At 33.7% G+C, this 57,671-nt stretch carries 47 protein-coding genes and 3 tRNA genes (2 of these 50 cut by a window edge); 11 read left to right on the top strand and 39 right to left on the bottom strand.

Annotation, left to right across the window (positions count from 1 at the left end; all coding sequences use genetic code 11):
• The 9 genes from AAGD20_RS01380 to AAGD20_RS01340 form a co-directional block, all read right to left on the bottom strand.
• Window positions 1-786, bottom strand: partial view of an IS256 family transposase gene (locus AAGD20_RS01380; protein ID WP_341749125.1) — the 5' portion only. The gene continues 75 nt to the left of window position 1, outside the view; only the first 786 of its 861 coding nucleotides appear in the window; its start codon is at window positions 784-786; its stop codon lies off the left edge, out of view.
• 159 nt (window positions 787-945) lie between these two features.
• Window positions 946-2,019 (bottom strand): PEP/pyruvate-binding domain-containing protein, encoded by a 1,074-nt coding sequence (locus AAGD20_RS01375; RefSeq protein ID WP_341749124.1) that lies wholly within the window; start codon window positions 2,017-2,019, stop codon window positions 946-948.
• An 80-nt stretch (window positions 2,020-2,099) separates the two neighbouring features.
• Window positions 2,100-2,918 carry an IS3 family transposase gene (locus AAGD20_RS01370; protein WP_341748686.1) on the bottom strand — a complete coding sequence of 273 codons (819 nt, stop codon included), beginning with the start codon at window positions 2,916-2,918 and terminating at the stop codon, window positions 2,100-2,102.
• 7 nt (window positions 2,919-2,925) lie between these two features.
• Window positions 2,926-3,225, bottom strand: a complete 300-nt coding sequence (locus tag AAGD20_RS01365; RefSeq protein WP_341748685.1) for a transposase — start codon at window positions 3,223-3,225, stop codon at window positions 2,926-2,928.
• A 296-nt stretch (window positions 3,226-3,521) separates the two neighbouring features.
• A tRNA-Ser gene (locus AAGD20_RS01360) sits at window positions 3,522-3,611 on the bottom strand.
• A gap of 124 nt (window positions 3,612-3,735) precedes the next feature.
• Window positions 3,736-6,750: an efflux RND transporter permease subunit gene (locus AAGD20_RS01355; protein ID WP_341749123.1), complete on the bottom strand. Its 3,015-nt coding sequence runs from the start codon at window positions 6,748-6,750 to the stop codon at window positions 3,736-3,738.
• Window positions 6,751-6,760: 10 nt separating this feature from the next.
• The gene (locus AAGD20_RS01350) at window positions 6,761-13,144 is read right to left on the bottom strand and encodes a hypothetical protein (RefSeq protein WP_341749122.1); all 6,384 of its coding nucleotides are present in this window, start codon (window positions 13,142-13,144) and stop codon (window positions 6,761-6,763) included.
• 130 nt (window positions 13,145-13,274) lie between these two features.
• Complete coding sequence (locus AAGD20_RS01345) at window positions 13,275-14,369, bottom strand: efflux RND transporter periplasmic adaptor subunit (RefSeq protein ID WP_341749121.1); 1,095 nt, start codon at window positions 14,367-14,369, stop codon at window positions 13,275-13,277.
• 339 nt (window positions 14,370-14,708) lie between these two features.
• Window positions 14,709-14,861, bottom strand: a complete 153-nt coding sequence (locus AAGD20_RS01340; protein WP_157905714.1) for a hypothetical protein — start codon at window positions 14,859-14,861, stop codon at window positions 14,709-14,711.
• Window positions 14,862-15,554: 693 nt separating this feature from the next.
• Between AAGD20_RS01340 and AAGD20_RS01335 the strand changes: the two genes are divergently transcribed.
• The 3 genes from AAGD20_RS01335 (at window position 15,555) to AAGD20_RS01325 (ending at window position 20,114) form a co-directional block, all read left to right on the top strand.
• Window positions 15,555-16,400 (top strand): HAD family hydrolase, encoded by an 846-nt coding sequence (locus AAGD20_RS01335; RefSeq protein WP_341749120.1) that lies wholly within the window; start codon window positions 15,555-15,557, stop codon window positions 16,398-16,400.
• 318 nt (window positions 16,401-16,718) lie between these two features.
• On the top strand, window positions 16,719-17,720 hold the full coding sequence (locus AAGD20_RS01330; RefSeq protein ID WP_341749418.1) for an IS110 family transposase: 1,002 nt from the start codon (window positions 16,719-16,721) through the stop codon (window positions 17,718-17,720).
• Window positions 17,721-18,296: 576 nt separating this feature from the next.
• Window positions 18,297-20,114, top strand: coding sequence for an AAA family ATPase (locus AAGD20_RS01325; protein WP_341749119.1), 1,818 nt, complete (start codon window positions 18,297-18,299; stop codon window positions 20,112-20,114).
• 504 nt (window positions 20,115-20,618) lie between these two features.
• Here the strand turns inward: AAGD20_RS01325 and AAGD20_RS01320 are convergent.
• Window positions 20,619-20,822 carry a hypothetical protein gene (locus AAGD20_RS01320; protein ID WP_341749118.1) on the bottom strand — a complete coding sequence of 68 codons (204 nt, stop codon included), beginning with the start codon at window positions 20,820-20,822 and terminating at the stop codon, window positions 20,619-20,621.
• 75 nt (window positions 20,823-20,897) lie between these two features.
• Complete coding sequence (locus AAGD20_RS01315; RefSeq protein WP_341749117.1) at window positions 20,898-21,224, bottom strand: MFS transporter; 327 nt, start codon at window positions 21,222-21,224, stop codon at window positions 20,898-20,900.
• Between the two features lie 536 nt (window positions 21,225-21,760).
• Here AAGD20_RS01315 and AAGD20_RS01310 point away from each other — a divergent pair.
• Window positions 21,761-22,036, top strand: coding sequence for a hypothetical protein (locus tag AAGD20_RS01310; RefSeq protein WP_341749116.1), 276 nt, complete (start codon window positions 21,761-21,763; stop codon window positions 22,034-22,036).
• 445 nt (window positions 22,037-22,481) lie between these two features.
• A complete protein-coding gene (locus tag AAGD20_RS01305) occupies window positions 22,482-22,799 on the top strand; it encodes a bifunctional (p)ppGpp synthetase/guanosine-3',5'-bis(diphosphate) 3'-pyrophosphohydrolase (RefSeq protein WP_341749115.1) in 318 nt (105 codons plus the stop codon).
• A gap of 54 nt (window positions 22,800-22,853) precedes the next feature.
• On the opposite strand, the gene AAGD20_RS01300 is transcribed toward AAGD20_RS01305, so the two are convergent.
• Together AAGD20_RS01300 and AAGD20_RS01295 are read right to left on the bottom strand one after the other, a co-directional pair.
• On the bottom strand, window positions 22,854-23,672 hold the full coding sequence (locus AAGD20_RS01300; protein ID WP_341748686.1) for an IS3 family transposase: 819 nt from the start codon (window positions 23,670-23,672) through the stop codon (window positions 22,854-22,856).
• Window positions 23,673-23,679: 7 nt separating this feature from the next.
• Window positions 23,680-23,979, bottom strand: a complete 300-nt coding sequence (locus tag AAGD20_RS01295) for a transposase (protein WP_341748685.1) — start codon at window positions 23,977-23,979, stop codon at window positions 23,680-23,682.
• A 16-nt stretch (window positions 23,980-23,995) separates the two neighbouring features.
• On the opposite strand from AAGD20_RS01295, the gene AAGD20_RS01290 reads away from it, so the two are divergent.
• Entirely contained in the window at window positions 23,996-24,451 is a 456-nt protein-coding gene (locus tag AAGD20_RS01290; protein WP_341749114.1) for an HD domain-containing protein, read from the top strand.
• Here AAGD20_RS01290 and AAGD20_RS01285 read toward each other — a convergent pair.
• From AAGD20_RS01285 to AAGD20_RS01275, 3 genes are all read right to left on the bottom strand, one after another.
• On the bottom strand, window positions 24,412-25,743 hold the full coding sequence (locus AAGD20_RS01285; RefSeq protein ID WP_341749113.1) for an MFS transporter: 1,332 nt from the start codon (window positions 25,741-25,743) through the stop codon (window positions 24,412-24,414). The two genes, AAGD20_RS01290 and AAGD20_RS01285, sit on opposite strands and share 40 nt — an antisense overlap.
• A gap of 8 nt (window positions 25,744-25,751) precedes the next feature.
• The gene (locus AAGD20_RS01280) at window positions 25,752-27,131 is read right to left on the bottom strand and encodes an MFS transporter (protein ID WP_341749112.1); all 1,380 of its coding nucleotides are present in this window, start codon (window positions 27,129-27,131) and stop codon (window positions 25,752-25,754) included.
• Between the two features lie 561 nt (window positions 27,132-27,692).
• Window positions 27,693-28,202: a DNA-3-methyladenine glycosylase gene (locus AAGD20_RS01275; RefSeq protein ID WP_094648667.1), complete on the bottom strand. Its 510-nt coding sequence runs from the start codon at window positions 28,200-28,202 to the stop codon at window positions 27,693-27,695.
• Window positions 28,203-28,285: 83 nt separating this feature from the next.
• Between AAGD20_RS01275 and truA the strand changes: the two genes are divergently transcribed.
• Window positions 28,286-29,122, top strand: a complete 837-nt coding sequence (gene truA / locus AAGD20_RS01270; RefSeq protein WP_341749111.1) for a tRNA pseudouridine(38-40) synthase TruA — start codon at window positions 28,286-28,288, stop codon at window positions 29,120-29,122.
• A 33-nt stretch (window positions 29,123-29,155) separates the two neighbouring features.
• On the opposite strand, the gene AAGD20_RS01265 is transcribed toward truA, so the two are convergent.
• Window positions 29,156-29,647 carry a copper chaperone PCu(A)C gene (locus tag AAGD20_RS01265; protein ID WP_341749110.1) on the bottom strand — a complete coding sequence of 164 codons (492 nt, stop codon included), beginning with the start codon at window positions 29,645-29,647 and terminating at the stop codon, window positions 29,156-29,158.
• Window positions 29,648-29,880: 233 nt separating this feature from the next.
• Window positions 29,881-30,138, bottom strand: a complete 258-nt coding sequence (locus AAGD20_RS01260; protein WP_250311591.1) for a DUF2671 domain-containing protein — start codon at window positions 30,136-30,138, stop codon at window positions 29,881-29,883.
• A 115-nt stretch (window positions 30,139-30,253) separates the two neighbouring features.
• On the opposite strand from AAGD20_RS01260, the gene AAGD20_RS01255 reads away from it, so the two are divergent.
• A complete protein-coding gene (locus AAGD20_RS01255) occupies window positions 30,254-32,023 on the top strand; it encodes an ABC transporter ATP-binding protein (RefSeq protein WP_275656717.1) in 1,770 nt (589 codons plus the stop codon).
• Between the two features lie 216 nt (window positions 32,024-32,239).
• Here AAGD20_RS01255 and AAGD20_RS01250 read toward each other — a convergent pair whose 3' ends face one another.
• From AAGD20_RS01250 to AAGD20_RS01240, 3 genes are all read right to left on the bottom strand, one after another.
• Entirely contained in the window at window positions 32,240-33,556 is a 1,317-nt protein-coding gene (locus tag AAGD20_RS01250; RefSeq protein ID WP_341749109.1) for an NAD(P)-dependent oxidoreductase, read from the bottom strand.
• Between the two features lie 6 nt (window positions 33,557-33,562).
• Window positions 33,563-34,906 carry a hypothetical protein gene (locus AAGD20_RS01245; protein WP_094648661.1) on the bottom strand — a complete coding sequence of 448 codons (1,344 nt, stop codon included), beginning with the start codon at window positions 34,904-34,906 and terminating at the stop codon, window positions 33,563-33,565.
• A gap of 62 nt (window positions 34,907-34,968) precedes the next feature.
• Window positions 34,969-35,724: a class I SAM-dependent methyltransferase gene (locus tag AAGD20_RS01240; RefSeq protein ID WP_341749108.1), complete on the bottom strand. Its 756-nt coding sequence runs from the start codon at window positions 35,722-35,724 to the stop codon at window positions 34,969-34,971.
• Between the two features lie 196 nt (window positions 35,725-35,920).
• On the opposite strand from AAGD20_RS01240, the gene AAGD20_RS01235 reads away from it, so the two are divergent.
• A complete protein-coding gene (locus AAGD20_RS01235; RefSeq protein WP_341749107.1) occupies window positions 35,921-36,544 on the top strand; it encodes an HD domain-containing protein in 624 nt (207 codons plus the stop codon).
• Between the two features lie 208 nt (window positions 36,545-36,752).
• Here AAGD20_RS01235 and AAGD20_RS01230 read toward each other — a convergent pair whose 3' ends face one another.
• From AAGD20_RS01230 to AAGD20_RS01140, 18 genes are all read right to left on the bottom strand, one after another.
• Window positions 36,753-38,366 carry a glycosyltransferase family 8 protein gene (locus AAGD20_RS01230; RefSeq protein ID WP_341749106.1) on the bottom strand — a complete coding sequence of 538 codons (1,614 nt, stop codon included), beginning with the start codon at window positions 38,364-38,366 and terminating at the stop codon, window positions 36,753-36,755.
• A gap of 18 nt (window positions 38,367-38,384) precedes the next feature.
• The gene (locus AAGD20_RS01225) at window positions 38,385-39,188 is read right to left on the bottom strand and encodes a phosphotransferase enzyme family protein (RefSeq protein WP_341749105.1); all 804 of its coding nucleotides are present in this window, start codon (window positions 39,186-39,188) and stop codon (window positions 38,385-38,387) included.
• A gap of 72 nt (window positions 39,189-39,260) precedes the next feature.
• Window positions 39,261-39,614, bottom strand: coding sequence for a 50S ribosomal protein L20 (gene rplT / locus AAGD20_RS01220; RefSeq protein WP_341749104.1), 354 nt, complete (start codon window positions 39,612-39,614; stop codon window positions 39,261-39,263).
• Window positions 39,615-39,641: 27 nt separating this feature from the next.
• Window positions 39,642-39,845, bottom strand: coding sequence for a 50S ribosomal protein L35 (gene rpmI, locus AAGD20_RS01215; protein ID WP_094648668.1), 204 nt, complete (start codon window positions 39,843-39,845; stop codon window positions 39,642-39,644).
• Between the two features lie 361 nt (window positions 39,846-40,206).
• Window positions 40,207-40,602, bottom strand: a complete 396-nt coding sequence (locus AAGD20_RS01210; protein ID WP_341749103.1) for an HI0074 family nucleotidyltransferase substrate-binding subunit — start codon at window positions 40,600-40,602, stop codon at window positions 40,207-40,209.
• The gene (locus tag AAGD20_RS01205; RefSeq protein WP_239832523.1) at window positions 40,589-40,876 is read right to left on the bottom strand and encodes a nucleotidyltransferase domain-containing protein; all 288 of its coding nucleotides are present in this window, start codon (window positions 40,874-40,876) and stop codon (window positions 40,589-40,591) included. The genes AAGD20_RS01210 and AAGD20_RS01205 overlap by 14 nt, the downstream gene beginning before the upstream one ends.
• 124 nt (window positions 40,877-41,000) lie before the next feature.
• Complete coding sequence (locus AAGD20_RS01200) at window positions 41,001-42,830, bottom strand: PAS domain-containing sensor histidine kinase (protein ID WP_341749102.1); 1,830 nt, start codon at window positions 42,828-42,830, stop codon at window positions 41,001-41,003.
• Between the two features lie 7 nt (window positions 42,831-42,837).
• Window positions 42,838-44,835: an acetyl/propionyl/methylcrotonyl-CoA carboxylase subunit alpha gene (locus tag AAGD20_RS01195; protein ID WP_341749101.1), complete on the bottom strand. Its 1,998-nt coding sequence runs from the start codon at window positions 44,833-44,835 to the stop codon at window positions 42,838-42,840.
• A gap of 569 nt (window positions 44,836-45,404) precedes the next feature.
• Window positions 45,405-45,481: transfer RNA gene (locus AAGD20_RS01185), tRNA-Met, on the bottom strand.
• A 323-nt stretch (window positions 45,482-45,804) separates the two neighbouring features.
• Window positions 45,805-46,032 (bottom strand): 50S ribosomal protein L31, encoded by a 228-nt coding sequence (rpmE, locus tag AAGD20_RS01180; RefSeq protein ID WP_341749100.1) that lies wholly within the window; start codon window positions 46,030-46,032, stop codon window positions 45,805-45,807.
• Entirely contained in the window at window positions 46,029-46,322 is a 294-nt protein-coding gene (gene rpmB, locus AAGD20_RS01175) for a 50S ribosomal protein L28 (protein ID WP_094648653.1), read from the bottom strand. The genes rpmE and rpmB overlap by 4 nt, the downstream gene beginning before the upstream one ends.
• Window positions 46,323-46,423: 101 nt before the next feature.
• A complete protein-coding gene (gene dapB, locus AAGD20_RS01170; protein ID WP_341749099.1) occupies window positions 46,424-47,170 on the bottom strand; it encodes a 4-hydroxy-tetrahydrodipicolinate reductase in 747 nt (248 codons plus the stop codon).
• Entirely contained in the window at window positions 47,167-47,649 is a 483-nt protein-coding gene (locus tag AAGD20_RS01165) for a flavin reductase family protein (RefSeq protein WP_341749098.1), read from the bottom strand. Before AAGD20_RS01165 ends, dapB begins: the two co-directional genes overlap by 4 nt.
• Complete coding sequence (locus AAGD20_RS01160; RefSeq protein WP_094648650.1) at window positions 47,637-48,368, bottom strand: ABC transporter substrate-binding protein; 732 nt, start codon at window positions 48,366-48,368, stop codon at window positions 47,637-47,639. Before AAGD20_RS01160 ends, AAGD20_RS01165 begins: the two co-directional genes overlap by 13 nt.
• Before the next feature lie 88 nt (window positions 48,369-48,456).
• Window positions 48,457-49,827 carry a magnesium transporter gene (mgtE, locus tag AAGD20_RS01155; RefSeq protein ID WP_341749097.1) on the bottom strand — a complete coding sequence of 457 codons (1,371 nt, stop codon included), beginning with the start codon at window positions 49,825-49,827 and terminating at the stop codon, window positions 48,457-48,459.
• A 126-nt stretch (window positions 49,828-49,953) separates the two neighbouring features.
• A tRNA-Leu gene (locus AAGD20_RS01150) sits at window positions 49,954-50,038 on the bottom strand.
• Between the two features lie 361 nt (window positions 50,039-50,399).
• The gene (locus AAGD20_RS01145) at window positions 50,400-50,987 is read right to left on the bottom strand and encodes a PD-(D/E)XK nuclease family protein (RefSeq protein WP_341749096.1); all 588 of its coding nucleotides are present in this window, start codon (window positions 50,985-50,987) and stop codon (window positions 50,400-50,402) included.
• A gap of 140 nt (window positions 50,988-51,127) precedes the next feature.
• The gene (locus AAGD20_RS01140) at window positions 51,128-52,510 is read right to left on the bottom strand and encodes a cytochrome ubiquinol oxidase subunit I (protein WP_341749095.1); all 1,383 of its coding nucleotides are present in this window, start codon (window positions 52,508-52,510) and stop codon (window positions 51,128-51,130) included.
• A gap of 933 nt (window positions 52,511-53,443) precedes the next feature.
• On the opposite strand from AAGD20_RS01140, the gene gyrB reads away from it, so the two are divergent.
• Entirely contained in the window at window positions 53,444-55,873 is a 2,430-nt protein-coding gene (gene gyrB / locus AAGD20_RS01135; protein ID WP_341749094.1) for a DNA topoisomerase (ATP-hydrolyzing) subunit B, read from the top strand.
• A gap of 162 nt (window positions 55,874-56,035) precedes the next feature.
• Window positions 56,036-57,671: the 5' portion of an AAA family ATPase gene (locus AAGD20_RS01130; RefSeq protein ID WP_341749093.1), read on the top strand. It continues 212 nt past the right edge of the window; only the first 1,636 of its 1,848 coding nucleotides appear in the window; the start codon lies at window positions 56,036-56,038; the stop codon falls past the right edge of the window.

Raw genomic sequence — 57,671 nt, 5'->3', positions numbered from 1 at the left:
AGGAAATCTACTTATCGCTTCCGGAAAACCTTTTAGACCATCAACACAAGCAACATAAATTTGTTCTACTCCTCGATTTTTTAACTCAGTAACTACTTGCATCCAGAATTTAGCACCTTCATTTTTTCCTACCCAAATACCCAGCAACTCCTTCTTTCCTTCTATATTAACAGCAATCGCTAAATATACTGCTTTATTTATCACTACCTGGTTATCCCTAGACTTAAAGTGAATACAGTCTAAGTATAATATTGGATAAACCTTATCTAAACCTCGATTTTGCCACCTAGTTACTTCGTCTATTACTCCATCGGTTATTGTCGATATTAAATCACCGGAAACCTCAGTTTGATATATTTCTTCCAAATGACCTCGAATTTCACTGACTGTCATTCCTCGACCATAAAGTGAGATAACTTTATCGTCAAATCCACTGAATCTTCTCAGCCCTTTAGGTATTAATTTCGGAACAAACTCTCCTTCTCGATCTCTTGGTACTTCCAGAGTAACCTTCCTACCATCATCATCAATTATTGTCTTTTCATAGCTACCATTACGACGATTATTATCTACTTTCGGCATTTTACTATGCTTTGAATAACCTAATTCATGCTCTAGTTCACTTTCTAATATTTTTTCAACTATTTGCTTTTTTAGTTGTTGAAATAATCCTTCTTTGCCAAACAACTTAGATGGATCGGCTTTTGATAATAATTCTTCTACTAAATTATTACTTATATTATTATCTTTTAGTTCTAATATCTTCTTTTTTATTTTTTCTGACATATTTTACCTTTTTATAAGTTGTTTTCTTACAGTACTTCTTACTGCTTACTTTTGCAACTTACACAAAGTATATTATAGACTCAAAATAATATTTTTAGCTCTGCAAAATGCATCTAAAAAATGGACTATGCCCATAAAAGATTGGTCATTAGCTTTGAATCAATTTGAAATACTTTGTGGTGATTTTAAATATGATTTATTGGAATGTAAAAAATAGAACTTACACAAAATAAATGATTGACTCACATCACTAGCAATTGATGGCTGATATTTTAGCTCAGCTGGATTCTCTTGCCGCTCTAAACTGATTTTCTGACTATCCTCATCTAACTTGGGCTGCAAGCGAAAATCTTTAGCAGCAATTTCAGAATATACTACCCCTTGGGTACTAATATAAAAATTATCTACCCGTCCTTTACTATTAACGACATATTCACCATGACCGTGGGCTACTTGCAATCTGCTTGCCCCGTCTTTACTATAGATCACCCCTGATACAGGTACTTTATTTTGACTATCTGCAGTTTGGCTAACATCCATGCCCTCACCAATCATTTGTTGAATTAACCCTGGCATTACTGGAACATCAGTAATGTGCTGATCAGCAGCTATCAAACGTTGTGCCAAAGATTTAGGACCGACATATGAAGCAGCAACTCGACCAAGTGCCTGAGATATCTCGCGAATATTAGCCTTGCAAGGCAGACTCTCATTGCCACCAGGATTAGCCATATCCGCCTTATCCTCATGAACCCCTGTACTACGTATCATTAATAATTGCTCAGGCTGAATCTTATTTTTTTCTAAGAACTTGTTAAATAACCCCGGTTCTAGCTCATGTTGATTAAAACAATTAATAATACACTCTTGTAATTTTTTTAAACATTCAATACTAGCTTCACTTAAAGTGTCTAGATTGGACTGAGCTTTGTAAGTATCAGCAAATTCCTGGAAGAGGTTTACCCATTCCGGAGCATGTGTATCTAAATGCTGTTTTATTACATCACCGTTTACTGGCTCAAATGCTGGCACTTGAACCTTGATAATATTATCCCCTAATTGACTATCTTGGTTTGTCGCAAGTAATTCATTAAATTCCTTAACAACCTCCCGCAAATTGAGTAAATTTGCTGCTTTATAACCAAATGATTTAGCATCATCCTCAATCTTCTCCGAGTAACGCGATGTTCCACCTGCAACATCTACAACCTCATTATTCTCTTCTCCTGCCACAATCTATGGTGGTCTCCTTTGTCTAGACAAAAATTTAGCAATTTAGAGATATAATTCCCATGAAATTATTATTGTCACTATTATGCAACTTTTTGTTTATAGTACATCAAGCTAGGAGTCCTATACCCCAATGCTTGGTGCATTCTTTCGTGGTTATAAAAATCGATATATTCCTTAATAGCTGCTTTTGCCTCCTTTACAATTGTTAAAATTATTCGATAAATTTTTTCCTGTTTCAACGAACGCCAAAATCGCTCAATAAACACGTTGTCCAAAGCTCTACCTTTGCCATCCATACTTATTTGAATATTATATTTTTTTAAAATACAGATAAATTGCTCAGACGTAAATTGCACTCCTTGGTCTGTGTTAAAAATCTTTGGTATACCATATTGTTCTATAGCTTCCTCAAGAGCCTCTACACAAAAAGTACTTTCTAAACTAATAGATACCCGCCAGCTAAGTATATAACGACTGTGCCAATCCATAATGGCTACCAAATAAACAAATCCTTGTTGCAACCTTATGTAAGTGATATCTGAACACCATACTTGATTTGAGTATGTTCCCTCTAAATCTTTTAATAAATAAGGATATATTTTATGTGCCTGATTTCTTTTACTCAAATTCATTTTAGGATAAACAGCTTCAAGACCCATTATTTGGTAGTAACGTCTAACAGCTTTACGACCTACCGAAAAACCTTGGGCTTGTAAATATTTAGCCATCCGTCGCATACCATAATATGGATGCATAGTATAGGTCTCATCAATTATTGCCATGATCTTAAGTTCTTGTTCACTAATAGCAGTAGGTTGATAGTAGTAGGTTGACCTACTAATACCCAACAACTTACACTGTTGTATAATTGTTAATTTATTATGATTAGGCTCTATCATATTACACCTAACCTTTAAGTCCAAACAATGCAGATTTTTTTTTGAGCCAGTCACGCTCTACACTTAACTGTCCAATTTGTTCATATAGATTCTTGATTAACTCCTGCTGATTTGGATCAGCACTCTGTGTTTTACTCTTAAAGCCTTGTACTAATAATTCAAGCCCCTGTTTTTTCCAATTACTTATCTGCGTTGCATGAACACCATACTTACTAGTTATTTGGGCTATTGTTAGCTCGCCCTTGATTGTCTCTATGACAATTTTTGATTTCTCCTCAGCACTATATTGCCTTACTTGTTTTTTCATCTCTAGCTCTCCTTTTTTGCTAAAGAATTCTATCTCATTTCTTCTATTTTTGTGTCCAAAATATGGAGACCATTATAAAGAGTTATGACAAAGTAGATGATAAGCTTTCTAAAAAGCTTGCAGACCTTATATGTATCAGCACAAACGCCTATGAAACTTTTAAAGGTTCGACAATTGTTGAAAAAAGGGATTTATTAAATTTTATGTTTTCGAACCTAACACTCGAGGGCTGTAAGCTGCATTACGTTCTGGCTTTTCCATTCACAGAAATGCAAAAAGTAGCAAGTTGTACCGAATGGCGGAGAGAGAGGGATTCGAACCCTCGATACGGTTACCCGTATAACGGTTTAGCAAACCGTCGCCTTCAGCCTCTCGGCCACCTCTCCAAGTCATGTGACTATAGCATTAAATTGTTTGTATTTCTATAATTATTTTATTCTCAAATAATATTACTACAAACTTATGCCAATTGATAAACCACTCTCACCAGATGCTTACCTAAAACCCGCTCTACCTTCTAACTTTCGACAGCTGTTGTTGGTAACGAATACGATAAAAACTAATATAAAGTAAAGGGGTTACATAAAGTGTTAATATCGATCCAACAGCAATGCCTGTTACTAGAACCATAGCCATTTGGAAGCGACTATTGGCATAATTCCCACTATCAAAGAAAAGTGACAGCAAGCCAATACTCATAGCCAGAGAAGTAATTAAAATTGCCCTGATTCTTGATGTGGCTCCTGTTACTATTGATTTTATCCCTCCTTGCCCCTTTTGATGCATTGCACTACATAACAATACACTATGTTTAGTCATTAATCCCGCTAATGTGATAAGTGATATTTGAGTATAGATATTTAACCCCCCTTGAGTAAAATATAAACTCAATAAAGCTATACTTAAAGCAGCTGGAATTCCTCCAATTAGAATAATAAATGATAGCATTAAATCGTTAAAGCGTGCAAACATTAATAAGTAGAGTCCAAATACAGATACTAAAATTAGTAATGTAAATGATGATGTTGAATCAATAAGCATTTTCGTTTGTTCACTATAGCTAATATCACTATCACTTGGCAATTTACTATTTAACTGATCAATAGAATGCACTGCATCTTGCAATTTAACGCCATGTTTAGCAGTGGCAATTACTTCAATGGAATACTGCTCATTATAACGCATAATTTGATTAACTGTATTCACTCTATCAATATCGCATATATCCTTAAGCTGAATAAGGTTTTCTCCATTTTTCTGTGTTGTAATAAACATATTTTGTATATTACTTAGCATTTTACCAAATTTAGGGTCTGATTTAGCAACAACATCATAAGTATTATCATAATGCTTAAAGTTTCCTATCTTTCTAGCATTAAACAGAATATCTAAAGTATTTGATATATCTTTCTGACTTAAGCCATATTTGAATAATTTATCTTGATTACACCAAATTTTATAATCTTGCACAAGTGAAGTCGCAATAGCTATAACACTAGTAAATAAATTCTGTGAATTAGCCTGTATAAAATGAACATCCTGCCAAGCATTCTCCATAGATGAATGGTTATTGACATAAAAGCTCAACTCAACGTTACCCTTTGCTGAACCAGTATTTTTCCCCTGGGCAAACTTCACTGAAACATCTCCACCTACTGCTATTCTTGCGAGTTTAGCTTCAATTTCATGCAAGGTTTGCACCGCTTTAGTTTTATCTTTTAATATTATCCAAATTGTTGAACGTGGCGATTCTTCAATATTTAGGGTATATTTAATATTATCACTACTATTGACCATTTTAGTAATTTTCTCCATATAACGATGGATGTAACTTAAATTGGTATTAGGCATAAAGATGTTGGTAAGTATAATCATATCTTTTTTTTCAAATGGCTCAATTTCTATTTTCATAGAGTTTGATGCAACATATGTACCAGCTGCTACAACTATAGTTACTAAGAATAAAAATACTCTGGCATAGCGTATAATAAAAAATAAAGAACTTTTATATTTGTCCGTAATCATATCCAGCGTCTTATTAACAATTTGAGCAAATTTGCTTTCATGCGTATTATTTGCTAGTTTTAAGAACAATATAGGTGTTAAAGTAAACGCCACGATAAAGGACATCACTAAACAAGCAATGATTGATAGAGAAAATTCCTGTAAAATTTTTCCTACCTCTCCTTTAATAAACAAAATAGGGATATATATTACTACTAGCGTAAGCATCAATATTAAAACAGATAAAAAGAGACCATAAATTGCTTGCAATATACTAGTTAAAGCATTTTTATTTTTCTGATAGTAATGTTCAGCATTCTCAATCACTACGATAGAGTCGTCAACCACCAACCCTATAGCCAAGACCATTGCCAACATCGTTATCGAGTTGAGTGTAAAACCACACAAATATAGCATAACCAAACAAGCAGCCATTGAGACTGGAATTGCACAGATTGCAATAATTGAATATCGCACTGATCCCATTAGCAGTAAAACAATTACTGACACCAACAATACCGATTCAATCAAAGTTTTTTTCACTTCTTGAAAAGCTTGTAAAATATCTTGGCTATCATCAATAACAACCTGAAAGGTAAAGTGTGGATTAGCTTTTTCGTAATATTCTAGGAAATGTTTTACATTTTTTGATACATCAACTGGATTGGCATCTGACTTAGCAAAAATACCTAATAAAACAATTTTATTCGTGCCAAAATAGGCAAAACTAAGTGCCTCTTTATCTGATAGCGTAATGCTAGCAATATTTTTTAATTTTATAGCAACATTATTACTTTCCAAATTGATATCGCCAAAATCACTCAACTTATTGATTGTCGTATCAAAAGATATATACTCTGTTTTATATTGATTTGATAATTTACCACCAGAAAAATCAGTATTTTGTAGTGTTAACGAAGCAAGGACACTATCTAAAGGAATATAATATTTTGCAATTTTTTCCGGATCAATATCGATATTAACCACTTTTTCTGTCACACCAAAACCAGATGAATTGGCTACACCATCAACATATTTAAGCTTTTTCTTGATTGTTTCAATATCCTCAGCGGTAACTAACAAATTATTATTAGACCCCACAGCAATATACATCATTGGTAAAGCAGAAAAGCTTTCAGTCGAGATTATCGGGTCTTTAGCTCCCTCTGGCAAGAGAGCCTTATTTTTTAGTATCAAATCTCTAACTTGGTTAATTGCTTGTTCTATCGGAACTTTTTTGGCAATACTTAACGTTATTTTACTTTCTCCTAGCTGACTAACAGCAAGAATCGACTCAAGACCATCAACATGTGAAAAAACCTCTTCAAAAGGTTTAGTAATGTATTTCTCTATCAAATCCGGTCTGACGTTCGGGTTGATGATCGAAATATAAATATTTGAAGCAGGGATATTGGGCAAAAGTTGAATTTTCAGCTGCAAATATGCGTATATCCCAAGCAGCACCACCACAATATTGATCACCATAAAAATACTGCTATGTTCCAACAATTTTTTTATCATAAACCTGTTTTTACGATGCTTTCTTATATGGTGTTATTGTTTTTGTCGGTACAACCGATTTTTTTACTGGAATAGTGGACTTGGTTTTGGTGATTAAGCCCTCTTCTTCCTTAATAACTTTAGGGGTAGCTCCTACTACTGTTTCTCGACTAATTATCTGAACAGGAGTTGTAGTTACAAGTTGAGTCTTGTTCTGTTGTTCTCCTGATATGTTAGTTTCAACAACTTGATTAGTTGGCGATGATGTCAAATCACCTACACTACCTACACTATATATACTAATTGAACGATTGCTTCTAGAAGTTACACTACTGTTATTATTACTATTCAATGGTGTACTGCTTCCCTGTATCTTTTTCATTTCATTTTGCGTTTTAGTTAAATCTTGCTTTGCTGTTTTTACTCCTGATGAGTTTTGTTGATTAACAGGCTGTCTTTGGACTCCCGGAACATTCACACTCTTCCCCATAATGGGTTTTGTACTCTTATTTAGTGGCACTTTTGTTTTTCCAAAAGCTTGCAAAGCAAGAGCATCCCCAGTCATATATTTAAGTGCTTGCATCTCTTTCTTTATTTCGTCCTCTTTTTTTTCAAATTCTTGACGAAGCCGTGCATGCTCATCCTGAAGATTTTTTAGCTCGTCAGCTCTTTTCTTATTATTTCTTATAGAAACTCCCCGAACCTTCTCATGCTCTTTCTCAAGATTTTTTATTTCTTTAGCCCTTTTTTTCTTACTTCTGAGGAAGGCTTGCTCAGCCTTATCATAGCCATCATCAAGCTTTGTTAGTGTAGCCGCTCTTTTTTTCTCAGCCGTTACTAAACTTCTTTGCTCAACGGCATGCTTATCCTGAAGTGTTTTTAGCTCTTTGGCTCTTTCTCCCTCTTTTGTCGCAAAAAATCTCTGAGCATTCTCCTGCTTCTCGTTAAAATCTTGTAACTTTTCATCTATTTTTCCCACATTTTTTGTGAGTAACTTACCAGCATATGTACGTGCATTCAGTATATCTTGTATCTGCTTATTTTTTTCATCATCCTCTTTTTCAAAAATTTTCCGAGCAAGTATAAATTTTTTCTTAGCTTCTTGTATTTGTGTATCTAATGTTTCTTTGTTATGACTACTCCTGTACTTCGCCTCAAGTTTCTGTATATTCTCAGTTAGTTTTTCCGCTTCTTTTGTAAAGGTTTGACAAGCAGCATCACGCTGAACCCTATATTCCTGTACCTCTTTAATCGTGTCCTTCTCATATTTATCGTATACTCCATGAAGGTTCGCCTTTTCCTCTATACAATTTTGTATCTCTTCCATTCTTTCTCCATCTTTTGTTTTGAAGATTGTCCGAGCACTCGCATGCTTATCCAGAAGTGCTGTCATCTCTTTCTCTCTCTTTTTCTCACCTCTTGCAAAGGCTTGCTTAGCCCTCTCATATTCCTCATCAGCATTGGTTATCCCTTCTTTTCTTGTTTTCTCAATTCTTTCAAAGCTTCGCTTAGCATTTTCATCTTTATCCCGAAGTGTTTTTAGCTCTGTAGCTCTTTCTTCCTCTTTTATCGCAAAGAATTTCTGAGCATTATCGTACTTCCTCTGAAGACCTTGTATCGCTTGCTCTCTTTTTTTGTCACCTCTTTCAAAGGCTCGCAAACCAGCCATTTGCTTCTCCTTAAGTACTTGTATCGCTTGTTCTCTTTTTTCCTCATTTTTTTCGAAGTTCTCTAAATCTTTTTTACGCTGACTGTCATTTTCTTCTTTCTGTTTAGTTATTTGATTCTTTAACGCTTCTTGGGCTTGTCCAGTTGCCACTGCACACTGATCATCAAGCTTTTTCATCTGCTCAGCTCTCTTCGTCTCTTCTTCTTTGAATTTTTGCATATCATGTTCACGCTTACTAAGAATACCTTGCACCTCTCTTTCCATTGCTTCCTCTTCTGCTTTTAAGATTTTTACATCTTCAGCATACTGATTAGCAATATTTCCCATTTGCTTATCTATCTCTTCCTCTTCTTTTATAAAAGCCTCTGCATTTTCGTCATATTTCTTATAATCTGCTGCTTGTTGATCCAAGTCTTCTTTCTGTTGCCGTACTGTCTCATTAGCCGCTGCTAAGTTCTTCTCCGCCTGCTCCTTTTCTTGAACCGCTGCAGCCAAATCTGCTGCAACACCTTCCATCTTTTTAACCGCTTCATCTTTATCTTGCTCCGCTTTAGCCAAAGCTGCTGCAACACCTTCCATCTTTTTAACCGCTTCAGCTTTCTCTTGCTCCACTGCAGCCAAATCTTCTTTCCGTTGTTGTTCTTTCTTAGCCGCCTCAGCCAACTCTGCTTTCTGTTGTTCAGCTTTATCATTAGCCGCCTGTAAAGCAGCGTCTTTTGCAGCCAAGTCTGCTCGTTGGTCAGCCAAATCTGCTGCTTGTTTAGCCAAAGCTGCTCGTTGGTCAGCCAACTCTGTTGCTTGTGTAGTCAAAGCTGCTCGTTGGTTAGCCAACTCTGCTGCTTGTTGCTGTTCTTTTTTAACCGCTTCAGCTTTCTCTTGCTCCGCTGCAACCAGCTTAGCATGGGTTTCATCCTGAACTTTTTGCAAATTATCTTGCTCAGTTTGTGCAAGTTGTTTAGTAGCTTCTAATTCCTTATCTTTCTCTGCCATCGCATCCTGTGCAGCATCTTTCTCTTTATTCAAATCTGTTATCTTATCTTCTAAGGCTTTATTATCCTTCTTAGCATCTTCTAATGCTAGTTGATTCTTTGCCATCGCAGCCTGTGCATTTTTAAGCTCTGCAGCCAACTTATCTTGCTCAGCTTGTGCAGCTTTAAACTCTGCAACCAACTTATCTTGTTCAGTTTTGGCAAATTGTTTAGCAGCGTCTAATTTCTTATCTTTCTCTGCCATCGCATCCTGTGCAGCATCTTTCTCTTTATTCAAATCTGTTATCTTATCTTCTAAGGCTTTATTATCCTTCTTAGCATCTTCTAATGCTAGTTGATTCTTTGCCATCGCAGCCTGTGCATTTTTAAGCTCTGCAGCCAACTTATCTTGCTCAGCTTGTGCAGCTTTAAACTCTGCAACCAACTTATCTTGTTCAGTTTTGGCAAATTGTTTAGCAGCGTCTAATTTCTTATCTTTCTCTGCCATCGCATCCTGTGCATCTGCTGCAGCCTTAACCGCTGCATCTTTATCTTGCTCCGCTTTAGCCAAAGCTGCTGCAACACCTTCCATCTTTTTAACCGCTTCAGCTTTCTCTTGCTCCACTGCAGCCAAATCTTCTTTCCGTTGTTGTTCTTTCTTAGCCGCCTCAGCCAACTCTGCTTTCTGTTGTTCAGCTTTATCATTAGCCGCCTGTAAAGCAGCGTCTTTTGCAGCCAAAGCTGCTCGTTGGTCAGCCAAATCTGCTGCTTGTGTAGTCAAAGCTGTTGTCTTATCTCTTACATCTTGCTCCGCTGTAGCCAACTTTGTTGTTCTTGCATCCAAAGCTACTCGTTGGTTAGCCAAAGCTGTTGTCTTATCTCTTACATCTTGCTCCGCTGTAGCCAACTCTGTTGTTCTTGTATCCAAAGCTACTCGTTGGTTAGCCAAAGCTGCTGTCTTATCTTTTACATCTTGCTCCGCTGCAGTCAACTTTGTTGTTCTTGCATCCAAAGCTACTCGTTGGTTAGCCAAAGCTGTTGTCTTATCTCTTACATCTTGCTCCGCTGTAGCCAACTCTGTTGTTCTTGCATCCAAAGCTACTCGTTGGTTAGCCAAAGCTGTTGTCTTATCTCTTACATCTTGCTCCGCTGTAGCCAACTCTGTTGCTCTTGTATCCAAAGCTACTCGTTGGTTAGCCAAATCTGTTGTCTTATCTCTTACATCTTGCTCCGCTGCAGTCAACTTTGTTGTTCTTGCATCCAAAGCTACTCGTTGGTTAGCCAAAGCTGTTGTCTTATCTCTTACATCTTGCTCCGCTGTAGCCAACTCTGTTGCTCTTGTATCCAAAGCTACTCGTTGGTTAGCCAAAGCTGCTGTCTTATCTTTTACATCTTGCTCCGCTGTAGCCAACTCTGTTGCTCTTGTATCCAAAGCTACTCGTTGGTTAGCCAAAGCTGTTGTCTTATCTCTTACATCTTGCTCCGCTGTAGCCAACTCTGTTGTTTTTGCATCCAAAGCTACTCGTTGGTTAGCCAAATCTGTTGTCTTATCTCTTACATCTTGCTCCGCTGTAGCCAACTCTGTTGCTCTTGTATCCAAAGCTACTCGTTGGTTAGCCAAAGCTGCTGTCTTATCTTTTACATCTTGCTCCGCTGCAGTCAACTTTGTTGTTCTTGCATCCAAAGCTGCTCGTTGGTCAGCCAAATCTGCTGCTTGTGTAGTCAAAGCTGTTGTCTTATCTCTTACATCTTGCTCCGCTGTAGCCAACTTTGTTGTTCTTGCATCCAAAGCTACTCGTTGGTTAGCCAAAGCTGTTGTCTTATCTCTTACATCTTGCTCCGCTGTAGCCAACTCTGTTGTTCTTGTATCCAAAGCTACTCGTTGGTTAGCCAAAGCTGCTGTCTTATCTTTTACATCTTGCTCCGCTGCAGTCAACTTTGTTGTTCTTGCATCCAAAGCTACTCGTTGGTTAGCCAAAGCTGTTGTCTTATCTCTTACATCTTGCTCCGCTGTAGCCAACTCTGTTGTTCTTGCATCCAAAGCTACTCGTTGGTTAGCCAAAGCTGTTGTCTTATCTCTTACATCTTGCTCCGCTGTAGCCAACTCTGTTGTTCTTGCATCCAAAGCTACTCGTTGGTTAGCCAAAGCTGTTGTCTTATCTCTTACATCTTGCTCCGCTGTAGCCAACTCTGTTGCTCTTGTATCCAAAGCTACTCGTTGGTTAGCCAAATCTGTTGTCTTATCTCTTACATCTTGCTCCGCTGCAGTCAACTTTGTTGTTCTTGCATCCAAAGCTACTCGTTGGTTAGCCAAAGCTGTTGTCTTATCTCTTACATCTTGCTCCGCTGTAGCCAACTCTGTTGCTCTTGTATCCAAAGCTACTCGTTGGTTAGCCAAAGCTGCTGTCTTATCTTTTACATCTTGCTCCGCTGTAGCCAACTCTGTTGCTCTTGTATCCAAAGCTACTCGTTGGTTAGCCAAATCTGTTGTCTTATCTCTTACATCTTGCTCCGCTGTAGCCAACTCTGTTGTTTTTGCATCCAAAGCTACTCGTTGGTTAGCCAAATCTGTTGTCTTATCTCTTACATCTTGCTCCGCTGTAGCCAACTCTGTTGCTCTTGTATCCAAAGCTACTCGTTGGTTAGCCAAAGCTGCTGTCTTATCTTTTACATCTTGCTCCGCTGCAGTCAACTTTGTTGTTCTTGCATCCAAAGCTGCTCGTTGGTCAGCCAAATCTGCTGCTTGTGTAGTCAAAGCTGCTCTCTTAACTTGTGCAGCGTTATCTACCTCATCTTTTGCAGCTTGATCTGCAGCATTTTGTTGTCGAGGCAAAACTTTTGTCTGTTGTTGTGTTTTTTCAGTAGCCTTTGCTAATACCTTGTCCTCCTTTGGTATTATAGCTTCAGCTGCTTTAACCTTAGCCTGTGCATTCTTTAATTCTGGTTCTTTTTGAACAAAACCTGCCATCTGTTGTTGTGAATTATTAGCAAGCAATTCCTTTTTTACCTTTGAATCATCTTGTGAACCACCTCTATTTTGTTGAGCCTGCTGACTAAATGAATTAGTTTTTATCTCAGGTTGCTTAGATAATTGGGATTCTAATTTTTCTAGTTTCTCAAGTTCTAGTGTTTTCTTCGTGTATTTATCATCCAAATCATTTATGTTGCTTAGTAACTTTGCTAATTTTTCTTCAGCTGCTTTGATATCCTCATGCAATTTCACAATATTTTCTGAAGGTGCTTGCTGCTCTAAATTCACTTCTTCCCTTTGAACAATTTGGCTGTCTGGTTGCTTATTATCATCTAAAATTATTGCTTGTTGACTAGAATTCCCAGTTACCTGACTTGGTGATTGATTAGTTTTAGTATTTTGCTCTTTTGTAGTAATATCAAGATTTTCATCTTCATTTACATGTTTTTTAGAATCCCTTTGAGGGTTTGTATCCTCTTGAGTAATACGCTTATTACTACCAGTATATTGTTCTGGGGTAGGATTATTACTAGGAGCAGCTCTTTGCCCAGTACTTGATGAAGAATTTGAATTACTCGAGCTATTATTATCGTTACTATTCTTATCGTTATTATTATTTTTGGAATCTTCTAGCTCTGCCTTTTTCTCATTCAGTTCTTGCTCAAGAGCCTGTTTTTTCTTGTTTAGTGTCTGTATTTCCCCAGCTTGTATTACATTCATTCTCTTAAGTTGAGCTGGATTATCAACCTCAGCAGCATGAACAGAACTACAGAATAATAGTATTATAATAAAGTATAGTTTTTTCATTTATCTAAATAATATTTGTTTTAGTTCTTCAATATAAATAAGGGGAAGGTTAACATTACCCTATTACTAACTATTCTATAATATAGCAGATTTTTATGATCCACTAATAGCTATTTTCATTATTCTTATATTATAATTCTGACCTAGTTGTCTCATCTTCAATCAGAACCTTAGCCCCATCACCCAATCCCTTTTTTCCTGAAATAACCACTTGGTCATTTGGTTTGATGCCACTAACTACCTCTACACTTTGACTATCACTATCACCTATTTCAACCTTTACTTTTTTAGCTATATTATTTTCAATAACGTAGACAAAATAATAGGATTCAAAAAAGATAGCTGAGTTTGGTAATTTTATCCGTTGCTTATTGCTATTGAAAACAACATTTACATTAACAAATAAGCCAGGCGTGATTGAATTGTCATCATTTGGAATAAACGCCTCAATATAGACTGAGTGATTCTTCTCTTGAGCAATTTCTGAAGTTTTAAAATCGCTTAGTTTAAGGGCTAAATCTAAAGCAGGAATATAGATGTTAACATAGCTATCCGGAGAACTTTTAAATTTCTGATAGTCGCTCTCATCTAGTTCAAATGCAACCTTGATAATATGAATATCGTAAAGAACGGCAATTTTATCCTTTTGTGTAACAAGCTCTCCGTCAGCAACAAGTTTTCGTTCAACAATGCCACTTAACGGAGCAACAATATAATGATTGGTCTTGTCATCAAGTAATGTATAATATTTATGTTTAGCATCAAGATATTCTATGCGATGGTTTACATATTCTGTATAGCTAATGAGATTCTTATCTGATAGCTGTTTCATCGCATTAGCTTTTTTCTCTTTAAGACGATACTCTTCATTTGCCAGTTCAATCAGGTAGTCAATTTGCGTGGTATCTAATACTGCTAAAATATCACCTTTATTGACATAACTACCTATCGGCAAATCAAGCTCTTTAATTCTCCCTGTTACATTGACTTTAACTGCATGTGTTTCATATGGCAAGGTTTTGCCTGTTGTAACCAATATATCATTTGTTTCTTCTGAATATTGAGCCTTAACCACCTCAACAGGAACCATGGTCGCTTGATTATCAACTTGCTGAGCGGGGATTTGTTTATCATTTGCTTTTTTGATAAAAACTATCACCACAACAATCGCTGTTATAACAAATAATATCCCATATATAACTTTTCTTCGACTCATTAACGCCATATCTACCTACCTTGAGAGTCTTGAGAAAATAACCTTTATAAATTAGTTTCTTATAACTCTATGTTATTTGATTAAACATCCCTTGATTTATAAGGGGTAGCATTTTCTTCTCCATAGGAGTCTGCCTGCAATATAGTCAACTTAGGAGAATTTGGGGCTAGGAGCAATGGAGCGACGCCTATAAGTAATAGGCGAGCGACGAGTTACAACATCACAAATTTCTCGTCAATTGACTATATCTCATGACTTTTTGAGTATTATTTATATATCCCTGCTTTCGTAGGGATGACAAGCTTTGCTCTGTGGTTAAATTTGAAAATTTAGAAAAATTTATGGATTTTAGCATGATTTTTGACCATGAAGATGCATTCTCTCTTTGCCTTTAGGCATTTTGATGGAACAACAAAATAAACTTGCACACTGAGTTAATTTAACTTTAGTCAATTGGTGAGAAGTTGGTGACTTCGTCGCTCCATCGCTCCTGCTACCCAATTCTCCTGAATTGACTATAAATAGCTTTAATATAGATTATCACAAAATAATTAATAAATGTCAAGAAACTCACAAAAATTTATATGTTGTCAAATGAATAGGAGTTAACCAATGTTTCTATTTATTAAATAATATAAGAGATATACTCAAATAACTTGAAGAATGGGAACGATAAACAAGGGGTGGAGTGTGCTGTACCTAAATTAACCTTATTTTCATTATTCTTAATTTGTATGTGATATAGTCAATTGATAAGAAGTTGGTGACGTTGTTACAGTCACTCGGCTATTACTTATAGGCGTCGCTCCATCGCTCCTAGCCCCAAATTCCCCTAAATTGACTATAGCACATAAGCGTCAGTTTAAGAAAGCAATAATTGAAAAACCATCGTTGAAAGGAAGTCTTAAGTTGATGAGCAATCCAGAAAAGTGATTAAAAAGATATGATTTTTGCCGGAATAGTGTAGCTATTTCAAGAAAACCATGTTTATTCGTAGCCAAAAAGAGCCAAATATGGAATTACTTTCATTATCGCAGCCAGCCTCCTAGGACGTTTTAGCTTTCTTGCCCGAATTAATAATCCTTTCATATAATATTCGGGTTAATGGGTTATACATAAGAAACAACAAAAACATAGTTGAATTATATTCAAAATATATTATAAGTTTTAGTTACAAGAAAAATAATATAGTCAATGTCAAAATTAAAAAATTGTATATACAAAGTTTTTTCCAAAAAAGAAAATAAAGCAAATACTATACTGGTATGTTGGGATTTTGATTGCACTGTAGTAAACGGGCATATTCATTCTTTATTAAAACATAAAAATTTTCAACCTATAACATATGAAAATTGCCTTATTACAAACGGTAGCATAGAAGAAGGGTATACAATAAATAGTACTTATGATCCACATCAAATTCAAGAGATAATGAAACCATTATTACGTTCTGATAAGTTTGGATTAAACCACCGTGATCAATTAAAAGATACGTTTAATTATTTATTAAACAAAGGTTATAAAGTGGCTATTACTTCTCATACCCGATATCCTGATACAATTAAACCAGCATTAAAAAAAATGGGCTTAACTGAGAAACAAATTGAAAAAATCGATATAATAACAGGCGTTCCCACAGGCGGAATAAAAATGGGAAAGAACTTACATATTGAAGAGGCAATGAGGCTTAATGGTATTACAGACTACTTCAATGTAGTATTAGTAGATGATGATGTACGTAATTTAAATGAAGCACAAAAAATAGGTGTGCATGCTATTTTAGTAGGTTCAGATATTAAAGGCAATATGTTATCACTTATTAAAGGGATAAAGTATCAAAAAGTTACTGATACTGGAGAATTTAATAATATATCTAAGGCGCATCAATCGAATCAAATCGAAGATAACTCGAACATATTAGATTCTGAAATTCCTAAATCAGTACAAAAATATCTTCACGTAAGTATGCAACCAATACAAGTGCATAATTACAGTAATGCAATTAAATCAGACACCCAATTACTGGGAACAGAAGAGTAAACGGCATCATTGATACCATACATTATTTAATTCTGATTTAGAGCAGCACTATAGTCAATTCAGAAGAATTTGGGGGCTAGGAGCGATGGAGCGACGCCTATAAATAATAGGCAAGCATTGAGCGACGACGTCCCCAACTTCTCATCAATTGACTATACTACCCAATCCTCCTGAATTAATGGTATGGACCTACCCTATATACAGAATGAGAAGCATATGCTAATCTTCTAGGATAGGAAATGAATCCTAAACAACAATAAGGAGGCCCATATGGAAGTTACCACAATTGGTATAGATATTGCAAAAAGAATTTTTTAAATTCACGGTGTAGATAAAAATGGTAAGACAATATTAAAGAAAAAATTAATGAGAGAGCAGGTTCTAACTTTTATGGCTAACGTACCAAAGTGTCTAGTAGGCATGGAAGCTTGCGGTGGAGCTAGCTATTGGGCAAGAGAATTAACAAAATTAGGTCATACTGTAAAACTAATAGCTCCACAATTTGTTAAGCCTTATGTTAAAACTAATAAAAATGATCAAGCAGATAGCGAAGCAATATGTGAGGCAGTAGCGAGACCTAATATGAGGTTTGTGCTTATCAAAACTGTAGAGCAACAAGATATTTTATTTATTCATAGGGTAAGGCAACGATTGGTAAAAAATCGTACTGCACTTGCTAATGAGATCAGGGGATTATTACATGAATTTGGTTTTGTTATACCGCAAGGAATCAATAAGATTATGACAAAATTAACTGAAATTTTAGATGAAGAGGGTTTAAGCCAGCTAAGTTATCGAACGTTTAGTGAGTTAAAAGAAGAATTTCTAGAGAATGATAAAAAAATAAAAGAATTAGAACAAAGATTAAAAATTATAGCTAGCCAGTATAGTAATCACCAACAACTAATGACGATACCAGGTATAGGGTTAATTACTGCTACAGCCTTAATAGCGTCAATAGGTAATGCTAGTTGTTTTGAAAATGGCAGGCAATTATCAGCATGGCTAGGATTAGTGCCAAGGCAACATTCTAGTGGTGGCAAAGATAAGTTGCTTGGCATTAGTAAAAGAGGTGATATATATTTACGCACTTTGTTGATTCAAGGAGCAAGAGCAGTGCTGAATAGTAAAATAAGATTTACCACGGAAGAGCAAAAATCTAAAAAAGATTATAGCAAGTTTACCGAGTGGATGTTTAATTTATCTGAACGAAATGGGCATAATAAAACAACTGTTGCAGTAGCTAACAAACTAGCAAGGGTGGTGTTTGCGGTACTCAGTTCAGGCAATGATTATACCGAGAGTAAAGTTTGTAGCTAAAGAATAGGTACAAACTAGTTGTTGACGAGATAATATTATAGGTAAATAGAAATTTAATAGATTCTAATCCGGAATATGCGAAAGAATGATAATATTGATGGTAAATAAGACGAACCTTAGCTTACGAGAAAACTGAAATAGTCAATGGCTCGTTAGAAGTCGATGAAATGATAAGTATAAGTTTGTAAGCCAGCGAATTCCATCAGGGCTATAGGGTAAATTTAAGGTAATTTATTAACTATAAGCCGGATACATGACTGCATTCGATTTTTTTGCTGTTATATATTATTTTTTCTTGCATTATCGGGTAAGTCCATACATGACTATAAATTTCATTTGGACGGAAAGATTTTTACACCGAGTCAAGTAGATAAAGCAGAGTTGCACATAACAACTAACAACGGCACTGAAATTATAACATTTTCTAAGGCTGCATAATTATATCGTACTGGGTGTTAATTCAGGTTAATTCACTATAAAAAAACAAAAAATTATAAAAATTTTGCTAATTAGCTATTAGTGGACAATAAAAAAGTAGTATAGTGATATTATAGTCGAAAGGAACAGATGAAAACAATGATAGAAGAAACAAACAAAAATAATGTTGATGATCAACCAACCATGCTAGTTGGTACTGATGATTTTAAGAAATTATTGCTTAATAGCAACGTATTTGTTGATAAGAGTTTAATGATCAAAGAACTATTGGTTGATGCTGGAGATGTCACCTTAATCACCCGTCCAAGGCGGTGGGGGAAGAGCTTGAATATGGATATGGTGCGGAGATTTTTTGAAATAGAAGTGGATGAGCATGGCAATCATCTACCACAAGAACAGAAAGTGAATTATAAGCTGTTTAGTGGTGGAGAAGTGGATTTAGGCTTTGATGAGACTAAAGAACTAAAGCCATTAAAAATTGCTAATGTAGCAAACTCTATGAAACGCCAAGGTCAATTTCCAGTTATTCTTATAAGTTTTAAGGGTGTTAGGGGTAGTAGTTATGAAGAAATTGAAGTGGGAATTAAAAGTCAAATAATTAATTTATTTGCCAAGCATCGTTATTTAGAACGTTATATAAAACAAGATGAAAAATTATTGATTGATGCACAAAAGGAAATATTACAAAGATATTTTACAGGCAAGTTAATAGAAGATGACATTAAAAATAGTTTGAAATTTCTAAGCGATTTACTTTATAAACATTTTAATCAAAAAGTCTACATACTAATTGACGAATATGATACGCCAATTAATAGTGCCTATATGAAATTTGGCAATAATTCAGAAGAGTTTGAGGAAGTATTAGCTCTATTCCGGGCAATATTTGGCAATAGTCTTAAAACCAATGATTCATTACAAAAAGGCGTCATTACCGGCATATTGCGTGTTGCTAAAGCTAATTTGTTTTCAGATTTGAATAATTTAACTGAATGTAGTCTACTAGATGAGAATTTTACAGACATCTATGGCTTTACTCAAGCAGAAGTTGATGAATTATTAACCAAAGTACCTCTTGAAACCAATCCAGAACAAATTAAAAATTGGTATAATGGCTATAATTTTGGTGGAGAAGTCATTTATAATCCTTGGTCAATTATGAGATGTTTAGCTCAGAAGGGCAAGCTAGATCATTATTGGATTGATAGTGGTGGAACTGATTGGATTGATCATATACTACTCTCAGATGAGATGCAGCAAGATATTCAGGCTTTAGCTGCAGGTAAAACTATTACTTCTTCTATTACTAAACATATAAATTTTGCTGATATCAACCAACCAGAAGGGTTATTTAGCTTATTATTATTTAGTGGTTACCTAAATACAACTACCAAGATGCCAGAAAGAGATATTTATGATTTATCTGCTCCTAACTACGAGGTGAAATATATTTATGAAAAGAGAATGCTGCAATGGGTTACTAAACAAATAAAAATTGATAATTCTGGCTATTATTCTTTTGTTACTCTATTACCAGATGGTAAAATAGAGGCGTTTAAAGAGCGTCTGCAGGAATTGTTACTTAATTCTACTAGTTTTCACCAAACAGGAGAGAAAAAAGCCGAATTATTTTATAGCGGCTTTATGCTCGGCTTTATTAATATGTTAGCTCCTAATTATATAATATCAAGTGAACAAGAATCAGGGGATGGCAGAGCTGACGTTGTGATGATTCCAAAAATTGGCAAAGGTGATAAAGCGATGATTATCGAGTATAAAATCGCTAAATCCTCAGAAGAGCTAGCAGATATAGCTAAATCTGGTTTACAACAAATTATTAATAAAAAATATGATAGTAAAATAAAAGAGCATTCACATGTAAAACAAATATTAAAAATTTCGATGGCATTTTGTGGAAAAAATATGGAGTTGCAATATGAGGTAACGAAGCTCTAATAATAGAGCGTAAGCACTTGTATAATAAGCAATTGGGTATCTGACTGGGTTCGGAAATTGTTCACTACGCCCCGCCATTCGGCACAATTTGCTACTTTTTGCATTTCTGTGAATGGAAAAGCCAGAACGTAATGCAGCTTACAGCCCTCGAGTGTTAGGTTCGAAAATATAAAATTTAATAATTCCCTTTTTTCAACAATTGTCGAACCTTTAAAAGTTTCATAGGCTTCAGAAGCTAGAGTTATCAAGGTTGAGGCGGTATAATGGTCTCCATATTTTATGGGTTTAACTATAATATTTCAGGATTTTTTATTTGTAAGGTTTTTAATACTTCTTCAATTTGCTTTAGTATTTCATCTTCCCTGCCCTCAATAGCTTTCCTAGGCTCTTCTGGACTCCAAGCTCTTAAAATTTCATTCCTGATTAATTTTTTATTGCAAAAGATACCGTAATGTTCTAACGTTTGTTATTCCAACTGTTATTCTAACCAGCTTCTTAATAAAGTCAATCTTTAGTTGTCGGTTCTTTTTCTTCATCTATTCTAAGTTGAATCTCGATAAATCTTTGGCAAAACCTTATAAAATTTCTTGCTAACTTTCTTGATTCTTCTTCACTTATCTCTTGATCATGTGAACTACGAATGGTTGATGCTAAATTATTAAATATTTCTTCTGCTGTTCTTTTATCTTTATTCATATTTTCTCTCATGTTTTTATCACTTTATATTTTAATTGTTCTAATAGTTTTTTTTCCAAAACTTCTGTACTAATTCCATAAAAATCATTAGAAAGCCATCATTAACGTTGTAATAATCACTGTTTCTCTACGCCCTATATTATCACCTATCCAGCCAAATAATAAGGCTCCAAATGGTCTAAGAACATAAGTAGAACAAAAAGCAACTGCAGCAAGCAGAGAAGCGGTAAGCGGACTAGTTGGCTCAAAAAACAATTCATTCAACAATACTGCCATATGAACATATAGCATCAGATCAAAATACTCAAGGAACGTTCCCACTGAAAGTAACCCGATAGCAGATTTTTGTTCTTTGGTAAGGCTAGTCTGGCGATCAGGGATAATCTTGGTATTTTCTTGAACAATTTCACTCATAATTGACCTGGTTTTGTTGTTGACCTCTGATAGCTCATAATTTCTCCAGTGATTAATTTCTGTATTCTGTGTTAATATTATTTAGTATATAGTATTTTATCGCTGCACTAAGTGATATAAGAAAAATAATTTTTACCCATAATTTGTCATTTCCGCCTACTTATTATCATACCTGCGTAAGCGGGAATCTGGATACCTGCATACGTAGATATGACACAAAACAGGATTGCTTCGCTCTAACTTCTTGCCTCCTAGCATAACACCGATTATTTTTTGCAACTTTTAAACTGCCATGATGGACTCTAAAACCGCTTCTTTCTGTAACTTTCAACAGTTGTGGTGTTTTTTCCTCACGAATATTTTTTATAAGTTTAAATTTTGTTAGTAATAGTTACAATTTTAATTAAATATAACCTACATTAAATAGTCAACTAATTTTTTATTAAAAAAATAATGAATTCAATTTAAATTAATATATAATTTTTTATAGTTTAATCGCTAAACCGTTGTAAATAATATTTAATAAAAGGTATAAAATGCTAGAAAACAACTCAGATCAAGATAATTCAGTTCAAGAAGATATATGGCGTAATGAATTAGGGGAAACATATGAGGAGCAAGAGGATCGTTTAGATCGTGAAGAATCTATTAGAAAACGCAATGCGATTATATTTGTTTTTATTCCGATGTTAATAGGGTTTTTAATATTTACTCATTTTTTTCTTAATTACATAGAAGAAAAGAACAAACTGGCGAGACAACAACAATCAACTATCATTAATAGTAGTCAAGATACAAAGAAAGAAAATTAGGAGAGAAGTACAGTTATAATAAATTATATAAATGGTATTATTAGCCCAGATATTGCATGATAAATTATTACAAGGGGTTCAGAGGTGAATATTGGTACCTTTATACAATATCTGGGTTAGATTTTATAATTTATACAAAGTTGGCAAGATTAGTAAGAAATTAGCTATTGAAAAAAAATATATAACTGACAATCAGGGGCAAATTTATAGTGTCTGTAAGATCGAATCTTGACTTCTACAAAATTTCTAGTTGTAACAATATCACGATCTTAATATGGCATTAAAGTTTTATAGCAACTTAAGAAAACAAAATACGGGGTTGTAACTTAAATGTAACAAAGTATAAAAATTACTATTTTTTTAAACCAATATATAATAAACTGTTGCAAGAATTTTTATTTTTAGTTAAAATATACTTTATTATTAAAGTAATGTAGGTATTTAAATGGAAGATATTAGTGATTGGCAAGTAAAATATGAAAATTGTAAATATGCTGATAGGTTACTAAGTAAATTATCTGAGCTAAACCAGCAAGTAACTATACCTGTAAATATTAATGAGATTACAAAAGGTATCTATTACGCCAAGAAATATCATGGTAGCCAAATGCGACAATCCGGTGATCCTTATTATTCTCACCCGATAGAGGTGGCGTATATGGTTGCTGAATATACTGCATTAGAAATACCAAAATATTACAGAACTGATATGATCATTACCAGTTTACTACATGATACTATTATGGTGGTCTCCTTTGTCTAGACAAAAATTTAGCAATTTAGAGATATAATTCCCATGAAATTATTATTGTCACTATTATGCAACTTTTTGTTTATAGTACATCAAGCTAGGAGTCCTATACCCCAATGCTTGGTGCATTCTTTCGTGGTTATAAAAATCGATATATTCCTTAATAGCTGCTTTTGCCTCCTTTACAATTGTTAAAATTATTCGATAAATTTTTTCCTGTTTCAACGAACGCCAAAATCGCTCAATAAACACGTTGTCCAAAGCTCTACCTTTGCCATCCATACTTATTTGAATATTATATTTTTTTAAAATACAGATAAATTGCTCAGACGTAAATTGCACTCCTTGGTCTGTGTTAAAAATCTTTGGTATACCATATTGTTCTATAGCTTCCTCAAGAGCCTCTACACAAAAAGTACTTTCTAAACTAATAGATACCCGCCAGCTAAGTATATAACGACTGTGCCAATCCATAATGGCTACCAAATAAACAAATCCTTGTTGCAACCTTATGTAAGTGATATCTGAACACCATACTTGATTTGAGTATGTTCCCTCTAAATCTTTTAATAAATAAGGATATATTTTATGTGCCTGATTTCTTTTACTCAAATTCATTTTAGGATAAACAGCTTCAAGACCCATTATTTGGTAGTAACGTCTAACAGCTTTACGACCTACCGAAAAACCTTGGGCTTGTAAATATTTAGCCATCCGTCGCATACCATAATATGGATGCATAGTATAGGTCTCATCAATTATTGCCATGATCTTAAGTTCTTGTTCACTAATAGCAGTAGGTTGATAGTAGTAGGTTGACCTACTAATACCCAACAACTTACACTGTTGTATAATTGTTAATTTATTATGATTAGGCTCTATCATATTACACCTAACCTTTAAGTCCAAACAATGCAGATTTTTTTTTGAGCCAGTCACGCTCTACACTTAACTGTCCAATTTGTTCATATAGATTCTTGATTAACTCCTGCTGATTTGGATCAGCACTCTGTGTTTTACTCTTAAAGCCTTGTACTAATAATTCAAGCCCCTGTTTTTTCCAATTACTTATCTGCGTTGCATGAACACCATACTTACTAGTTATTTGGGCTATTGTTAGCTCGCCCTTGATTGTCTCTATGACAATTTTTGATTTCTCCTCAGCACTATATTGCCTTACTTGTTTTTTCATCTCTAGCTCTCCTTTTTTGCTAAAGAATTCTATCTCATTTCTTCTATTTTTGTGTCCAAAATATGGAGACCATTATACTATTGAAGATACAACTTTTACCGAAGAGATGATTGCTGTGATCTTTAGCAAGCAAATCGCTAGGCAAGTGGAAGATTTGACTAGAGTTAAATCCTATGGGAAGATTAGTGCTGCAGAAATATTGAATATATTATTTCAACAAAAGAAATATGATGTATTATTGATTAAGCTATTTGATAGACTGCATAATATGCAAACTATAAGAGCTAAATCTCCTGAAAAAGTAAGAAAAATCATAGTAGAGACTCTTAGTAGGTTTATGAGCCTTAGCATGTACTTCAATACACCAAAAATTGAACAAAATTTTGCAAAATTATGTTCTGAAGTAATACATAGTTATTATAAAACTAATAACTATGATTCACAGTTACGGTTCTCTAACCTTGCAAAGTAAAATACCCCAAATCCATAGCTTATTACTATAGGTAACATAATACATAATATTCCTAGTTGCCCCATATACTTTGTACAATATATGAAACCAAAAGAGGTAACAATAGAGATTGTGGCATGTGCCAAGGCGTATACAACACTACTACACGTAAATCGTTTAAAAACAGGAAAATATTTATAAAAAATTGCACTAGCTGGAGATGAGTCAGGTGCAAATAATATAATCAATATTTGTATTATCAATAAATGTATAGGGGTGCTGACTTTATCAAGAAAATAAGGGCAAAATATTATAAAAGTAAAGAAAATTACCCACCTGACTTTAATAATTTTTAAAGGAGATATCCTATAACTTAGATACGATAATAACAACATGGTGAATAGTTGTATTATCGAAATAAAAAAGTTATGATAAAGAACATCTTCAACACTATAAAAAAAAGAATTCTTGAGTATATTACCACAATAAAAATACACAAAATATGTTGGCACTGGACCAGCACATTGAATTAAAAAATAAAATAATACCGTTTTTTTTTGCACTTTCTCTTCTAAAATTATATCACCTTTTAATATTTTTTCATCAATATAGTGCTGATCAAAAAATGCTTTTAATCGTAATTTTGCATTAGCAAATTCTGGGGTTTCTCTTAACTTAGTTCTAGCAACTGTACCTATAGTGGCAATTATTATTCCAAAGGCAAAAAGATAACGCCAATTAAATCCATAATTGGTAATTAAGAACCCTAAGCCTAATGCAACCATTGACCCTAAGGAAGCACAAACCGCAATTACCATTACCACAGGATATTGTATTGGTGGTTTGGTTATTTCCATTAAATATAGTTCTGCTCCTACCCTTTCACCTAAGGAAGATATACCTTGTATTGCACGGCATATACAAATAATCCATGAAGCCGTAATACCAATTTGTTCATAAGTCGGTAAGGTAGCCATAATAAAACACGAGGTTGCCATCATAAAGGTTGTAATAGTGATAGTTACTTTTCGACCAATATTATCTCCTATCCAACCAAACAATAATGCTCCGAATGGTCTAAAAACAAAAGTGATACTATATGCAATTGCAACAAAAAAAGAGGCAGATTCTGGGTCATTTTTAGGGAAAAATAGGTTATTGAGAAAAACTGCCATATGGACATATAGCATTAAGTCAAAATATTCGAGGAATGTACCAATTGAAAGTAACCCAACAGCTTCTTTTTGTTCTTTAGTAAGGGTAGTCTGGCGATCAGGGATAATTCTGGCATTTTCTTGAACAACTTTACTCATAACTAACTCTAATAATTGTTTTCTTCGGAATAAGTAGCCGTGTTTCTAAAAGCAATAGGTAAATCACCATACTTTTTTGCCAATCTATCAAAATAAAATAATCCGTATGCGAAAAATATAATTGCAGGAATTACAATAAACCATAATCCCCAATTGCCAAAATGGTCAGTAAGGTAGACAAAAGCAAAAGCAGTGATTGCATACATCAGAGCACGAGATAGAGCAAATGTCATGCTAACACAGGTAAAGCGTTTAAATACTGGAAATTCTTTATAACAAATGGGAAGAGCAGGGCTTAAGCATTTCGCCCATAAAAGCATGAAGAATTGAATAAAAAATAACTGATAAGGAGAATTAATATTGTTCAATAAATACGGACAAAATATGATAAAAATAGCAGATATGATCAGTATAATTTTCATGGTTACTAATGGATATATTTTTAAACTTAAATAACATAATATTAATGTAATTGAGAGTTCCATTAGACAGACCATAAAATTATGCTGAATAACTTCGGATAATGTATAACCAAAGTTAGTTTTTAAAATACTAGCACAATGTACATAAATAAAATAAAAACATACTGATCCAGCACATTGCAATAAAAAGAAAGCTAGAATAGTTTTTTTATCAACTTTTTCTTGCCACATCGGATTATCTTTTAAGCAAGCTGTATCGGTATTAGTTTTTTTAAAAATTTTTTTAATTCGACGTTTGGCATCAGCAAATTCTGGGGTTTCTCGCAAGGTTGTTCTAGCAACATATCCAACCAATGCAATTACCGCCCCAATCCAAAATGCTATACGCCAATTAAATCCATGCATAGTTACAAGCGAAGCAATTCCTAAAGCCCCTAGCTCTCCTAACTCCCCAAAAGCTCCTATCAATACCACACTTGCATATTGGGCTGGCGGCTTAAGTGTTTCGGTTAAATAAAGATCTGCCCCTACCACCTCTCCCATAGAAGAGATACCTTGCACAGCACGGCAAATGGTTACTATCCAGGTAGCGGTAACCCCTATCTGAGCATAAGTAGGCAGATTAGCCATGACAAGACATGATACAGCCATTATAAAAGTTGTGATGATCACCGTAAATTTACGCCCGATATTATCGCCCAACCAGCCAAATATTACTGCCCCCACAGGTCGAAAAACAAAGGAAGAACAAAAAGCAAATGCCATCATTAACGAGGTTGTTTTAGGATCAGTCGGTTCAAAAAATAACTCATTAAGAAACGCTGCCATATGGACATATAGCATTAAGTCAAAATATTCAAGAAATGTGCCAATTGATAGTAATCCTAAAGCTTTTTTTTGTTCTTTGGTAATGCTAGTTTGCCGATTAGGGATAATCCTGGTATTTTCTTGAACAACTTTACTCATAGTTGACCTGGCTTTGTTGTTGACTTCTGATGTCTCATATTTTTTCAATATTTTGTGTTAATATGTTTAGTATATAGTATTTTATCGCTGCACTAAGTGATATAAGAAAAATAATTTTTATTCTGTCATTCCAGCATCTAATTTGTCATTCCCGAGTAGGCGGGAATCTTAGACCCCTGCTTACGCAGGGGTGACATCTTTAGCTATAATCTGTCATTTCCGCTTCGGTGCGGAATCTAGATACCTGCCTACGCAGGTATGACATTTTACACAAGGGGGACAAAACAGGATTGCTTCGTTGGCTTACGCCTTCTCGCAATGAAATTTTTACCCATATTCTGTCATTCACTCATCTAAAGAATTAAATATAACCTGCATTGAATAGTCAACTAATTTTTTATTAAAATATATTTATTGTTCTTAATAAAAACAATGTTCAATAATTCACTGGCATTAGATATGGTTTTGATGGTTAATACCCCTTAATTTCGTGTGGTATTTTAGCAATAGACCTAATTTTGGAAATTTACGCAGTTTTTTGGACAGAGCCAATGTATGTGATCACTTACGTACTAAATAACGCCAAAGTTTGTCGGTACCTTTGCTAATGCCAATTCTAGGGGTAATAATAAATTGAGGAGTATCACCTACGTCAATAACACAAAAGGATTGATTGCTAGTCATATCTTGGCCATTTTGGGTTTTATTAATTCCAAGGGTACGACATAATTTACCAGGCCCATCAAGTAAAACTGCTGAAGGTTTGTATTGATATACTCCTCTAATTAATACAGCAGCTGGAAACCCTGGTTTTTCTGTCACTATATTTAAACAATAATACATACCATAAATTAAATATACATAGGCATTACCTGCAGAACCATACATAAGCTTTGTACGAGGTGTTATCCCCCTGGCTGCATGGCAAGCAGGATCATCTTCTCCAACATAAGCTTCTGTCTCAATAATTCGTGCCTCTATATTACCAAAACACAGAACCTTGCCCAGTAGTTCCTGTGATACAATAAGCGTATCTCTTTCATAGAATGATTTTGGAACTATTGTAGACATCTTAGCCTTTGCAAAAAAGAAGAAGACCCATTATAACATATTCTTATGTAGATTATGAACCAAAAAGAGGCAATCATTTGAGTATGCATGATAATGATATTAAAGATCATGATAATTCATCAATTTTGCAGATCGATAAGAATTTAGATTTTTATCGATATAAAATTACTATTGAATATTTAGGAACTGCTTTTGTTGGCTGGCAGAAGCAGAAAGGTGCTTTATCTATTCAACAAACACTGGAAGATGGTATCCATAAATTTACTGGTGAAATAGTAGCGGTTCATGGAGCTGGCAGGACTGATGCAGGGGTTCATGCTTTAGGGCAAGTAGCACATTTCGATTTAGTGAAATATATGTGTCCTTATAAAGTTATGCAGGCTATCAACTATTTTGTGAGAGATTATAATATAGCGGTAGTTGATTGTGTTCTAGTAGACAAAGATTTTCATGCAAGATTTTCTGCTTTAGAACGTCATTATGTCTATAGAATTATCAATAGACCTAGCCAAGTTATAATAGATTTAAATCGTGCTTGGTGGATAAAACAACCTCTTGACGTTGAAGCAATGAGACGCGGGGCTTCCTACCTCATAGGACATCATGATTTTAGCTCATTTAGAGGCAAATTTTGCCAAGCAAAGTCACCTATAAAAACCTTATCCCAATTAATTATTACCCAAAAAAATGAAGAAATAAAAATATATTTTTCTGCTCGATCTTTTTTACATAATATGGTTCGAAATATTGTTGGTAGTTTAGTATTAGTTGGACGAAATATATGGCAGGAAGATGATATCCAAAGAGTTTTAGATGCAAAGAAAAGAGAAATAGCCGGAGCAAAGGCTCCGGCATGTGGGCTGTATTTCCTTAGAGTTGACTATAATGACTTATCACTACTTCAAAAATTGTTTAAATAACTTTTAAAGTAGTGGCTAATGCAAAATAATTATTTATTGGGTCTTTACTTCTACTTGTACAACTTTCTTAATGTTGTTATCGAAATATAAAAGTAAATCAAATTTATCACCAACTTTTAGTGTAGTTTTTAAATCCAAAAGCATAATATGCATACCGCCTGGCTGTAAAATAGCACTAGTTTTCGCTGGAATGACTAGCTTATCTAGTTGTACCATTTTGCTAACACCTTTTTCGTCAACAAAACTTTTATGTAATTCAACCTTGTTAGCGACCTCGGAAGAAACATTTACTAAATTATAATTTGTATCAGAATTATTAACTATTTCAAGATATATTGCAGAATTATTACGTTTACCAATAGTAGTTGATATGGAAGGTCTTGCCCAAGCGTTTCGTGTGTCAATGGAAGTAGCTAATATCGCCGTATTATCCGGATTACTGTTGTTTGGAGCGGCGGCAAAGCATACTGACAGGCTAAAACATAGGATGGCAGCAATGATGGCTATTATATTCTTCAGTATCATATTATCCTCATAAATTAAGTTACTCGAGTCATTCATTAGACCTCTTGCATAACCTAAAGATAATTGAGGAATTTTTAGGAAAAACGAAGTCGAGTACCGCAGTGTACTAAGATGTACGTGAGGAACGGAGACGAGTTTTGACAACAAAATTACCAATTAGATTAGGTTATGCAATAGGTCTATTATAGTATACACTATATTATACATACACTAAGTATATTTAGTATATAATTCTAATTTTGGTTTATTTTAATAAATTTTTGTTTAACAGGATCCCAATTATAGTGAACATTTACTGTTTTAATTTCCGTAACTGTAATGTCTCCATTAGATAACTGTGCAACATCAAAACCTTTTTGGATAGATTCAGTAATTAGAGTCGTTGATTGACAAATATATCTAACATTAAAAAAAGGATTATTATCAGTATCTAATGAATTGGTAGCTTTCTTAGTTAGGCTATTCAAAATAGGTATGTTTTTTTCTTTCATTCTAGATAACTTCAGATATTCTGTACTGTTTTATAGCAGTTTTGTAGTAAAGTGGCAAGGTTTGTTATTAGGTTAATTTTAGTATAATTAGTTTTTTTATAATGAGGTGTGTGTAGTGCTAGGAAATATTGATTTTTCAAACTCGTCAATAAGGCTATTTTTCTATTTCTTAAAGAAAAGAAAAATTAAACTAATCGTTTTAGGTTTGTTATGCATAATGTTGGGAATGATACCTACTATTGATGGTGTATTGCTCCAAAAGATTATAAATTTGCTAGAGTCTTTCTCTGATGAAGAAGCTAAATATCTACCTTCCTCTATGATGTATTGGGCAATAATATATGCAGTTTGGTGGATGGGTGTCAATGTTATATGGCGGGTTTATGATTATGTTTATCTAAAAACAATACCCTATATCAAAGGACAGATACTAGATGAGATGTATAATTATACTCAGTATCATAATCATAAATTTTTTCAAGAAAACCTGGCTGGTTATATTACCAATCGTATTACTGAAGCTTCTAGATCTTTTGAAATGGTTCTATCGTTATTTGGTGAGAAAATTATATATAAGTTAGCTGTAATTGTCTTCTCTCTAGTAGCCATGTACTCGGTTCATCAAATATTTTTCACTATATTCCTGATATTTATTTGTGTTTTTATAGGAATTACTGTTATTTGTTCAAGTACAGTAAATAAATATTCAGTAAATTATGCCCGAAGTAAATCAATAGTTGCCGGTAAGATTGTGGATTTGATAGCCAATATTAGTACAGTACGGATGTTTACTTCTCATAGATTTGAACGTCAAAATCTAGAAGCAAGAATAGATAATGCGATAGTCAATGAACAAATTATGCAGTTTTTCATGTGGAAGCTACGTAACGTACTAGGAATAATCTGTGCTATAATGATTTTTATCATGATTTATTATTTGGCACAGCTTCGTAGTCAAATGCAAATAACTATAGGAGATTGTGTCTTGATACTTACTTTGTGTATGGCTGTTACTACTGAAATTTGGGATTTAACGCAAGAAATAGGGGATATGTTTGAAGAATTTGGCTCTTTTCATCAAACTTTATCATTGATGAAACCTCATATTATAAAAGATATTGATAATCCCCATCTTCTAAGGGTTGCAAAAGGTGAGATAGCATTTAAAAATGTTAGTTTTAAATATTACCATAATAATAATTTATTTGAGAATAAATCTATTACAATTTTGAGTCAACAAAAGGTTGGATTAGTAGGATTTTCTGGCTCAGGAAAAACAACTTTTATCAATCTTATTACACGGTTGCATGATATAGACCAAGGAGAAATTTTAATTGATGGGCAAAATATTAGATATGTAACTCAAGACTCTTTGCGAGATAATATTAGCATAATACCACAAGAACCAATCCTATTTCATAGGACAATTATCGATAATATTAGATATGGAAAAAAAGATGCTAGCTTAGAAGAAGTAATAGAGGCGGCAAGAGCAGCTCATATACATCAAGTTATTGCCGCCATGCCGGAAGGGTACCAAAGCTTATGCGGTGAAAGGGGTAATAATTTATCAGGTGGTCAGAGACAGAGAATAGTAATCGCCCGGGCAATATTAAAGAATGCTCCTATATTAATCCTTGATGAAGCAACAAGCAGTTTAGATAGTGAGACTGAGAGCTTAATACAAGATTCTCTATCTTACTTAATGCAAAATAAAACTGTATTAGTTATAGCTCATAGATTATCGACTTTGTTGAATATGGATAGACTTCTAGTTTTTGATGCGGGTAGTATAGTCGAAGATGGATCGCATGAGGAACTATTAAAAAACAGTAAACTGTACAAAAAGTTATGGAAATCACAAGCGAAAGGTTTGATAATTTAAATTTCTAACTCACCTTACGCATACCCCCATAAGCGTTAGTTTAAGAAAACAATAATTGAGAAACCGTCATTGCGAGGAGACCGTAAGGTCGACGAAGCAATCCAGAAAAATGATTAGAAATGGGTTGCCACGCCACCTACGGTGGCTCGCAATGACGCTAAGCTATTTTCATGACCTTTTTAAATGCCATGCGTAAGGTGAGTTTCTAAAAGAATCTTAAGTTACATTAAATAAACTTTCTGGGAAAATAATAGGTTTCTTCGTAGAACACCCGATAGAATTATTTTTGATCCATTCTTCGTCCAAAAAGTTCATAACTAACGACTCATCCGATATCTGGCTTAGTCTATTTATCATTAATTCTTGTACTATTAACTTCTGTATTTTAGGATCTAGCATATATTGTTTAGATTCCAGCTTAGGTTCTTGAATTAATTGAAATATAGCTTGTATAATCCCACCTAATAACAATCCACGAGTAAGTTGTATATCTTGAGATGGCACAGATTCGCCAGAATTATCTAGATTTATCGGATATCCACCTCTATATATTTTAATTATACCATTATCTAAAGGTAAACATAGATTACTTAGTACATCTGAGATCATATTGGGATAATTATTTTGAATGATTTTAAGTAACGATTGAAACTCAATATCTTGTGATGAGCAGCTGATTAAATTTTTGATTCCTTGTATCTCATTTATATTAATAGAAATACTAATATCTTCACCCGTACAACCAAAAATATAATCTGCTTCCTGAAATAGCAATTGAGTACTATTAACAACCTTAACGGAATTTATGAAATTACATTTTTCTTTGATCTTATCGTAAACTATTACTTTATGATTAAACGATAAAAGTTTCTGAACAACAGCCCTTCCTATTACTCCAAGTCCGACTACTCCTGACGTAAGCCCACTACTACGTAGTGACAAGAATTTATCAAGTTTGATTTCAACAGCTCTTGCAATCATTGGAGATTCTAATAATTGTTTTGCAGCAGAAAAAGCAACATTAACTACGGGTACAGTAATGTTAGTTTTTTTAATGTGAGCTATACCTGAAGATGTTTGTTCTACAGCAAAAACTGTATAATTGTCACTTAAAGATTTTGGAATATTTGTTATACACTTACTACCGTCATCAAGGATAATAATATTATTAGATTTTGTATTGATTAAGGTATTGCTAACCTTATTCCACATATTAGCTATATCTTTATTAAAGCAATCATTGAAATTACCCAATTGCTGGGGTTGGGTACAATGATAGTGTATTACTCCTAATTTTATAATTTGCTCTACCACCTCTGGACAAGTTGAATATATTTTACCCATTATATGAATGTTGCTTGGCTTGGCACCGAGCATGATAAGAGATTTTATTAGGTCAATTGTTGTAAATAGAAGATGTTGTATACAAACAAATGTTACATCTGTTAAATTGATATCCTTACAAACCTTTAACCTATCTACTATAGTTTGCAAGACTGGTAATATTTTTTGTTTATGCTCAGTATTACTCATAACACCTTAGGTTAAGTTTGTAGTATATATAGCGATACAACCATTGAAGAAGCTAGATGAAGAACAGAATAATCTTTTATCTTCATTAGAAGCAGATTCTAGAAATCTAGAATCTGTTTCTGGTATAGTTCTGCTAGGTAATATTTGACCAAATGGATCATTATTAGAATGAAACAGCTCAAAATTTATATTTTTAAGTGAATTAGTATTCAAAGTATCAATCTGATGGATAATATTTATTAATATATCTAATAATTTTTTTATTTCTCTTTGATCTTCAATTATACTGGGAGGATTTTTTAAATAGGGTGAACTATCACGTAAATTAGGATAGCTAAGAGAATAATAAACTCTATTTTTTTTTGTAAGCTTTGTTGGTTGCATAATAGTTGGTATATAATCTTTTAAACGATAATCATCCTTATATACTTGTTGTATTAAACTCATTGGTAGTGCTGTATCATTGGGAGTTGGTTTAAATGCGATACCTAAACCTTTAGCAATCAAAATCAAATGTTTTATAGTATCAATTAAGTAGGGTCTTGGTTTTAAATTACGTTTACTAATGGCATGTATAAAAAATGACCATAACAAACTGAATTCCGTAAAATCCTCTAATAACTGAAATTGTTGCCAACATTTACTAACTAAGTATTTATATAATTCAATATATGCATGATTATTTTTATCTAAAAACCACCCACTTGAGAAGACTAAGACTGTATTATACCAAGATTTTGTATTGCAGTTATATTTGTGAATATCTACAAATGTTTGCCAATGATCTGTAATATTACAAGGAACATGAATATCTTTACCGAATTTTTTTTTGATTCTAGTATAACTGATCATGTTAGAAATGCTTGGAATCATAAATGTCGAACGTGCTCCAGCTGATATATTCCAAATAGGAGTATTTAACGAAGAGTGTTGGGATCCTAGACCGAATAGATTCATTAATTCAAATAAACCAAACATTTCCCCTATGTTAAGAAAGTTAAGTGAGATTACTCTATTTTGCGCTTCAACAAAGACTTCACTAGCCTTATCAATAATAAGGGATAAGGGGATTTGGCTATACCCTAGATTTGTTTTTAAAATTGGTGGAATACGCTTATCTTCTATAGAGATTGTTTTACCATCTAAAGTTGGTAAGTAAAATTCTCCTTTATCAACAATAAATGCACCATAAGGATAGTACATTTTGAATAAAGGATATTCCGCATCTTTATTAATATTATCGCATTTCTCTGCTAATGTAGGATTGCACCTATGTACCACATCTCTAACTTCTCTCCATTTTACTTGCTCAATATTTAATTGAACATCTTGATCAAGAGTATTAAACATATTCATTACTTAAATAAGATATTGTAAAGATTTTTAACATAGTAATTTTAATACCAATGTTACTAATCATTTAATTTTTCTGCTGTTATAAGTAGAAGTATATTAGACTTTTTTATAATATTTAATTCCTCATCTGTAAAAACCTGTAAAGCAACTTTATCTAAAAATAAATCATACTTTTTTATATTTTTAAAGCCTACTTCTGTCATTAGTGATTTTAAAGTATCAAAATCTCTCTGATAAGACGTTACCACACAATCATTTGTGATACTTATTTCTATTGGACAACCATCACTATATTTATTGTTGTGCAAAGGTCTTGTAGGAAGTTTTAATATACTAAAAACCTCTGGGTAAAATGAAGCACTTAAAATATCTAAAGTACATATTAAAACCTTTCCACCTTTTTTTAAGCATTTATAACAATTTGTAATAAATGCTTTAAGTTTCTCTAAAGTATCTATGTATAAAATTACAAAAATATTGAAAACAATATCATATTCACCTTGACCTACTATCTCAGGGCTGGCAGAATCAGAGAAATCTAATACATGTAGCCCAATATTATTATTTGGTATGTATTGTTTACATAATTCTATTTGATAATAAGAAAGATCACATCCTACTAATTTTAGTGGACATTCTTTGGAAAAAATCTCTAAGTACCTACCAAATCCACATCCTACCTCTAATAGAGCCTTATCTTTTGCACTACCTATTAAATTTTTGATATGTGGATTAACAACATAATTGTTAAACCTATATTCCTTTGTTTCACTGTACGAGTTAGCAATGTTGCTCAATTTCCAAATGTCCATAATACTATTTTATAGATTTGATAATAAGTACTTATTATCATTTTAAATGCAATACAATGCAACGATTTATTAAGCATTTTACCCTCCTATAAATGCCGGTAAAAATAGCAAGCTTTTTTTGCCACTGAATTTCTATCTTATGAAATGGTTTTTTATATGTTTTATTTACAATAGTAATAAATAAAAATAAAATTGTATGAAAGAGGCTAATTGTTGGAAATCACAATTCGAAACTTGTTGCTATTCAAATAAGTTACTAGATAAACTATTACTGTTAAATGACAAGACAGATACGATAGATATTCTCAAAGTAAAAAAAGCTATTTACTACGCCAAAGAGTACCATGGTAAGCAAAAGCGAGATTCAGGGGAACCTTTTTATTCTCATCCAATTGAAGTTGTTTGTATTTTTACTAACTATACTTCACGGGAGAATATAAAATTTTTTAGAACAGATTTACTGGTTACATGTGTACTACACGATACGATTGAAGATACAGAGATTACTGAAAAAATAATTGCCAATAATTTTGGTAAGTTAGTTGCCAGTCAAGTTCAGGACTTAACTAGAATAAAAATGGATCGAAAAATTAGCTCAAAGGAAATGGTAGAGTCGTTATGGCTTCAAGGTAAATATGACATATTGCTTATTAAATTGTGTGATCGAATCCATAATATGCAAACAATTGAAATTAAACCACCTGAAAAAATAAAGAAAATAATACAAGAGACTAAGTATAGTTTTTTACCACTAGCTAAATATTTTGGCTCGACAATTGAAAATGAGCTACGCCAATTATGTTTAAAGCCAAAATTGTAATAGACCTCTTGCATAACCTAAAGATAATTGAGGAATTTTTAGGAAAAACGAAGTCGAGTACCGCAGCGTACTAAGATGTACGTGAGGAACGGAGACGAGTTTTGACAACAAAATTACCAATTATATTAGGTTATGCAAGGTCTAATGGAAGAAAACAAATTCTTCCTACTCTCCTACAGTCATTCATGAAAAGTTAGTGACGGGGAAACTATTTAGGTGAGTATGGCGTCCCCCAAGGCGTTAATTCTCTATAACGCCAATATTCTTTGTAAATATCGTCTAATTGTTCTATCTGTGCTTTTTCCACACCCCCAGCCCAAGGTTTTGTTCCTGAATAATGTAAAATAAATTTTGTATAATAATTTGTATTGGTTGTGCTTGATCTATAACTAGGGGTATGATTCCATTTATGTGAAATATGGTTAATTCTATCGTTAAAAGCTATATTTATTATATCTTGTTCAAACATTGAAAGAGAACATACAGTATTATTTAATGAATTTATTAAACAATCTTCCGCTTTATTATTTCTCATATTTTCTAAATTAAACCACATAACACCGGCATTTATATAAAAATACGGTAAAGCATGATTACACCCAAGTTCGTTATGACCAGGATTACCGGCATCATAGCTACCTGCCACAAAATAATCCGTCATATCAATAGTTTTAAAATAGCTTAAATCTTTTAAAACTATTAAATCAGCATCCAGCGATAATACCAAGGTTAAATTCGGCAAAATTTTACTAAAAAATGGTCTATAGCTTATTAAAAGAGGCCAGTCACAATTTTTAAATTTACTTTTTATTAATTCTATCGGCAGTAAATTATTATCAACATTTATAAAATTTATTTTGTAAGGCTTTATATCCTGCATAGATGACAGTTTTTTTTGCGATTCTATAGATATAGGGTCTTCCTGATCCATAATAAAATAAAAATCATAGAAGCTATCTAAGTCTGAATTTAACAAAGCTGATGCAATGGTAGTTGCAGCATGTACTGCATACTTATCATTTATAACAAGAGCAATATTAGTAACATTATTAGCCTCTATTCCGCTTAAATTCAAGGCTCGTTGATAGTTAGCAACGGCTGTCTTAAGGTCTATGTTCGCTTTCTCTAAAACAGAAGATCGACCTAATATATTAATCATGCTAAGCCTATAAAAAGCTTTAGCTGATAATTCAGGAATATTTAATGCTATCAGCTTATTAAGAAAAGCTACTTCATCTTGCATATAACCACTAAAATATTTTAGTAAATCTTCTTCTTTTAGGTCTTTAATAAAAGAAAAAATTTGTTCTTTATGATCTTTAATAATAATATGAGCTAAATTAAGGGCATATTCTGATTTATATAATAAATCTAAAGAATAGCTGCTGTTTTTTATGCCCCTATATAATTCAGCTTTTTCCTTTTTTAAAAGTTGTAAACGTGATAAACAATCGTAACCTTTGGCAATTGATACCCTATCTACCGCTTCTTCAATTTGGAAAAGACAAACCTTTTCAATGTAGTTTTTTCTTTCATCAGTTAAAAAACTATTGTTTAGATCATTAACCACCATATCAAATTCAAAACGATTTTTTCTTAAATTTGAGTAAATACGAGAGTAAGCATAATCACTTACTCTTTCGACAACTGATATTTTCCCATTTTGAATATTATCATTATTTTGCAGTGACACTAAGTCATTTGAAAATTTTTTTATTTTTATTTTTCTTTTATCATAAGAATAACCTCCTAATATAAATAATATTATTATTAACAAAGCTAATGCATATTTATATTTTTGTAATATTAATTTTTTATTCACTATTTTTCTCAATTTTATTTAAGTACTAAGACCATATTCAATATAGGATTGATTAGATTTAATGTATTCAATATCTGCTAAATACAGAAGATGATGGTTATCTTGTATATTTGCTGCAAATGTTTCGTTACCTTCTGCTGCTTGACTAAACATAAAACTTACTAATACTTGTAGTCTTTCGATAATCAAGTCTATCATCCCATTTTTATCTTTTTCAGCTAAACCATAAGCTTGGCAGAATAAACATGCTCTTATAATTTGCTCATCTATAGAACCAAATCCATCTTTATTATTGGGATTTGTCAGTGGAGCCCATCGGTAAAGGGCATAAGCAACATCCCATAAGCGTGACCCTGGGTGACAAGTGTCAAAATCAATTATTCCAACTGCTTGTTCTCCATTCAAAACAACATTATAAGGAGCAAAATCACCATGACATATTACTTCTTTTGGGTGTCGAGATGGCAGCTGCCAGCATTTTTCATCGGAAACAACTTTAATTAAGAAATTTTGTGATGCATCATGATATTTACGTAGAAGACTAGCAGCAGATGTAAGGGCTTTTATCGATGCAGCATTATTGCTGAGGGAATAGTTACTTACCTCTCCTTTTAAAAAGCTAACTATTTCTCGTCCTGAATTATCAAATCCCACAGGCTTGGGAGCCGAAAGAAAACCTTCACTACGAATATGATCTAGAAGATTGTGAACTTGTTTAGTCCAGAACCCAGCGGGACGGTAAATATAATCGCCAATATTAACTATTTGCTCTTCACGTCTTAGGTGTTGCGAATATTTTTTTTTAATGTGGATAGTACTCACAACAACCTAGATATTTTGATGACAAAACTACCCTAAATATAAGAACTTAGCTAAGTCTAAAGAAATATATTATTACAACTGAGCCTTAGCTTTAGCCACTATATCTGCAAAACCTTGCGGGTTGTTAACTGCCAATTCAGCTAGCATCTTACGATCAATATCTATTGCAGCTTTTTTAAGCCCACCCATAAATTGGGAATATACTAAATCATGCTCACGCACTGCTGCATTAATTCTTTGTATCCAAAGCCCTCTAAAATCACGTTTACGATTTCTACGATCCCTATAAGCATATTGTAGAGCTTTTTCAACTTTCTCAATTGCTACCTTAAAGCAATTATTAGACCGCCCTCTATAACCTTTAGCAAGTTTGAGAATTTTTTTATGGCGATTTTTTGAAATTTTTCCTGATTTTACGCGTGACATATCTCACCTATTTCCTTAGTTAAATTGTTAAATTCCATATGGAAGGAAGAATTTTTTTAAATTCTTTGCATCTTGAGTACAGAGAATCGTTGTTCCTCTAAGGTTACGAAGTTGAGCTTTTGTCCGACGTCTCATGAAGTGTTTTTTACCAGCTTGAGTGGCACAAACTTTACCAGTAGCGGTAAGTTTAAAGCGTTTTTTTACAGCTGATTTGGTTTTCAATTTAGGCATTATAGTTCCTTTATTTGGTATTTTAAGGCTGTATAGCAAAACTAGGCATACCAAAGCCATATTGCTATATGGTGAAATATAATATTTTTTATGAATTATTGCAAGTTAATTTTTATATTATAGTCAATTTAGGAGAAGTTGGTAACGTCGTCACTCTTAGGCGTCAGTTTAAAAAAATAAAGTAGAAAAATCGTCATTGCAAGCCACCTTAGGTGGCGTAGCAATCCATTTCTATTCACTTTTCTGGATTGCTTCGTGACCTTACGGTCTCCTCGCAATGACGGTTTCTCAATTATTGTTTTCTTAAACTAACGCTTATGCGTCACTCCATCACTCCTGCTATCCAATTTTCCTGAATTAACTATACATTGAGAAAATTTAGCCTATCGAATGTACTTCTTAATATGGGAATGTAGGATTTAATATTATTATAAATTTTATCTGCTAGCTGCTCATCATAAGTATGCGAAGTGATATTTCTATCTAGAAGCATTTTTAGCCATTCTTGTTCATGATCAATCAGATGTCCTTTAAAAGCCTCTCTTAAAACATCTTTAGGATATTGTACTTCTACTCCTTTGCTCTCAAGAATCGCCCTTAATAATTTCCAAAATAATTCTATTGTAAATTCAAATCTTTGAATGCTAGCGTCTATGTTACTTCGATCTTCTTGCTGAGGTTTAGATGCAATATCCTCTAAATAGGTTAAAGCTCTACTTAATTTTGAGAACCCTAACTCTATTTTAGGATTTTTCATATAATTTCACTCCTTCTCGTATTATAGATAATTTTAAGTCTGATGAATCATCCAATTCATCAAATCTTACACAATCTATTTTTAAAAGTGTATCAGCATTATCAATAATTTCTTGCAACTTTAACCAATCCTTAATGGTAGCATTAGGGCATATTATAGCTAAATCAATATCTGCTCTATCCTGATTATCGTTCCTTGCTCTAGAACCAAATAGCCAAATTTCTTCAACCACATTCTGTGATATTAAATCATTATAAAATTTATAGTCTTGCACTTTCACTTATTTATCCATTCGAGATATATTTTAATTTTCCTAATGACTCCACATTCTGAGTAGTTTTACTATTTGCCTATTCTCATCAATTGACTATAATGCTGTACATAAGTGAGCGACTTATTTATGCAATAGGTCTATTAACCTTTAATTTTAATTCATCAAGGTTAAATGTTATATTGATAATGGCACCACCTTCTAATCTGTTTGCTAACTCTAATGTTGCACAATGATCTTGTGCTATTTTTTTGATAATAGCCAGCCCTAGACCAGTTCCTTTAGATCTAGTTGTTATATAAGCTTCCGTAACCCTATCAATTAAATTTGCTTGGAAACCTACCCCATTATCATCTACTGTAATAATAATCTGATGGTCAGATTTAGTTATAGAAACAGTAATAACACCTTCTTGCAACTTAGTAAGCCCTATAGATTCTTCAGCATTTTTTAATAAATTAACCATAATTTGATTAATTTGAGTTGTGTCACAAATAAAATCTATATGCTGATCAGTTGTAATAAACTTATATAATATTTTGTCATTAATTAATTTTCGTGATTCAACCATATTTTTTACAAGAATTACTAAATCACAATCCGTAAATACTGGGGCTGGTAATCTTGCAAAATTAACAAATTCAGAGACAATCTTCTTAATATCTTCAGTGTGACGTACTATCATATTTATGTATTTGTTAAATTCTGCTTTATCTTCAACTTGATTACTGAATTTCCTCAATAATCTTTCAGAAGCAAGATGAATAGGTGTTAAAGGATTCTTAATCTCATGTGCGACTTTCCTGGCAACATCAGACCAAGCAAGTGCACGCTGAGCTATAACTAAATCTCTTTGTTGACGATCAATTTGTTTAATCATCCTATTAAAGGCTGAGGATAAAACGCTTATTTCATCTTTATTAATAACGTCTTCTGGTACCTGGATAGTTAGATCGCCATTTTTAACTTTTTCAGCAGCACCCACTAACTTTCGAATAGGGCTTACTATTTTTATAGCAAAAATCATCCCCCAACTTATTGCAGCTAACAGTAATAATAAAGCAATAAAAATAAATACTATAGAGAATTTGATCTGCATACTGGATATATGCTTTTTAAGACGATAATACTCTTCAGCTGCTCCATTAGTTTTATTAATATGATCGGTAATTTTAGCATCAATCAATCTACCTACCAACAAATATACATCATTCTGCTCTTTAAGTTTTATAAGCATACGAATCTTTGCTGGATCAGATTTTATCTCAACAATCTCTCCTATTTCGGCTCTTTTCATTAAATGAGATGGAATAGTAGCAAATGAAATTGCAAAACTTAAAAAGGTGTTAGCAATAACAGTATTAGTAGGCTTATGTAAAACTATAACTTCGTCAAGAGAACGCATCTCAGCTTCAGAATTTAATGTCTCATTAAATAAAATGGGGTTATGTATTAAGTCATAATACATTTCACTTAAATCATAAGCAACAGATAACGCTGTTTCTCGCAATTGCAGTTTATGCTCATTGATATAAGATTCTGCTACTATTATCGATTGATCAAGTACAGCAGAAATCTTTTTATCGAACCAAGACTGAATACCAAAGTTAAAAAAATATGCTGAAAATACTGAAACAATAATCGTTGGAATTGTAGCAACCAAACTAAAGGTAATGATGATACGATTTTGCAATTTTGAAGATTTCTCACCATCTCCTTTATCAACAAAATCTCGTAAAAATTTACGAGCTAATAAAATACCTAAAAATAATAAGATAGTAAGATCTACTAATATCAGCCCTATAACTCTACTTGGGTCTGGACCAAGAGACTTTGGCTCAATCGAAATCACGTAATAAGTTGAGCAAGCCAATATGACGGCTATAATTATTAGGATAAATACTAATTTACCGCTATCACAATATTTTTTAAGATTTTGGTAAAAGTGATTCAACATTTTCAACCTAAACGAACTCTAGTAATACTTGACCACTAACCACCAGATCCTTTTCATTAACTAGGATTTTAGCAATTTTCCCATTACGCTCAGCAACAAGTATATTTTCCATTTTCATAGCAGTTAAAACCATAATCTCTTGACCAACAATTACCTCACTACCTTCCTGCACTTTAATTGCAATAATTTGTCCTGCAAGCGGAGCTTGCATCTCTGTTTGCTCTTCTTGGATATTTTTGGTAATCATCAACGCTTCTAGTTCAGACATCCTTGGAGAACGAACATAAACTTTAACGGTAATGCCTGAATGCGATAACATATAACCTGTTACGATATTTTGAATTTTTATATTGGCTTTTCTACCATTTACAATACAGGAAAAAAGCCTACTACCTAAGTTCCAATTACTGCGTATGTAGATTCTATCATTTTCTTGTCTTATGTTATAACCGTAATCTACTGAGGTAATTAAAATTGGAAATAGCTTATCATCAATTGACACAACCCATCGAGTGCCAATTTTATTAGTTTGATCGATTATTTGACCAGAAATTAATGAGGCACGTTTTTGCTCGGTAATATAAACAAAAATGGCCGTAGCGAGGAATATTTTAGTAATTTCAGAAGTTAAACTTGCTCCAGAAAAACCATCTGGATATTCTTCTTCTATAAACGCGGTATTTATATCACCTGCTATAAAGCGAGGATGGGATATTACCGCTTCCAAAAAACTAATATTATGAGAAATGCCTTGTATTATGTAAGAACTTAAAGCAGAACGCATAACTTCAATAGCTTGCTTTCTAGTTTCTCCATAAGTACAAAGTTTGGCAATCATTGGATCATAAAACATACTGACTTCTCCTCCAAGCCCTAAACCAGTATCCACACGAATATTAGCATTTTTTGGCGGTTCTGAATATTCAGTAATTCTACCACTAGATGGCAAAAATCCACGCATTGGGTTTTCTGCACAAATTCTCGATTCAAATGCATGCCCCTTTAATTTTATATCTTCTTGGGAAAATGATAATTTTTCACCAGCCGCTATTTTTATCATCTCTTCTACTATATCAATACCAGTTATCAGCTCAGTTACTGGATGCTCAACTTGTAGTCTAGTATTCATTTCAAGAAAATAAAAATTCTTATCTAAATCAACTATAAATTCAACTGTACCGGCAGAGTAATAACCTACTTTACTAGATAAAGCTATGGTTTCTTTATACATTTTCTGCCGTATTTCCTCGGTAATAAAAGAACTTGGAGCTTCTTCAATCACTTTTTGATGATAGCGTTGAATTGAACATTCTCGCTCACCGAGGCAAACACTATTACCATACTGATCAGCTAATAATTGTATTTCAATATGCCTTGGAGATTTTATTAATTTCTCAATGAATAACCTACCATCACTGAAATTATTTACTGCCTCAAGCTTAGCTGATTCAAAGGCATTAGCCATTTCTTCAGAGTTTTTTACCACTCTCATGCCACGCCCACCACCGCCAGCTGTTGCCTTGACTATAACAGGGAAACCTATTCCTTCTGCAATTTCTATGGCCTGATTTATATTGCTAATAGTACCAATATAACCAGGAACTGTACTAACTCCGGCTTCCAAAGCGATTTTTTTTGCTTCAATTTTATCGCCCATTTTCTTAATGGCAGAAGCATTTGGACCTATTAAGGTAACTCCTTCCCTTTTTAAAATATTCGCAAAATTGGAATTTTCCGATAGAAACCCATATCCCGGATGTACTGCCCCAGCCCCGCTCGCTCTAATAGCATTTATAATATTTTTAATTGACAAATAGCTCTCAGTAGCAGGGGAATTACCAATATAATAAGCCTCATCAGCATATTGTACATGCATTGAGTGTGTATCGGCTTCAGAATATACAGCAACTGATTTAATACCCATCTTTTTTAGTGTTCGCATTATTCTTAAAGCTATTTCACCACGATTGGCGATTAAAATTTTATCAAATAATGGTTTGGTCATAAAATCTCGTGCTTAAATATAATATTAGACATTATAACAGATGTTTTGCTCCTCACTAATAGATAATTAAAGAAAATTTTACTAATTTTTATATATAGTCAATTGATGAGAAGTTGGTGACGTCGTCACTCGTCGCTCGCCTATTACTTATAGGCGTCGCTCCATCGCTCCTAGCACCAAATCCTCCTGAATTGACTATAAGTCGTCATTGCGAGCCACCGTAGGCATAGTACTCTACAATTTTTTATTTATTTCCTTATGATGAGTAAAAAAGCTGACTACTAAGCGTCATTGCGAGGAGCTACTTTAGTAGCGACGAAGCAATCCATTGTTGTGTCACCCCTGCTTCCGCAGGGGTGACACTGAGGTAAGCAGATATGACACTTAAGCTATTTAAAAAACTTGATCATCGGGTAATATGTATATTGTTAGTATCTCAAAAAAGGAACTTCTTGCTATTCTTCGCTCGTCTCTACAAAAATTGTACGAACTATAACAAACATTGCTAAGTCTTTTTTGATAAGATATTTGTGGATAATGTTTAGTAAAGACAACAATATTGTTGTGGTTGGTTGCGGGGGTTGGATTTGAACCAACGACCTTCAGGTTATGAGCCTGACGAGCTACCAGACTGCTCCACCCCACGATAATATGCATAGTCAATTGATAAAAAACTGGTGACGTCGTCGCTCCACATAGTTAAGAAAATACAGTAGAAAAGTCGTCTATTAGCGAGCCACCGTAGGTGGCGTGGCAATCCATTTTTAATCACTTTTCTGGATTGCTTCGTCGACCTTACGGTCTCCTCGCAATGACGGTTTTTCAATTATTGTTTTCTTAAACTAACGCTTATGCGTCGCTTCATCATTCCTATCCCAAACTCTCCTGAATTGACTGTAAAATACAGCCTAAAAATCTAAAGATTATCCTGCTTGTTAGCAAAAAATTTCCAAAACAAGCAAAACTTAGTTAAACCTTCTTGCCAAAATTAAGCCCAGCAAATTTTTTGTTAAAGTCACTAACATTTTTGTTAGATTGGTTAACAATATTTCCAGATTCTTTAGTCCATGCCGGATGTTTCCTGTAATCAACATCCATCAAAATCTCTTCTGCATGACCACCGGAATTTGTCTCAAAAACATCATTACTAACGATAATTTTGAACTTTTTATATTTCGGATGTATTCCAGCTTTCATAATGCAGCACCAACTTTTTTCTCAGCTATCTTTTTTTTAATCACTTGTGCTTTGTCCGAAAGTATATCACTTGATATTTTAAGCATATATTCATCAAAACCACCTACCTTCTCGACAGAACGTAGACATTTAGCATTTACCGAAAGCTTGTATTCCTGCCCAGTAAGCTCACTTGCAAACCTTACCACTCTTAGATTCGGCTCAAAGCGTCTTCTAGTTTTTCTTTGCGAGTGCGACACTTTATTACCGTGTAAAACACCAACTCCACTAAGCTCACATCTACGAGACATCGTGACTCCTATAATTATTCATCAATATTACATAATTATACTACTATTAGGGCTTTATGTCAATATCTACAGCTGTAAATAATACAAATATTTGTTAATTGTTAAAACTTTTGAAGAGATGGCAACATATCGCTCATTGAATAAAGAGCCGGTGGTTTATCAGATATCCAGATTGCCGTCTGAATTGCCCCATCAGCAAAGGACTCTCTTGACCCATGATGTTTTAGAGTAATGGTTTGGTTATCTCCTAAAAATAATACTTCGTGTTCTCCATGCAAACGCCCACCTCTAATAGAAGTAATGCCAATTTCACCAGCCTGCCTTTGTCCTTTTACAGTACGATCAAAGATCGCACATTGATTAAAATCTAAATTTCTAACTTTTGCCACAGCCTTACCTAACATTATCGCCGTACCAGACGGAGCATCTTTTTTCATACGATGGTGACAATCTAAAATCTCTATATCGTAAGTATTATCTAGAATTTCTGCCGCCTTTTTCGCTAGCATCGCTAGTAAATTTGCCCCTAAACTCATATTAGCTGAATAAAATATTGCTAGACTTTTGGAAACTTCATGTAAACGATCAAGTTGATAGTTAGTCAGACCAGTAGTACCAATAACTAATTTGTTGTTGTACATAATGGCATAATCAAGCAGTTTGTCCAATATCTCGCTACTAGAAAAGTCAATAATCACCTCAGAATTTTGACAAAATTCAGCAAAATCCCTTATGCTATTTTTTCTAGAAAATGTAGCAGAAAGCGTACAGCTATTTAATCCATGCATTTTTTGAATTATCATCTGCCCCATTTTACCGGTAGCACCACAAATACCTATAGAAATCATTTTAACTCTCTATATTGCCTTAAACAATGCACCAATGGTTTTAAATTACTTTTTACCATAGTACTTATCACTTTACCAACCAATATAACATGATCCCCCACTTCATATTGACTAAATTTGTTGCACTCAATATGGCAAACTGCTCCTTCAATCAAAGGGCAATTAGTAATTTGTCCTAAATTATATGAAACACCAGCAAATTTATCAGTATTAAACTTAGAAAAATGTCTAGAAATATCCTCTTGATTTTCAGCTAGAACACTAACAGCAAAATACTCACTACCAGTAAAAGCACTCATACTAAAGGATTTTTTATTAATACAAAACAATACCAATGGCGGTAACAAGGAAACCGAGGTAAAAGAATCTGCCGTAAAACCAAATAGCTTGTTATTGTATAAAGTAGTAATAATAGTAACACCCGTAGGCAAAGTGCTAAGAGCTTGTTTAAATTGTTCAGAATCCACTATTGCAGCCATTTTTTAGTAATGCGACTAATTGTACCATCTTTTTTTAATTCACTAATAGCTTTATCAATATTTTCAACAAGTTTAGAATCTTTTGGCATAGCGATAGCAAGCTCAGATGAGAATTCTGTTAAACTAAAACTAGCAAGATCAGGATTATTTTCAATAAATTTCTTAGATTGCGATTCCTCTAATACTACCACATCTACAACTTTCGATTTCAATTCTTCGACTAGCATTAAATTATTTGACAAATAATTTGTTCTAATATTAAACTGCTTGGCTAAATCCTGAACTATCACCGCCCATGTTGTACCAAGTTGCACACCAACAATTTTATTATCCAAATCTCCAACATTTTTCAAATCATCTGCTGTTCTATATAATACTGATACGTTAGTTGTTACATAAGGGGCTGAAAAGCTAATGTGTTTCTTACGTTCTTCAGTCACTGTTAATCCAGCAATTACTATATCAACATTTTCACTAGCTAAGGATGCAAGTAAGCCATTAAAATCAAAATTTTTAATTATAACTTTCTTCTCTAATTTTTCTCCTATAGCATTAATAATATCAATGTCAAGTCCCACTATTTGCCCATTTTGAATAAATTCGTAAGGGGGATTATCTGCGGAAGTCGCAACTATTAAGTTCTTTTCCTGAGGCTTGTTATCACAACCAACTATCAAAAAAGAACATATAATAAGGAAGAAAAGCTTTATTAATTTCATAAAATTAAATAACTATTTTAATTATTACTATATTATCGCACTTCTTGCACTCATATACAACAGACTTTTTAAAATTAATAACATGATTCTATACCAAAAAGGTATAAGCTAAAGTTAAGAAGGTAAAGAATGCAAATGAATCGGTTATGGTGGTCAGAAATACACCCGAACCAGTGGCGGGATCAATATTTAAATAATGTAGAGTAATTGGTATTGTCGAGCCAAAAAGACCAGCAATTAAGAAAGTTAGGATAACAGCTACGGAAAAAATTAAGCTAATCTGTGGTTCAGAAAGCATTACTAAGATTAACAATGCCCCAACTAATGCTAATATAGAACCATTAAATCCACATACAACTACTTCCTTAAGGATTACTTTCAGTACGTTACTATGGTGAATATCTTTGTTGGCAAGGGCTCTAACTGTTACAGTCATGGCTTGGGTTCCAGCATTTCCTCCCATAGAAGCAACAATAGGCATGATAGCTGCTAGTGCTATAAATTTAGCAATGGTCATACTGAATTGGTTAATGATTATCGACGTCATACAGGCGGTAATTAGATGGAGAAATAACCAAAGAAATCTATGTCTTACAGTATAAAATAGATTGTAGAATGTATCTTGGGTATGGACGCCCCCAAGTGACATTATATCTTTTTCTGTTTGCTGTTCAATGATATAGAGCATATTGTCTATTGAAATGGTACCTATTAGCTTACCGCTTTTATTGACCACTGGTACAATTGTTAAAGCATATTGTTTGAAAATAAAGCTTAATTCACTTAAGTTGGTAAAGAGATCGGTAATTTTAAACTCAGGGTTCATAAGCTCTTTTACTAATTCATCCCCCTTATGCTTAAGTAAAGTGCTTAGGAGTATACTACCTATAGGGCGATATTTACTATCTATCACAATAGCAGCATGAAAATCTTGGGCTATATGTTGTTCTCTAATAAAATCTATAGCTCTAGCTACTGTCCAATCCTCCTGAAATGATACAAAATGTCTTTCAATTACTCTACCAACAGTATTTTCTGGATAAGTACACCCTTCGATAATTTGTTGTCTTTTTTCTACTTTGAGGTTATCTAAGATCATTTCTTTGGTTATATCATCAAGATCTTCTATAACTTCAACAGCGTCTTCTATAGCAAGTTGATTAATTAAATGTACAGTTTTTTCTATACCCAAAATTTGGATTATTAGGGGTTTTCTACTTACACTAAGCTGCACTAAAGTCTCAGGTTTTAGTGTATCCTGTAATAATGGAAGAATTATTTTATATGTTTTCTGATTTATATTATCTAAAAAATCTGCAAGATCTGCATAATGGAGATTAGCCATAATCTTCACGGCTTTACCAACCTCATCATTATTCAGGAGATTATTAATTTGTTCAAATGTTGCATCAAATTGGTTTTGATGGATCGGTAACATATTTTTTGGTAGATTCTGCATAACTCCTCGTTAGCACAAATTTTTGTCGGCTTACGCCCTCTGTAATTGACGGGCAATGGCAACTGGGTTATAGTCAATTGATGAGAAGTTGGCGATGTCGTCGCTCGCCTATGAATTGACTATAATTGGTGCGGTCGAGAAGACTTGAACTTCCACTCTGTTAAGAACAGCCCCCTCAAGGCTGCGCGTCTACCAATTTCGCCACGACCGCATTAATATAATTGCTTTAGTTATTGCAGGCAACCTCCTAGGAATAAGGATAGTACCTAATTCAATCACTTTTACTACAGTTTGGATTTTGCCTATATATAGCAAATTATTCTATTAATATCAACATATATAGCTAACCTGATTAGTATTTATTCATACAAACTTGCGTCATTGCAAGGAGTGCGTAAACCGCACAACGAAGCAATCCATATAGTCTTGATGTATCTATACTAATTCTTATGGATTGCTTCGTCGTTGCTAAAGCGACTTCTCGCAATGACGCTTAGCAGTAAGCTTTTTTACTCATCATAAGGAAATAAATAAAAAATTGTAGGGCATGAACTCCATCTTTGCTATATGTCTTACATAATAGCCATAAAACTGGCATCTTCTAGCCATAAAATTTTGCAAATAATTTGATTGTCAGGATACAACTTGGCTACTAGATGTCGGTAAAAATTCAATTGATCAATATAAGACTCCTTAACTAGTTGACAATTTTTAGGTGGATTAGCATCGGATTTATAATCAATAATGGTTAACTTTCCCCTATCGATGGCAAGTAAATCAATCCTTCCTATCTTAACATCATCATTTAGACTTATCCCTATCGGTACTTCAGTTTTTAGCTCTTGAGAAATAAGTGCCATAAATTCTAAATTATTCAGTAACTTGTCAATATTTTTGTGAATTTTCTCTTGTAACATTGTTGGTAATTTATCAATAAATGGGTGGGTGTTCATACTAGAAAAATCATTAATCTTTACGGCATCTTCTAGAATCTTATGAAATATTCTACCATATTCCAAATGATCATTAACTATAAGAGGAGAATTGACCGAATAATTTTGTTTGGTATCTTTGGTGATTTTCTTAATAAGAAAAAGATTTGGTAGCCATTTAATGTCATTCTCGCATGGGTGCATTGGTGTCCTGATGAATTTATCCATATAAGCCCCTACCTCTCATTGTTTTAGTCTCTTCTACCCATTCTGACCTATAGTCAATTCAGGAGAATTTGGGACTAGGAGCATTGAGCAACAACGTTCCCAACTTCTCATCAATTAACTATAGCTCAAAATATAACTAATTAGTTATCGTAGACAGTATCCTCTATTGGATTTCCTAAACTGTGGAAACCATATGTCTCTTCTTTTGTTATTATAGTAGGTCCTTTCTTTATTAAATCTATAATATAATAAGTGGCACTGCCAAATATAAAAACATAAACTATCACAAAGGCAATTAATGAAGTAAAGATATATTGCCCTAGTACTGGTGAAGATGCTTCAGATGTTCTGATTATATTATATACTATATAAGGTTGCCTACCAATTTCCGTAACAAACCATCCGGACAACACGGCTACGAAACCAGTTGGCGTCATCAACATACACCAATATTGGAACCATTTAGTATCAAACAATCTTTTACGTAAATATAAGATTACGGCAATCACCCCAGTAATTATCATCAACATACCGATTCCTACCATTATTCGAAAACATAAAAATACTATTAATACCGGGGAGCGATTTTCTTTTGACCATTCTTTTAGCCCTTGTACTTCTCCATCTAAGCTATGGGTCAGTATTAAACTAGCAATTTTTGGAATATCTATCGTATATTTTGTTGTTTCTTCTTGATCTGATGGCCAGCCAAAGACCCTAAGGGCAGCACCTTTTTCTGTATCCCAAATACCTTCCATAGCAGCAATTTTTGCAGGCTGATGTTCTAGGGTATTTAACCCGTGTTGGTCGCCAATAAAAAGCTGTATTGGAGCAACAAATACTGCCATCAACATTGCCATACCAAACATGATTTTAGCATGGGCAACAAATTTTCTCTGTACAAGATACCAAGCAGCGACGCCACCAATAACAAAGGCTGTAGTTAAGTATGATGCAACAATCATATGACAGAAACGATATGGAAATGAAGGATTAAAAATAATTTCTAACCAATTTGTTGGATATAAAATATTATCGGCTCGTACTTCATAACCAGTAGGAGTTTGCATCCAGCTATTAGCTGACAGAATCCAAAAGGCAGAGATAATTGTACCAATTGCCACGATTAAAGTAGCAGCAAAATGCATTTTCTTACTAACTTTATTCCAACCAAACAACATCACTCCAAGAAAAGACGATTCCAAAAAGAAGGCAGCAAGCACTTCAAAACCGAGAAGTGGTCCAAGTACATTACCTACCTTATCAGAGAAACCTGACCAATTAGTACCAATTTGGTAAGACAGAACAACGCCGGATACTACCCCCATACCAAAGGTAATAGCAAAAATCTTAATCCAAAATTTATATATTTCTTGGTAAATATTATTGCCAGTTTTGAGCCATAACCCTTCTACTACAGCCAGCCAGCTAGCAAGACCAATTGTGAAGGACGGGAAAATTATATGGAAGCTTATAGTAAAAGCAAATTGTATACGAGATAGTAGATTAGGATCAAATTCCATAATAAATTAGTTGATTTTGTTGCTATTTTTATCTTTCATTCTAACATATACTATTTGTATAGTATACTCAAATAATTTGGAAATGAGGACAATAAATAATTAGGTAAGCGAGTTTTAGGCAAGAGATATAGTCAATCAACCTGAATTAGTGCCGAATAAGCACCCATTGTGCTGTCTATTAGCGAGGAAGCGTAAGCCTCCGAAGCAATCCTTTTAATAATTTTTGGGATTGCTTTGTCGCCACTAAAGTGGCTTCTCGCAATGACGTTTTTACCCTATCATTCCCACATAGGCAGGCTAGACCCCACAACTGTTGAAAGTTAGAAGAGGAAGCGGTTTTAGACCGGATAGTTTAAAAGTCGTATGTGGTCAACGTCTATTAGCGAGAAAGACCGTAGGTCGACGAAGCAATCCACAAAAGTAACCAAAGATGGATTGCCACGACCTACTTGCGTGGTCTCGCAATGACAGAAAACCTATCTAAAACCCGCTTTACCTTCTAACTTTCAACAGTTGTGGGCTAGACCCCTGCTTTCGCAGGGGTGACATCTGACTTTTTTGTCATTCCCGCGTAGGCGGGAATCTGGATACCGCACCGAAGCATGGATAACACAAAAATCGATATCTATGAGTCCCCTCGCGAATAGACATCTGTAAATTTGGCATAATGCTATAAGGTTAGTTCCAAGTTAATTCAAGAGAATTTTGGGCTAGGAACGATGGAGCGACGCCTATAAGTAATAGGCGAGCATTGAGCGACGACGTCATCAACTTCTCATCAATTGACTATATAAGATAATTTAACGTTAGACTGAATAATAAACAATAAATATTTTTAGTAAAATAATATTTGTTAATAAACTACTTGAAAAATATACACTTGCTGTAATTTTGCTGTATAGTTATCTTTTATCTTTATTATTTATGTAGGATATGTCAAATAATCAACAAAAATCAATAGCAGAATTAGAATATGGGGCTGACTCCATCAAAGTTTTAAAAGGTCTTGAAGCAGTTAAGAAAAGACCTGGTATGTATATTGGTGATACTGACGATGGTTCAGGATTACATCATATGATTTACGAGGTTGTTGATAATGCCATCGATGAAGCCTTAGCTGGTCACTGTGATCTAATTAAAGTAATCCTAAATGCCAACGGCTCTGTAACAGTGCGGGATAATGGACGTGGAATACCTGTTGATATCCACGAAGAAGAAGGTATATCAGCAGCTGAGGTTATTATGACCCAATTGCATGCTGGAGGTAAGTTTGACCAAAACTCTTATAAAATATCTGGTGGGTTGCATGGTGTTGGTGTATCTGTGGTAAATGCCCTATCAGAGTGGTTAGAGCTTAGAATTTGGCGAGATAATAAGGAATATTTTATAAAATTTAGAGATGGAGCTACTGAAACATCACTCACACTAAAAGGGGAGTCAGTAGAAAAAAGCGGTACAGAGATTACTTTTTTCCCATCTATTACCACTTTTAGCATGATAGAGTTTAATTTTGCTACTGTAGAGCATAGACTTAGAGAATTAGCATTTTTAAATTCTGGGGTTAGGATATTATTAAAGGATCACCGTTTTGCTGAACAGCAAGAAGTAGAATTTTGCTTTACTGGTGGTGTAGAAGCTTATGTCAAATATATAGATAAAGCTAAAACTTCATTACATAAATGTATATCACTCAATACTAATAATCAGGCAACAGGGATTACTTTTGAATTGGCAATGAATTGGAATGATTCATATCATGAAAATATTTTATGTTTTACTAATAATATAAGACAACGTGATGGCGGTACGCATCTTATTGCCTTTAAAGCAGCTCTTACCAGAGTTGTCACAACTTATACCGAGAATATTGGACTCAATAAAAAAAGTAAAGTAAACTTCACAGGGGATGACACTAGAGAAGGATTGTCATGTATTTTATCAGTAAAAGTACCTGACCCCAAATTTTCATCACAAACTAAAGATAAATTAGTTAGTTCTGAAGTCCGTCCTATTGTAGAAAATGCTGTATATACTAAGGTTTTAGAATGGTTTGAAGAGCATCCTAGTGACGCAAAAATAATTATTAATAAAATTATTGAAGCGGCAACTGCTAGAGAAGCAGCCAAAAGAGCAAGGGAATTAACTCGTCGAAAATCAGCCCTGGAAATTTCAAACTTGCCTGGAAAACTTGCTGATTGTCAAGAAAAAGACCCTGCTCTTTCGGAGTTATTTATTGTGGAAGGAGATTCGGCTGGCGGTACAGCAAAGCAGGGTAGAGACAGAAAGTTCCAAGCAATTTTACCATTACGAGGTAAAATCCTGAATGTTGAAAGAGCTAGATTTGATAAAATGTTAAATTCTGAGCAAGTAGGAACGTTAATAACAGCTCTTGGGACAGCTATTGGTAATGAAGATTTTTCTTTGGATAAACTAAGATATCATAAAATAATTATTATGACTGACGCTGATGTTGATGGTTCGCATATCAGAACTTTATTGCTTACTTTCTTCTACCGGCATATGCGGCAATTAATTGATAAAGGATATTTATATATAGCTCAGCCGCCTTTATATAAGGTGAAAAAAGGTAATAACGATTTTTATTTGAAAAATGAACAAGCTTTGCAAGATTATTTAGTAAAAAATACTATTAGTGATGCAACAATTATGTTGTATAATGGACGAGAGATCAGTGGTTCTGATCTTGAGGAGATAATCAAGAAAGCTATCCGGTTCGTTACATTACTTGATCAAGTTGGCAAAAAATTTAATCGACAAATTGCAGAATGTTTAGCTATCAAAGACTTGTTAGGTAATCAAATATTTGCGGCAGATAAGACAAATGAAATAAACCAGGCCTTGAATATTTTAAATCTTGGTGATATATCACCTGATAAAACAGATTGGCAATTTGTAGTTAGCACCAATAAAATAGAATTTTTCCGCTTTGTTCGGGGACAAAAAGAAAGTAAAATTTTATCAAAAGAACAGCTTGAATCTTTTGAATTTATTCAGCTAGCCAAATCATTTACTCCGCTTGCAGATTTATTTATTGAGCCAACAAAGTTATTAATTAAAAACCAGGAACATATTATTACACTGCCTAGTATGCTGATGAATTATATATTGGAAAGCGGAAAAAAAGGTATATCTATTCAGCGTTTCAAAGGTCTTGGGGAAATGAATTCTGATCAGTTAGGAGAGACAACATTAGACCCTCAAAGAAGAACTTTATTGCAAGTTAAAGTACATGAACAAGATAGTGCTGAAATAATTTTTTCAACATTAATGGGAGATATTGTTGAACCTAGAAGACAATTTATTCAAGCAAATGCCTTGAATGTAATTAATTTAGATGTTTAAAATTTAAATCTTCTCCTGAATTGGTTCACTATTATAGTTTAAATTAATGTGCAACAATTTAAAAACCCTGCATGCGATGTAATTTATTTTCTGTAATCTACTAGCTAGGCTAGCTTGTTTGTGCTATTATTTACTTAATAAAGTTTATAATATATTTCTAATATGACAGTAGAATTTTTTGATAATATATCAACCAAAGAAACTAATATTGTTAAAGATAACAATAAACCACCGAGAATGAGGATAGGTACCGATAATTTTGAGACGTTATTGCTAAATAGTGATGTATTTGTTGATAAAAGCCTAATGATCAAAGAATTATTGGAAGATAGTGGAGAAGTAATCCTAATCACCAGACCAAGGCGGTGGGGTAAGAGCTTGAATATGAACATGCTCCAGAAATTTTTTGAGATAGAGGTGGATGAGAGAGGTATGCCTTTACCTGAAGAGGATAGAGTAAATAACAAGCTATTTACAGGTGGTACAGTAGATTTAGGTATTAAAGGAAAAAGGACTTTAGAACCTTTAAAGATTAACGGTAATGAATATGCCATGATTCAACAAGGTCAATTTCCGGTGATTTTGCTCAATCTTAAAGATGTTAAAGGCAGTAACTACCAGGAAATTGAGAATGGAATAAAAAATCAAGTAACTAATTTGTTTACAAACCATCGATACTTAAAGCGTTATATAACAACAGATGAAAAATTACTAGATGATGCACAAAAGGAAAAGTTAAATCGATATTTTACAGGAAAGCTTGATAAGGAAGACTTAAAAGATAGTTTACGGGTTTTGAGTGAAGTACTGTACAAACATTTTGGTCAAAAAGTTTACATATTAATTGATGAATATGACACGCCGATCAATAGTTCGTACATTGAATTTGGTGATAAATTAAAAGAATTTGACGACGTACTAAAAATATTCCGCGGGATGTTTGGCAGTAGTTTAAAAACTAATCCTTATTTAGAAAAAGGCGTAATTACTGGTATATTACGGGTTGCTAAAGCTAATTTATTTTCGGATTTGAATAATGTTAGTGAATATAGCTTGCTTGATGAAAAATATTCTAAGTTCTATGGTTTTACTCAAGCAGAAGTTGATGAATTGTTAGCAAAAGTACCAACAGCAACTAATCCTGAAAAAATTAAAGCTTGGTATAATGGCTATAGTTTTGGTGGGGAGATAATCTATAATCCATGGTCGATTATGCAATGTTTGGCTCATAAAGGCAAGCTTGATCATTACTGGCTTGATAGTGGGGGGACGGCTCTTGTTGATAAAGCATTATTGTCAGATGGAATGCAACAAGATATTCAGCTACTCGCTAGTGGCAAAAATATTATCTCCCCTATTACCAGACAAATTAGTTTCAGTGATATTAACACACGGTCAGGGCTATTTAGTCTATTACTATTTAGTGGTTATTTAAACCCAATGGTAATCGAGTCAGAAGAGGATATTTATCAATTATCCGCTCCTAATAAAGAGGTAAAACACATATATAATGCAAGATTATTGCAGTGGGTGAGCAACAAGTTACAAATGGATAGTTCTTTATATTATTCATTTGCTAGTTTGCTGCCGGCAGGTAAAATAGAAGAATTTAAAGAAAGGCTGCAAGAATTATTACTAAACGCTACTAGTTTTCATCAAACTGGCGAGAAAAAAGCCGAGCTATTTTATAGTGGCTTTATGCTAGGTTTAATTAACACGTTATCTCTTGGCTATATAATAGACAGTGAAAGAGAAACCGGTAGCGGTAGGGCGGACATTGTGCTACTACCCAAGATAG

Origin of the sequence: Candidatus Tisiphia endosymbiont of Sialis lutaria, from assembly GCF_964026535.1 — a bacterium.
Classification (GTDB): Bacteria; Pseudomonadota; Alphaproteobacteria; order Rickettsiales; family Rickettsiaceae; genus Tisiphia.
The sequence above is the reverse complement of the archived record's forward strand: the minus strand, read 5'-3'. Positions and strand labels throughout refer to the sequence as shown.

Excerpts from the sequence above, each read along its gene's own strand:
- AAGD20_RS01300 (WP_341748686.1), bottom strand. The coding sequence starts at position 23,672 with ATGATAGAGCCTAATCATAATAAATTAACAATTATACAACAGTGTAAG.
- rplT (WP_341749104.1), bottom strand. The coding sequence starts at position 39,614 with ATGTCACGCGTAAAATCAGGAAAAATTTCAAAAAATCGCCATAAAAAA.
- AAGD20_RS01145 (WP_341749096.1), bottom strand. The coding sequence starts at position 50,987 with ATGGATAAATTCATCAGGACACCAATGCACCCATGCGAGAATGACATT.
- AAGD20_RS01200 (WP_341749102.1), bottom strand. The coding sequence starts at position 42,830 with ATGTTGAATCACTTTTACCAAAATCTTAAAAAATATTGTGATAGCGGT.
- AAGD20_RS01265 (WP_341749110.1), bottom strand. The coding sequence starts at position 29,647 with ATGATACTGAAGAATATAATAGCCATCATTGCTGCCATCCTATGTTTT.
- AAGD20_RS01295 (WP_341748685.1), bottom strand. The coding sequence starts at position 23,979 with ATGAAAAAACAAGTAAGGCAATATAGTGCTGAGGAGAAATCAAAAATT.
- AAGD20_RS01280 (WP_341749112.1), bottom strand. The coding sequence starts at position 27,131 with ATGAGTAAAGTTGTTCAAGAAAATACCAGGATTATCCCTAATCGGCAA.
- AAGD20_RS01335 (WP_341749120.1), top strand. The coding sequence starts at position 15,555 with ATGTCAAAATTAAAAAATTGTATATACAAAGTTTTTTCCAAAAAAGAA.
- AAGD20_RS01320 (WP_341749118.1), bottom strand. The coding sequence starts at position 20,822 with ATGAGAGAAAATATGAATAAAGATAAAAGAACAGCAGAAGAAATATTT.
- rpmI (WP_094648668.1), bottom strand. The coding sequence starts at position 39,845 with ATGCCTAAATTGAAAACCAAATCAGCTGTAAAAAAACGCTTTAAACTT.
- AAGD20_RS01195 (WP_341749101.1), bottom strand. The coding sequence starts at position 44,835 with ATGACCAAACCATTATTTGATAAAATTTTAATCGCCAATCGTGGTGAA.
- AAGD20_RS01275 (WP_094648667.1), bottom strand. The coding sequence starts at position 28,202 with ATGTCTACAATAGTTCCAAAATCATTCTATGAAAGAGATACGCTTATT.
- AAGD20_RS01310 (WP_341749116.1), top strand. The coding sequence starts at position 21,761 with ATGCTAGAAAACAACTCAGATCAAGATAATTCAGTTCAAGAAGATATA.
- dapB (WP_341749099.1), bottom strand. The coding sequence starts at position 47,170 with ATGATTTCTATAGGTATTTGTGGTGCTACCGGTAAAATGGGGCAGATG.
- AAGD20_RS01305 (WP_341749115.1), top strand. The coding sequence starts at position 22,482 with ATGGAAGATATTAGTGATTGGCAAGTAAAATATGAAAATTGTAAATAT.
- AAGD20_RS01345 (WP_341749121.1), bottom strand. The coding sequence starts at position 14,369 with ATGGCGTTAATGAGTCGAAGAAAAGTTATATATGGGATATTATTTGTT.
- rpmB (WP_094648653.1), bottom strand. The coding sequence starts at position 46,322 with ATGTCTCGTAGATGTGAGCTTAGTGGAGTTGGTGTTTTACACGGTAAT.
- AAGD20_RS01285 (WP_341749113.1), bottom strand. The coding sequence starts at position 25,743 with ATGAGTAAAGTTGTTCAAGAAAATGCCAGAATTATCCCTGATCGCCAG.
- rpmE (WP_341749100.1), bottom strand. The coding sequence starts at position 46,032 with ATGAAAGCTGGAATACATCCGAAATATAAAAAGTTCAAAATTATCGTT.
- AAGD20_RS01210 (WP_341749103.1), bottom strand. The coding sequence starts at position 40,602 with ATGAAAAATCCTAAAATAGAGTTAGGGTTCTCAAAATTAAGTAGAGCT.
- AAGD20_RS01140 (WP_341749095.1), bottom strand. The coding sequence starts at position 52,510 with ATGGAATTTGATCCTAATCTACTATCTCGTATACAATTTGCTTTTACT.
- AAGD20_RS01315 (WP_341749117.1), bottom strand. The coding sequence starts at position 21,224 with ATGAGTGAAATTGTTCAAGAAAATACCAAGATTATCCCTGATCGCCAG.
- mgtE (WP_341749097.1), bottom strand. The coding sequence starts at position 49,827 with ATGCAGAATCTACCAAAAAATATGTTACCGATCCATCAAAACCAATTT.
- AAGD20_RS01250 (WP_341749109.1), bottom strand. The coding sequence starts at position 33,556 with ATGAGTAATACTGAGCATAAACAAAAAATATTACCAGTCTTGCAAACT.
- AAGD20_RS01350 (WP_341749122.1), bottom strand. The coding sequence starts at position 13,144 with ATGAAAAAACTATACTTTATTATAATACTATTATTCTGTAGTTCTGTT.
- AAGD20_RS01240 (WP_341749108.1), bottom strand. The coding sequence starts at position 35,724 with ATGGACATTTGGAAATTGAGCAACATTGCTAACTCGTACAGTGAAACA.
- AAGD20_RS01370 (WP_341748686.1), bottom strand. The coding sequence starts at position 2,918 with ATGATAGAGCCTAATCATAATAAATTAACAATTATACAACAGTGTAAG.
- AAGD20_RS01365 (WP_341748685.1), bottom strand. The coding sequence starts at position 3,225 with ATGAAAAAACAAGTAAGGCAATATAGTGCTGAGGAGAAATCAAAAATT.
- AAGD20_RS01355 (WP_341749123.1), bottom strand. The coding sequence starts at position 6,750 with ATGATAAAAAAATTGTTGGAACATAGCAGTATTTTTATGGTGATCAAT.
- AAGD20_RS01165 (WP_341749098.1), bottom strand. The coding sequence starts at position 47,649 with ATGGCTGCAATAGTGGATTCTGAACAATTTAAACAAGCTCTTAGCACT.
- AAGD20_RS01160 (WP_094648650.1), bottom strand. The coding sequence starts at position 48,368 with ATGAAATTAATAAAGCTTTTCTTCCTTATTATATGTTCTTTTTTGATA.
- AAGD20_RS01235 (WP_341749107.1), top strand. The coding sequence starts at position 35,921 with ATGAAAGAGGCTAATTGTTGGAAATCACAATTCGAAACTTGTTGCTAT.
- gyrB (WP_341749094.1), top strand. The coding sequence starts at position 53,444 with ATGTCAAATAATCAACAAAAATCAATAGCAGAATTAGAATATGGGGCT.
- AAGD20_RS01245 (WP_094648661.1), bottom strand. The coding sequence starts at position 34,906 with ATGTTTAATACTCTTGATCAAGATGTTCAATTAAATATTGAGCAAGTA.
- AAGD20_RS01325 (WP_341749119.1), top strand. The coding sequence starts at position 18,297 with ATGATAGAAGAAACAAACAAAAATAATGTTGATGATCAACCAACCATG.
- AAGD20_RS01260 (WP_250311591.1), bottom strand. The coding sequence starts at position 30,138 with ATGAAAGAAAAAAACATACCTATTTTGAATAGCCTAACTAAGAAAGCT.
- truA (WP_341749111.1), top strand. The coding sequence starts at position 28,286 with ATGCATGATAATGATATTAAAGATCATGATAATTCATCAATTTTGCAG.